32 protein-coding genes are annotated in these 42,468 nt (G+C 47.9%); 6 read left to right on the top strand and 26 right to left on the bottom strand.

The window, feature by feature from the left end; all coding sequences use genetic code 11:
- From U9P07_04665 to U9P07_04650, 4 genes are all read right to left on the bottom strand, one after another.
- Positions 1-671 (bottom strand): hypothetical protein (locus tag U9P07_04665; protein MEA2108694.1); only part of this gene is annotated, 671 nt, incomplete at its 3' end.
- A 202-nt stretch (positions 672-873) separates the two neighbouring features.
- Positions 874-1,314, bottom strand: a complete 441-nt coding sequence (locus U9P07_04660) for a hypothetical protein (GenBank protein MEA2108693.1) — start codon at positions 1,312-1,314, stop codon at positions 874-876.
- Positions 1,315-1,442: 128 nt separating this feature from the next.
- Positions 1,443-2,537, bottom strand: coding sequence for a D-alanyl-D-alanine carboxypeptidase family protein (locus U9P07_04655; GenBank protein ID MEA2108692.1), 1,095 nt, complete (start codon positions 2,535-2,537; stop codon positions 1,443-1,445).
- 519 nt (positions 2,538-3,056) lie between these two features.
- Complete coding sequence (locus U9P07_04650) at positions 3,057-3,350, bottom strand: hypothetical protein (protein MEA2108691.1); 294 nt, start codon at positions 3,348-3,350, stop codon at positions 3,057-3,059.
- 451 nt (positions 3,351-3,801) lie between these two features.
- Here U9P07_04650 and U9P07_04645 point away from each other — a divergent pair, with 451 nt between their 5' ends.
- On the top strand, positions 3,802-8,271 hold the full coding sequence (locus U9P07_04645) for an Ig-like domain-containing protein (protein MEA2108690.1): 4,470 nt from the start codon (positions 3,802-3,804) through the stop codon (positions 8,269-8,271).
- 41 nt (positions 8,272-8,312) lie between these two features.
- Entirely contained in the window at positions 8,313-9,053 is a 741-nt protein-coding gene (locus U9P07_04640; GenBank protein MEA2108689.1) for a LysM peptidoglycan-binding domain-containing protein, read from the top strand.
- 183 nt (positions 9,054-9,236) lie between these two features.
- On the opposite strand, the gene U9P07_04635 is transcribed toward U9P07_04640, so the two are convergent.
- From U9P07_04635 to metK, 3 genes are all read right to left on the bottom strand, one after another.
- Entirely contained in the window at positions 9,237-10,007 is a 771-nt protein-coding gene (locus U9P07_04635) for a methyltransferase domain-containing protein (GenBank protein ID MEA2108688.1), read from the bottom strand.
- A gap of 184 nt (positions 10,008-10,191) precedes the next feature.
- A complete protein-coding gene (gene ahcY / locus U9P07_04630) occupies positions 10,192-11,634 on the bottom strand; it encodes an adenosylhomocysteinase (GenBank protein MEA2108687.1) in 1,443 nt (480 codons plus the stop codon).
- 133 nt (positions 11,635-11,767) lie between these two features.
- On the bottom strand, positions 11,768-12,979 hold the full coding sequence (gene metK, locus U9P07_04625) for a methionine adenosyltransferase (protein ID MEA2108686.1): 1,212 nt from the start codon (positions 12,977-12,979) through the stop codon (positions 11,768-11,770).
- A gap of 846 nt (positions 12,980-13,825) precedes the next feature.
- Here metK and U9P07_04620 point away from each other — a divergent pair.
- The gene (locus tag U9P07_04620; protein MEA2108685.1) at positions 13,826-15,142 is read left to right on the top strand and encodes a sigma-54 dependent transcriptional regulator; all 1,317 of its coding nucleotides are present in this window, start codon (positions 13,826-13,828) and stop codon (positions 15,140-15,142) included.
- Positions 15,143-15,192: 50 nt separating this feature from the next.
- On the opposite strand, the gene U9P07_04615 is transcribed toward U9P07_04620, so the two are convergent.
- The 11 genes from U9P07_04615 to U9P07_04565 form a co-directional block, all read right to left on the bottom strand.
- Positions 15,193-15,633 carry an SH3 domain-containing protein gene (locus U9P07_04615; GenBank protein ID MEA2108684.1) on the bottom strand — a complete coding sequence of 147 codons (441 nt, stop codon included), beginning with the start codon at positions 15,631-15,633 and terminating at the stop codon, positions 15,193-15,195.
- A gap of 549 nt (positions 15,634-16,182) precedes the next feature.
- Positions 16,183-18,066 carry an anaerobic carbon-monoxide dehydrogenase catalytic subunit gene (gene cooS, locus U9P07_04610; GenBank protein ID MEA2108683.1) on the bottom strand — a complete coding sequence of 628 codons (1,884 nt, stop codon included), beginning with the start codon at positions 18,064-18,066 and terminating at the stop codon, positions 16,183-16,185.
- A gap of 93 nt (positions 18,067-18,159) precedes the next feature.
- Positions 18,160-18,759, bottom strand: a complete 600-nt coding sequence (locus tag U9P07_04605; protein ID MEA2108682.1) for a 4Fe-4S dicluster domain-containing protein — start codon at positions 18,757-18,759, stop codon at positions 18,160-18,162.
- 136 nt (positions 18,760-18,895) lie between these two features.
- On the bottom strand, positions 18,896-20,143 hold the full coding sequence (locus U9P07_04600) for an FAD-dependent oxidoreductase (protein ID MEA2108681.1): 1,248 nt from the start codon (positions 20,141-20,143) through the stop codon (positions 18,896-18,898).
- 454 nt (positions 20,144-20,597) lie between these two features.
- On the bottom strand, positions 20,598-21,215 hold the full coding sequence (locus U9P07_04595; GenBank protein MEA2108680.1) for a flagellar brake protein: 618 nt from the start codon (positions 21,213-21,215) through the stop codon (positions 20,598-20,600).
- Positions 21,216-21,359: 144 nt separating this feature from the next.
- Positions 21,360-22,583: an FprA family A-type flavoprotein gene (locus U9P07_04590; protein ID MEA2108679.1), complete on the bottom strand. Its 1,224-nt coding sequence runs from the start codon at positions 22,581-22,583 to the stop codon at positions 21,360-21,362.
- 424 nt (positions 22,584-23,007) lie between these two features.
- The gene (locus U9P07_04585) at positions 23,008-23,784 is read right to left on the bottom strand and encodes a slipin family protein (protein ID MEA2108678.1); all 777 of its coding nucleotides are present in this window, start codon (positions 23,782-23,784) and stop codon (positions 23,008-23,010) included.
- A 16-nt stretch (positions 23,785-23,800) separates the two neighbouring features.
- Positions 23,801-25,279: a nodulation protein NfeD gene (locus U9P07_04580; GenBank protein ID MEA2108677.1), complete on the bottom strand. Its 1,479-nt coding sequence runs from the start codon at positions 25,277-25,279 to the stop codon at positions 23,801-23,803.
- Between the two features lie 39 nt (positions 25,280-25,318).
- The gene (locus U9P07_04575; protein MEA2108676.1) at positions 25,319-26,482 is read right to left on the bottom strand and encodes an alpha/beta hydrolase; all 1,164 of its coding nucleotides are present in this window, start codon (positions 26,480-26,482) and stop codon (positions 25,319-25,321) included.
- A gap of 149 nt (positions 26,483-26,631) precedes the next feature.
- Positions 26,632-27,240 (bottom strand): methyltransferase type 12, encoded by a 609-nt coding sequence (locus U9P07_04570; protein ID MEA2108675.1) that lies wholly within the window; start codon positions 27,238-27,240, stop codon positions 26,632-26,634.
- Between the two features lie 144 nt (positions 27,241-27,384).
- Positions 27,385-28,248 carry a class I SAM-dependent methyltransferase gene (locus tag U9P07_04565; protein ID MEA2108674.1) on the bottom strand — a complete coding sequence of 288 codons (864 nt, stop codon included), beginning with the start codon at positions 28,246-28,248 and terminating at the stop codon, positions 27,385-27,387.
- 307 nt (positions 28,249-28,555) lie between these two features.
- Between U9P07_04565 and U9P07_04560 the strand changes: the two genes are divergently transcribed.
- Both U9P07_04560 and U9P07_04555 read left to right on the top strand, forming a co-directional pair.
- The gene (locus U9P07_04560; protein MEA2108673.1) at positions 28,556-29,086 is read left to right on the top strand and encodes a TRAP transporter small permease subunit; all 531 of its coding nucleotides are present in this window, start codon (positions 28,556-28,558) and stop codon (positions 29,084-29,086) included.
- The gene (locus U9P07_04555; GenBank protein ID MEA2108672.1) at positions 29,083-30,417 is read left to right on the top strand and encodes a TRAP transporter large permease subunit; all 1,335 of its coding nucleotides are present in this window, start codon (positions 29,083-29,085) and stop codon (positions 30,415-30,417) included. Before U9P07_04560 ends, U9P07_04555 begins: the two co-directional genes overlap by 4 nt.
- Positions 30,418-30,512: 95 nt before the next feature.
- On the opposite strand, the gene U9P07_04550 is transcribed toward U9P07_04555, so the two are convergent.
- The 5 genes from U9P07_04550 to U9P07_04530 form a co-directional block, all read right to left on the bottom strand.
- Positions 30,513-31,604: a TRAP transporter substrate-binding protein gene (locus U9P07_04550; GenBank protein MEA2108671.1), complete on the bottom strand. Its 1,092-nt coding sequence runs from the start codon at positions 31,602-31,604 to the stop codon at positions 30,513-30,515.
- Between the two features lie 171 nt (positions 31,605-31,775).
- The gene (locus U9P07_04545) at positions 31,776-32,666 is read right to left on the bottom strand and encodes an amidohydrolase family protein (protein MEA2108670.1); all 891 of its coding nucleotides are present in this window, start codon (positions 32,664-32,666) and stop codon (positions 31,776-31,778) included.
- A gap of 283 nt (positions 32,667-32,949) precedes the next feature.
- The gene (locus tag U9P07_04540) at positions 32,950-35,478 is read right to left on the bottom strand and encodes a malic enzyme-like NAD(P)-binding protein (protein ID MEA2108669.1); all 2,529 of its coding nucleotides are present in this window, start codon (positions 35,476-35,478) and stop codon (positions 32,950-32,952) included.
- A gap of 26 nt (positions 35,479-35,504) precedes the next feature.
- Positions 35,505-36,305: a hypothetical protein gene (locus U9P07_04535; protein MEA2108668.1), complete on the bottom strand. Its 801-nt coding sequence runs from the start codon at positions 36,303-36,305 to the stop codon at positions 35,505-35,507.
- Positions 36,306-36,341: 36 nt separating this feature from the next.
- Positions 36,342-37,520 (bottom strand): LL-diaminopimelate aminotransferase, encoded by a 1,179-nt coding sequence (locus tag U9P07_04530; GenBank protein MEA2108667.1) that lies wholly within the window; start codon positions 37,518-37,520, stop codon positions 36,342-36,344.
- Positions 37,521-37,697: 177 nt separating this feature from the next.
- On the opposite strand from U9P07_04530, the gene U9P07_04525 reads away from it, so the two are divergent.
- Positions 37,698-39,314, top strand: coding sequence for a M48 family metalloprotease (locus tag U9P07_04525; GenBank protein ID MEA2108666.1), 1,617 nt, complete (start codon positions 37,698-37,700; stop codon positions 39,312-39,314).
- A 121-nt stretch (positions 39,315-39,435) separates the two neighbouring features.
- On the opposite strand, the gene U9P07_04520 is transcribed toward U9P07_04525, so the two are convergent.
- The 3 genes from U9P07_04520 to U9P07_04510 all read right to left on the bottom strand — a co-directional run.
- Positions 39,436-39,834 carry a cobalamin B12-binding domain-containing protein gene (locus tag U9P07_04520; protein MEA2108665.1) on the bottom strand — a complete coding sequence of 133 codons (399 nt, stop codon included), beginning with the start codon at positions 39,832-39,834 and terminating at the stop codon, positions 39,436-39,438.
- A gap of 51 nt (positions 39,835-39,885) precedes the next feature.
- The gene (locus U9P07_04515; GenBank protein MEA2108664.1) at positions 39,886-41,562 is read right to left on the bottom strand and encodes a methylmalonyl-CoA mutase family protein; all 1,677 of its coding nucleotides are present in this window, start codon (positions 41,560-41,562) and stop codon (positions 39,886-39,888) included.
- A 69-nt stretch (positions 41,563-41,631) separates the two neighbouring features.
- Positions 41,632-42,468 (bottom strand): acyl-CoA dehydrogenase family protein (locus tag U9P07_04510; GenBank protein ID MEA2108663.1); only part of this gene is annotated, 837 nt, incomplete at its 5' end.

Genomic DNA, 42,468 nt, shown 5'->3' with positions numbered 1-42,468 from the left:
GCTTCTTCTTCAGAGATGAAGAAATAATCAGCGCGTTTAGCATGAATCATTTTGAACATGCCGACATTCTCGATGTTTGTTACTTCCTGTTTGGGATGAAGTTCGTTAATCTTTGTGTCGACAAATCGACCATAAGAATAGCCGTTTTTTCTCAGGAGGATCAGACTGGCATTGGCAAGTGTTTCTTCCAAAGTTCTACCGGATATCATTTTTTTGTTGTCAGCCCGTGCCAAAGCCATCAGATGTTTATCCTGATAAATGCAGGCTGAGTAGTTGGCAAATTTTTCACGTTCTGAATTTTTGAACCAGCCGAGGAGACAATCTTTCGATCTGTTTGCTTTTATGATTGCCATCTGGCGTTTTGCTGGGGTTTTTTGCCATTGAAATTGAACGCCAGCCTTTGTAAACGCTAGTTTGGCAGGATCTGCACAAAGTCCATAAACTCCAAGGGAACCGGTTATATAGTATGGTGGCCTTTCGTGGTAATGAATTGTTATGATCCCATGTGGTGCTGGCGGTGTATTTGACGTGGTTTGGTGAGTTAAAGGTTTCATGTCCTGGGAAATAAAATTTTTCCCAAACAATATCGCAATTGCAATAACCAAGCACAGGCAAGAAATAAAGACGCTACCGAACTGTAGCTTGAATGGTGATGCTTTTTTCCTTTGCATTATATGCCTTAAAATTTTGCCTCTGCACTGATAATTTTAAATTTCAATGGTTTATATTTTATCGTCCAAAATTCAAAGAACTTGATATCCTTTCGCCTGAAAAAGATGATTTTTATATTCCTATCGCGACCATAACGACAAGTGCCATCAGGCAATAATAACCTGATGGCACTTGCTAGATGAGAAAAACTATCGTTATTGATTAGAAATACAGCACCTTATCGGCACCATCGATTGCTCCCCAGGCATCAGGCAGCTTCACCGGAACAATGAAATCTTCAATTTGTGAAGTGTCATCCACGGAATCGGCAAATTCACCAATAACATGAAAAGTAGCACAGGAGGCAATAGTAACTCCCAGCTGATCTTTCTGGAAACGAGCCATCTGTTCCAGGTTGTCGGGCAGGTCGGCAGCCGAAAGACCGTCCAGCTGACCGGCAATCAGTTCTTTCACGTTCTGGGGAAGTTCCAGCTTTGCCAATTCACCTTTTTTCACCATGGAAACAGCGTTGGGTCCATAAAAGATGGTAACATTGGGGACGTTGCCTAGTTTCTTCGCCATAAAAGCGATAACATAGCTGGCATATTGATTGGCAGGTTCAGTGGTACTGACAACTAACAGCAGGTTTTTGGTATCGGACATTTTCTTTCCTCCTTAAATAAAGTTGCGGTTTTAGAAATCCATATTCAAAAAATGAATTTCCCTGTTCTTATCCATTTTCACCTGTCTCGCAAAAACTTTTAAAGCAAGCCCTCTTTCATGAGCAGTCATTACTCAAACAACATCAAAACAGTATCGATCACCCTCCTCCAGATGCCGCCTTTGGGAACATCCTCCAAGACAACCAATGGCTGGCGGGTAATGACCTCATCCTCAAGTTCGATTATTACTTCACCGACTTTGTCACCTTTGCTTGCCGGGGCCTGCAGCTGTGGTCGGATTTCGGTGTGAGTATACAGATTATCATACTGTTGACGCGGGATGGTGACATACAGGTCGTCGGCCAGTCCCAATGCCATTTCCTTCCTGTCACCCATCCATATCCGTGTACTGGCCAATTGGGTGCCGGCGCCGTACAAGCGATGAGTCTTGAAAAAACTAAAGCCATAGTTCAACAAAGCCAGACTCTCATTGAGACGGACCTTTTTGCCGGTAGTTCCCATTATAACTGAAATCAGGCGCATGCCGTCACGCTTGGCAGACGCAACCAGGCAGTAACCGGCAGCTTCGGTATGCCCGGTTTTAACCCCATCCACCGAATCGTCACGCCACAGCAATCTGTTGCGATTGCGCTGCCGGATGTCGTTATAGGTGTACTCTTTTTTCGCATACAGCTTGTATAGCTCCGGAAACTCCCGGATGCTTGCCTCAGTCACCAGCGTGATATCCCGCGGGGTCGTGTAATGATCCTCATGCGGCAGTCCGGTAGCGTTGGCAAAATGCGTGTGGTTCATGCCGAGACGTTGGGCGTGGCTGTTCATCAGATTGGCGAAAGCTTCTTCGCTGCCGGCCGCATACTCGGCCAGCGCGACGCTGGCGTCATTACCAGACTGGATGATCATACCCTTGAGCAGGTTTTCTACGGAAACATGTTTGTTGACTTCGATGAACATGCGAGACCCAGGCGTTTTCCAGGCCTTCTCGCTGACCAGGACCTCGTCAGACAGTTTGATGGTATCGTCGCGCAGTTTGCAAAAGACGACATAGGCGGTCATGATCTTGGTAAGACTGGCTGGTTCGAGGCGTTGCTCGGCATCCTTGGCCGCAAGTATGGTGTCACTGTCCATGTCAATCAACAGATATCCGGTTGCCGCAATCGATGGCGGTGCCGGTGTCTGTATGCCGGCCAGCGCTGTCAAAGGCACAAGAAGACAAAGGGTGAAAAATGCTAAAATGATCTTATTATACACAATACTACTTCCGTCAGGTAAGAGATGATAAGAAATGCTTTTTCAGCGGCTGGCAATCACTTTGACCCGGGACTTCCTTATAAATATCAGCCCTTCAGCAAGAGCTGGAACGAAATAAACACCGAACCACTTTTGCTAATCACCAGTACTCTTCTATATACTACAAATCCATCCGTTTTGTCAATCTACAGTCATCTGCAGTGAAGTAACACGTAATCTGTCCGAATCATGTTTAAACCAGGGGGTGAGGCATGAGACGGACAGAGATGTTGCAAGACATTTCGTCGTCAGGTAGACTTCTATCATGAAAATGGCCTGGATGGCAGCACCCATGAATGGGTTCCAGGTAAACAGTGGGACCTGATTGTGACGATGGAATCGGTTATTAATTTTCTTGTGACCGCGTTCCTACGCATGGCCGCATAATTATGATGATTTTGGTAAAACTTCAATTCATTAATAAATACGCGGTTTTTATTTATGGGTAGTGGTAATTCGCGGTAAGGTACTCAGCAACAGTCTCTCAGAGTAAAGATCGATGTTGGCAATATCCATGGAAATATTCAGTAATTTATTAAAGGTAAGACTCCTATCTCTCTCCGTAAGGATTATACTCAACTTTCTGAATTGCATTGCCAGAGACATATTACCGGATGTTCGGGCCTGGCTCATAGCGGTATTGACCGCCGAACGAATCACACGATGTGATTCGCGGCGGACGCCTCGGAAGCTGGCCATGGACGGCCAGCGAGAATGAGCGAGAGCCATGCCGTAACAGCCGGGGATATTACGTTAGTGCACCGTATAAATCCAGCTGTTTATGGCAACTCAGAAAGTTGAGAGTTTATTATCAATCCCACTTAGAGATGTCAATAAGTTTGGAAATGTATTACATGTTGTTGGCTGTAATCACAAAACCATATTTTAAATTGGTTTTGGCGACTATTATCGTTTCTTTAATGGCTTTCGAGACGTCCTGAAATGCGGATATCAGGGGGATACGGCATGCACAGGTTTATCATCAACGGCGATAATTTTATTAAGTTCTAAGACTTTTTTTGGACAAATCCAATAAAATATGGTATTGATCTTGTAACTTCATCTTTTATTATATTCTAAAGACATTATTTAACCCATTGTTTTAAGTTTGATACATTGTTATGATTGAAAAAAGTTGAATCTGTCATTCAAGATAGATTTTAAAAAGAAGGGGCTGAAAATGAACACAAAGAAAATGATCCAAAAATTTTACTTGATCGGCATTTTAATTCTTTTGCTTTCTATGGTCATAAGTGGCTGCTCCAAGCCCAAACTCGAAAGAGTCGAAATCAAGCCAGCAGAAAAAACACTTGCCGTTGGCGCTACTTTGTCCTTTGAAGCAACCGCCATTTCAAGTGAAAACAAGAAAATGCCGGATGCTGTTTTCAACTGGACGGTTGACAGCAACAAAGGTGCCATTGATGAAAATGGTCGGTTGAGCGCTAAAATACCCGGCCAGATTAAGATTACGGTAACTTCGAAAGGCGTATCGGCGCAAGCTCAAGTTACAATCATCCCGGTTGAGGTGGCCGACATTAAAGTTCAGGTGGATAATGAAAAAGCGTTGGCGGGAACAAGCACCAAGCTTACTGTAAAAACGCTCTCAAAGGAAAAAAAACCGGCCGGTTTTAATAAGATCTTGATATCATCTCCGACAAAAGGGATCAAGCTGTCCACCGAAAAGCTAACCATGAACCAACAAGGGAAATCAGAAATCGAATTGGCCCTGTCTTCAACCCCGGGAACAAACACGGTGATCTTAAAAGCAGGTAAAATCACCAAAAAAATCCAAATAGAAGGGACACCCATAACCAGTATCACCATCACCCCTGAAAAAAAGGTATTTGAAGTCGGGGAAAGCATCCAATTTAAAGCTGAAGGATATGATAAATTCGGCAACCATCGTCCGGTTCAAGCGCGGTGGTCAATGGCCCAAAAAAATGCCGTGCTGAAGGATAAGGGAATGGTATTAGCCAAGAAGCCCGGAGACTGTATCTTATTGGCTCATTTAGAAAAAATCACCACGGGAAGACCGTTTACTATTGTTCCCGGGAAGCTGAACAAGATTGAATGCAAACCGGAGTCCATAAAAATACCAGCCGGCCAGACCGCGCAAATTAAGGTCAAGGGCTTTAACAAATACGGCCATCAACTGCCGGTTGAGGTTGAATGGTCAGTAGAAAATAATCTGGGAACCGTTGCCAAAGACGGTATCTTCACGGCTAAAAAGGTGGGGAATGGTATTGTCAAGGTTGCAAAAGAAGGTGTTTTTTCAGAAGTCAAAGTGGAGATAGAACATGGGCCTCTTGCGGATATCAGGATCAAGATCAAAGACAAACAGATAGAAGCAGGAAAAACGATAAATTTAAAAGCAGCGGGAGTTGATGCGTATGGAAATGAGTTTTCCATAGAACCAGAATGGTTGTTAAGCAGATCTATGGGAACAATTGACAAGAAAAAGTCCACGTTCACTGCCTTGCGAAGCGGTATTGGAGAAATAAGAGCCAAGGTGGAAAATATCCTTGAATCATACCAAGTTGAGATTATACCAACAGCATTATCCCAGTTGCAAATATCACCGGAAAGCATGGATATGCTGGCGGGCGAAACAAAACAATTCGTAGTAACAGGATACGATAGCTTTGGGAACAAGGTTACCACCCAGGCCCGTTTCTTCATGAAAAAGGAGCTGGGAGAATTGAGCCCTGATGGTATTTTTCAGGCAAAAAAGGCCGGGAATACAATAATTGAAGCCAAGATGAAAAATTTAACCGCGAAAAGCACCATTGCCGTGGCTCCCGCAAAGATGAAAGGGGTGGTTATCAAACCCAAAGGACCTCTTTCTCTGCAAGCCGGTAAAACACAGCATTTTTTGGCCTCCGGTCTCGACGCCTTTGGCAACATTGTCAAGTCCGCTGTTAATTGGAATCTTCTTCCTCCAAAATTGGGAACTATTGATGACCATGGCGTCTTTATGCCCACAAAATCCGGACAGGGACAGGTTGTCGCCACAGTCAAGCAGTTAAGAACTGACAGAGTATTAAACATCCAGGTTCCCATAGATATAGCACCAGGTGAACCAACTCAGATAAAACTTGAGCCGGTGAAGCTTAAAATAACCGCCGGTGAAGAAAAATATTTTGCTGCTGCGATTTACGATGCTTACGGTAACAAAACCGTGACAGCATTGAAATGGAGTGTAAAGGATTTTCCTGCCGGCAGTATTGACAATAGAGGACTGCTTAAAGCTGTCAAAGCAGGAAGGGGAAAAATCAGGGTCGCCGGTGGAAATTTAATGGCAGAAGCAGAAGTTCAGGTCCTGCCGGCGGAGATCTCATTTTTAAAAATCACTCCGGGAACTATTTCAGCAAAGGCAGGTGAGAAAATACATTTAGATGCCGTGGGAGAGGACAGATTTGGAAATGTTGTTGACGCGCGGGTTATCTGGAGTCTTACAGACACCAGGCTGGGAACAATCACTTCCGAAAATTACCTTCTTCCCGCAAAAAAAGGTAAGGGATTTTTAATGGCCACTGCTGGTGACATTGTTGAAAGGATACCGCTTGAAGTAATGAAAGGAGCGTTGTCTTCATTCAAAGTAGTGCCCACCAAACAAGTTGTGCCATCAGGTAAAAAGTTTCAATTTAAGGCGATCGGCTTTGATGTGGGTGGCAATAAACTTGCGGTCAAACCGACATGGTCAATACAAAAAAAGAAAGATATTGGCAATATCGATGATAATGGACTTTTTGTTGCCAAAAAAACAGGAACCGGTACAGTTGAGGTCAAATCAAATGAGATCAAAGCTACGACTGAAATTGAGGTTATAGCCGGAGAAGCGGCTTCGATAAGCGTGATTCCTGATAAAGTTAATATAACAGCAGGTAATGAGGTAAAATTTGAAGTAGAGGTGTTCGATGCCAATGCAAATCTTATTTCCTTGCCGAAATACAGCTGGTCGGTCCAGGGCGAACTTGGCAAAGTTACAAGGAATAATCTGTTTCTGGCCCACAAAGCCGGCACAGGAATAATAACAATTACTTCAGGGAAAGCCGTTACAAAAATCCATGCTGAAGTCAATGTCGGCAGTGTCAAAAGGATTAGAGTAAGCCCTGAAACCATCGTCCTTAAGGCAAACTCAAGTATTACTTTTGAAGCAAAGGGATATGATCAGGAAGGAAACGAGGTAAAATTACAGCCTGCCTGGTCGGTTGCGGGTGGAATAGGCTCGATAAACAACGATGGTAAATTTGAAGCTCAGATCACGGGACATGGTAATGTATCGTGTCAGATGGCCGATATTTTTGGCTTAAGTTCTGTCGAAGTCAAACCGGGGACGATTAAAAGTATTAAAATTGATCCACCGGAAACAGTATTGACGGCGGGAGAAGGCATTACTTTTGGGGCCACAGCCTATGACGTATACGGTAATGTTTGCCCCGCGGATTTCAGTTGGAATTTGGAAGCCGAGAAAAGCTTAGGCACCTTCACTACTTCGGGCAGGTTTAAGGCTGAGATAACAGGAGAAGGAAAAATTGTCGCGTCTGCCAACAAGGTCAAAGGTTACAGCAAGATAAAAGTAAAACCAGCTGTTTTAAATCGAGTGACCATTACCCCCCAAAGCTTGAGCCTGGTGTCTGGTAAAGATACTCAGTTTACCGCTTTGGGAAAAGACCAATTTAACAACCTCATCTCTATTTCCCCCCGCTGGTCCGTGGAACCAAAAGAAATTGGCAAAATAACTCCTGAGGGAATATTTTACGCCCAAAAGGCCGGCAAAGGGACCTTAAAAGTTACTGCTGAAGGTATTGAAAATAGCGTATCAATAGAGGTAAAACCAGGCGAACCCAAATACTTGCGTATTAAAGCGCCTACTTCTCCTGTCATGGCTGGAAAGACCTATCCATTTACTGTTGTGGGTTATGATGAAGGGGGAAATACTTTCCCAATCAAGGCAGAATGGGCGGTGACGAAAGACCTTGGTAATATTGAAAAAGACACGGGCATCTTTCATGCCGCTAAACCAGGTAAAGGAACAATTATAGCTCATAGCGGTGAAATCATAACCGACATGCCAGTGGAAGTTAAGCCGGGAGAACTGACGCATCTTTTTATAGAGCCAAACACCATTACGGTTGCGTCCAATACAAAACAAAAATTTATGGTCCATGGACTGGATATAGAAAAAAATAAAGTAGAACTACCCTCCCCCGTGTGGAAGGTTCAAGGAAGTATTGGCATCTTTAAGGAGCCGGGCATATTCCACGGAACCAGCCAGGGAAAAGGAAAGGTAACTGCCAGCGTCGGAAAACTCCGGGCGGAAGCATATGTCACAGTTATTCCAGGCCAACCGGATTCCGCGAATTCAAGACTTCGCTTGAACCACACCTCAATCCCTGCCGATGGCGTCACCGTGGCTGAAATTATTGTTGAGGTGTACGACGTCTATAACAATTTTGTTCCTGATATTGAGGTTAAACTCATCTCAGATAGACAGGGAGATATTATTCAACAGCCAGCCAAAACAAACCGGAAAGGTCTGACAACTGGAACTATTGGTTCAACAGAGCCAGGCACGGCTACAATTAGTGCGCTTATTAAAGATATGCCTTTCAGGGATACGGCCAGGATAGTTTTCAGGGACAAGTAAAGAAGAAGTGGCAAGGCAGGGGCAACAAGGAACCCCACTCTATGAATAAAAATCGCCCTTTTATTGTGCTATTGATTATATTGCTTGCGATTGGGCTTTCTGCTTGTGAGCAGTCTGATAAAAATCTCCCACCCACAGGTGATGAGGGTAAATTACCGGTTACAGAAAAAAATACAGCATCAGCAATTGCCCCGCTTACAGAAAAATCAACACCAGTCGGGGAACAAACTTCCATGGCAAAGGCCGGGGAAACGGCAGAAGCCACAGCTATCCCTGAAACCGAAACTATTCATGAAGGCGAGAAAACTCCTGCTGCCGATGTACTGACACCACCAACAACACAGCCCGAAAAAGCGGTAGAATCCGTATCAGAACAAGAAAAAGAATCAGAGCCGAAGATTATCACAGCGCCGGAAACTACCGGGGAAAAGAAATATAATGTCCCTGATACTTACACACTGCAAAAAGGCGAATTCCCCTATTGTATCGCTCGCCGTTTCAATATTACTCCCAACGCTTTGTTACGTACCAACGGGTTAAACAGGAATTCTATAACCCATCCCGGCATGGTATTAACTATTCCCGGGAATGCGGAAGTGTACGATATAGGTACGCGTGCCCGGCTAAAACATCCAACCGAATACACGGTCAGAGCTGGTGATACGGTTTACAGAATTGCTTGCCTGTTTGGGGATGTTGATCCCAGAGCCATCATTGAAACCAACGGTCTGATGCCCCCCTATACACTTAATGTCGGCGATACGCTCTCTATTCCCAAATAAGTGCCGATGTGGGGACAGAATTCAATTCTGTCCCCCTGCGAAGCAGGGCGAAGCAAAGGTGCAAACCAGTGCAATAAGCAGGAGGCATTAAGCCAAATATTTACATAAAAGCGCCTCGTTTCGCACTTTTGCAAAACGAGGCGCTTTACATCTGATAACCAGAGAACTCTGGAAGGGAATACTCTATGCCAGCTTGCTCAGAAAACTATCCGGAATATGGACATTCTTTTTCCCGGCAATAGCGAAATAATAAAGCGGGGTTCCATCGATAGAAAACCGGTGGCGGTAGCGCTCAAGGTGGTGCAGATCAAGGTATTCAGAGAAGATAAGTTCTCTAATAGCCTTTGAGAAACCACTGGTGTCACTGTTATCCAGAAAGGTTTCCTTGATGTTGAAAGCCACCCAGCTATTGGACTCAATAAGATTAAATGCTTGAAAGAACGCTTTTGGGGGAATATCACCATATCCCAGGGCCGCTACCGTAGTGAAACAATTGAGTGACCACGATTCCATATCCTCTTGTTCTTCCTTGCCCAGCTTTGTCAAGTCGGTGGTGTAGTAGTCATCATAGACCCCCGGCCGGTCACGCTCACAGGACTTCTCGGCTTCAGGAAATATGTCGACCCCGACCATGCGGGATACACCATGATCTTTCAAGGCTTCACCGACCATACCATTTCCCGCACCGAGGTCAAGAACGCGAAGTTCTGAAAAATTTAAATTAGACTGCTGCTCCACTGTTGTTTTCAGTATGTCACTAACCTTGTTATGAGAACAGCACTTGAGACGGTCATAAAACAGTTGTTCGTAAAGCCCGGGAAACTTAAAAATCTCATTGTAATCATGGAAACGAAGTTTATGTTTCTCCCCGCCAGCAAAAAAATGAAAGAACGCCTCGTTCTGATCCATATTGCTTGTCTCTCGGGGAAATTGCACTTTATAGCGTTTGCTCAATTTATTCTCCTTTCCTGAACGTCTTTTTAGATCTTAGACGCATTGCTCAGGCGTTAAAGTTTTTTTATCTTCCGCAGCCTGGCCGGCACCGGCTATTGACAGGTCAACAACGTGGATGCCAAATGCATGCCGTTCGCAAATATGCAGAAATATGCAGAAAACAACACAAGGCTTACTGCTGTTGTTAGTAGCGATAATGATCCTGTTTGAACGGTCCTGACTGGGGTACACCGATGTATTCGGCCTGCTCTTTCGTAAGCGTGGTCAGTTTTGCCCCCAGTTTTTCCAGATGGAGCCGGGCTACTTCTTCATCCAGCTCTTTGGAGAGTCGGTAAACACCAATTTCCTTGTCCTCGTTCCAAAGGTCGATCTGGGCCAGGGTTTGATTAGTAAAGGAATTGGACATGACAAAGCTGGGATGTCCGGTGGCACAGCCGAGATTGACCAGGCGGCCTTCGGCCAGGAGATAGATGGAACGTCCATCAGTAAAGGTATACTTATCTACCTGGGGCTTGATATTCTGTTTTTTGACGCCCGGGATATTGTTGAGCCCGTCCACCTGAATTTCATTGTCGAAATGACCGATATTGCAGACGATGGCCTGATCTTTCATATTAGCCATGTGCTCGGCGGTAATCACGTCGAGATTGCCGGTTGTGGTAACGAAGATATCCCCCATGGGCAGGGCATCTTCAATAGTCATCACCTGATAACCGGCCATGAGTGCCTGCAGAGCACAGATGGGATCGATTTCCGTGACGATCACCCGCGCCCGCTGCGAGGCGAGTGATTCCGCTGACCCCTTGCCAACGTCGCCGAATCCACAGACAACAGCAGTTTTCCCGGCGATCATCACATCGGTAGCCCGCTTGATGCCATCCACCAGGGATTCCCGGCAGCCGTAAACGTTGTCAAACTTGCTTTTGGTTACTGAATCGTTGACATTGATAGCCGGTACCAGCAGGCTGCCGTCTTTAGCCATCATATAGAGACGATTAACGCCGGTGGTGGTTTCTTCGGAAGCTCCCCGCCAGTCCTTGACTACCCGATGCCAGAATTCAGGCTCTGCTTTCTGGGTTTCCTGCAGCAGCCGGTTTACGGTCTGGACTTCCTTGTTGTCTGTCGGTTCGTCCAGGATCTCCGGTTTTTCTTCCGCGGCGTATCCCCGGTGGATGATCAGGGTGGCATCGCCGCCATCGTCCACCACCAGGTTCGGTCCGGAACCATCCGGCCAGGTAATAGCCTGTTTTGTACACCACCAGTATTCCTCCAGGGTTTCGCCTTTCCAGGCAAAAACCGGCACGCCTGCTGCCGCAATGGCTGCGGCGGCATGATCCTGAGTGGAGAAAATATTACAGGAAGCCCACCTGACATCGGCTCCCAGGGCCTTCAGCGTTTCAATCAAAACGGCAGTCTGAATGGTCATATGCAGGCTGCCCATAATCCTGGCGCCAGCCAGGGGCTGATCCGGGCCGTATTTTTCCCGAGTAGCCATGAGTCCCGGCATTTCGTGCTCGGCGATTTCGATTTCACGACGACCAAAAGCGGCCAGACCAGGATCTTTGATTTTAAAGACTGGAGCCTGGGACGTCTTGCTGTTCAGCTGGTCAGCTAAATTACTTTTCATTATCTTAACCTCGTATTTTTCTAATATTAAATGCCGGATACGGGATTGACGGTAGTCGTCATTCTGGACCCGGCACCGGTTTATTTTTCCTGTTTACTTTGGAAAACCGTTGAAATGTTTCAACGGCTGGTTATCACGCACTTAACCGTATCACTCCCTTAGTTTTGCTTGCCTGACGCAAGGCTTCAACCTTATCCAGCTGTTCCCACGGAAACCCGGCGCGGCCGAAATGGCCGTAAGCCGCCGTCTGTTGATATGTCCAGCCCGAAGGAGACTGGAGGCCCAGCTGGTCGCTGATGGCCGCCGGACGAAAATCGAAAACATCGCTGTTTTCCAGTAAGTCCTGCAAGGCGGAATCATCCACGATCCCAGTTCCATAGGTGTCAATATTGATGCTCAGAGGCCGGGCGACGCCGATGGCGTAGGCCACCTGGATTTCACACTTTTCAGCCAGGCCGGCTGCAACCAGGTTTTTGGCCGCATAACGGGCATAATAGGCGGCGCTGCGATCCACCTTGGAAGGATCTTTCCCGGAGAAAGCACCACCACCATGACTCCCGACACCGCCGTAGGTATCGACGATAATCTTGCGACCGGTAAGCCCGGCATCAGCATATGGTCCACCTAAAACGAAAGCCCCGGTGGGGTTGATAAAAAATTCAGTATCCTGGCTAAGCATACCGGTAGGGCTTAAAACTTCACGGGCTACTTCAATTAGTTCTTTCCGAATTTGTTCAAGAGGGACATCGTCCGTTTGATGGCTGATAACCACGCTGGTAATGCTTTGGGGTTTGCCATCCGCATACTCCACCGACACCTGACTCTTGGAATCGGGTCTCAGATAGGTAAGGTCACGGTTCCTTCGCCGCTTTTCCAGTTCCATGAGCAGGCGATGACTGAAAGCTATGGGGGCGGGCATAAGCTCCTCGGTTTCCTTGGTAGCAAAACCAAACATCATTCCCTGGTCACCGGCACCCTGCTCATCATACAGCCCTTTCCCTTCGGTTACCCCCTGGCTGATGTCCGGAGACTGACCATGGATGCGGGAGATATATTCAAATGACTCATGCCAGAATTTAAGTTCAGGACGATCATAGCCGATGGAGCGCACCACATTGCGGGCAATTGCTTCAGTGTCAATGGATTCCCAACCATTACAGGTAATTTCACCCATATTGCTCACCAGGTCATGACCGACCGCGGTTTCACAGGCAACCCGGCTTTTGGGATCAGCCGCCAGACAGGCGTCAAGAACTGCGTCGGAAATCTGGTCACAGACTTTATCCGGATGCCCACTGCCTACGGACTCCGACGTGAACACATGTTCTGCATTAATTTTACTCATAATCTTTCTCCTTTGGTTAGATGTTAATGGATTTACGGAAGCTTCATTCCCGGGAAATAAAGAATCAGAACAAATCAGGGTCTCAGGGGCAGCTATAGCATGCAAGTGCTGTACCATTATTCTATTTTTTATTTATTTAATGGTTTCTCAACTTCTTGAGTTGCTCTAAAAACAGCTGAAAGAAATCTCCAGGGATGTTCCGGCATGGCTCTCGCTCATTCTCGCCGGCCGTCCATGGCCTGCCTGTGCGTGCCGCACGCAGACAGGCCGGCTTCCGAGGCGTCCGCCGCGAATCACGTCGTGTGATTCGTTCGGCGGCCAATACCGCTATGAGCCAAGCCAGAACATCCTGCTGATATGTCCCTGGCAATGCAAGTCAGAATGTTGAGATGGTTTTTAAAAGCCATTAAATAAAATGCTTCAACAACGGCACATGCAAGCAGTCGCCAACAACAACCTTGCCCGTGAATTTTTTTACGAAGCGCTCTTTTTTATGATACAAATATATATCAGTATTAACGTGATAGCGATATTCTTCCTGAAATATTACCATGGGATGCTAATTTGTCTAAATTTCATACATATGCTATAGAACTTATGGGGAAAGTGTTTAAAATTTAGAATTAACTACGGATTATAGTATGTCTAAAGATTGAACAGACATATCCAGCGAATCAGCCAGTTGAAAAATTATTCCATCTATCGCCTTAAACGATAGCAAAACCAATCTCAATTGTCTGAATGACAACGGGGGCACAGAATAAAATGTCAATAAAATCAAAAAATTATGAGCCAACAAATGACAACACCCCTTGCAGAGTTCTGTGTGTGGATGAGGGGAAGGAGTTGGCCCGTCGAATCGAAAACCTTTTTACTGATGTTTCCCTTCGCGTTTTCCGTGAAAGTATCCTGGGTCGGGTTTTAGGTCACTTTGAAGAGGATATTTACGATGTTCTGGTGCTGTCAAGCTGTGCTGAAGATAGGGGCCAGAGCGATTACATTGAGGTGATGGAGGTGCTTGCGGCTGAAAGCCCCGCGACCCAGGTGCTCATGTTGATTAATCCTGAGGATATCGAACTGGGTACCATGGCCTTGGAAGCCGGCTCTTATCACTACGCCAAACTGCCCATAGAAGATGATGAGCTGAAAATACTCATCGAATCCGCTTTAGCCCAACGTCCGGCATCAGCTCCAAATTTACTGCTTAAAAAGGAACACCAGCCAAAGGGTTTTGACGATATGCTGGGGACCTCAGCGGCAATGAAGGAGGTGTACCGTTTTATTCGGCAAACAGCGATAACGGATATTCCTGTTTTGCTGTCCGGAGAAACGGGTACTGGTAAAGACCTGGCCGCTGAAGCTATCCACCATTTGAGCCCGCGCAACGAGTTCGTCTATACACCGGTTCATCTTGGCGCCTTGCCTCCGGAACTGGTGGCCAGCGAGCTTTTCGGCCATGAAAAGGGAGCTTTTACCGGAGCTACGGAAACCCGTAAAGGAATTTTTGAAGAATCACACCGGGGAACGGTTTTTCTTGATGAGATTTCAACGATTAACGACCGGACCCAGATCAGCCTGCTCCGTCTGCTGGAAACCAAAGAATTCAGCCGCATTGGTGGCAACTCGACCATCTCCGCGGATGTACGTATTATCGCGGCAACCAACGAAGACCTGCTGGCAGCAACTAAGCGAGGTCAATTCCGCGAGGATCTTTATTATCGGCTGGAGGTTTTCCAGATCAGCCTGCCTCCCCTCCGAAAACGGGAAGACGACTGGCGATTGCTGGCGGAGCATTTTCTGCAATATTACAATAAAGAATATCAAAAACGCATTATTGGCTTCTCACTTGAATGCATAGATTCTCTGAAATCCCATACGTGGTCCGGCAACGTCCGGGAACTCAGGAATATCATCCATCGGGCAGTGGTACTGTGCACGGGGAGTATGATTCTGACCGAACATCTTCCCCAAAGGATCAAAAAAGAGTGTGCGGCTCAGGAAAAAATAGTTTTACCGGTGGGCACCAGCCTGGAAGAAGCCGAATGTGAGCTCATAAAACATTCCCTCAAAGCCACGGGCTACAATCGCCAGCAGGCCGCTCGCGTACTGGGAATCAGCCGGGGAACCGTATACAATAAAATGAAGAAATACGGCCTTGATTGAGACTGGCTCAAGCATCCAAAATCTTGATGCCGCTAACATCACCGTCCCCGCTACCAAATCAAAGTCTTATAAATCCATCCCTGATCACCGTCTGAGTGCCGTATTTTTATCCATTTCCCCTGTTTCTTAATAACTTTAAAGGCAACCCCTTTTTCACTGGTAAAAGTTACCGGATATTTGGTTCCCGGACCGGACCGGACATTACATCTATCCTTGATGGTAATCACCGTTGACTGCTTGCCCAGCAGTTTAGCGTAAACCCAGCCGGCATCCCCCTCAAAATCACTGAATTGATACCAATGACCGGATTTCTTAATGATCTGTACCGGATAATATCTCCCCACCTGCCAGATAATCTCATACTTGGTCCCCGGCCCGGAACGGATATTGGCTTTCGGCACCTTGATGGAAAGCCGCTCGGCCATTGCCAACCCCGGCATCAGGCATAATAAAAACATGATCAGGATAAAAGCAAACAGTTTTTTTCTCATCCAATAAACATGAATCACAAGCAATACCTCTTCCTCTTTTTCTAAAATTGATGGTTCCGTAAAAAACGTTCTCAGTCCGCTTTGGCGGCTCAACTTCAACCTAAGTTAAGCGATTAGCTGTTAGCTATCAGCGTTTAGCCTTGAAAAATAAAGGCGTTACGTTAATGAGAAATAACACCCAACGGGTGAAAGACAGAGACACGAAGTCACAGAGGGCAAATGACTCGGGTTCTCTGTGACTTTGTGCCTCTGTGAGAGTATTTTTATCTTTTCTGAAAACGTAGTCGAATGTTTACGTTTGTAATAGCAAAACATCCTGTAATCATTAAACTAATAGCTAACCGCTAAAGGCTAATCTCTCAGTTTAGGTTCAAATAAGGATGTTCCGGCATGGCTCTCGCTCATTCTCGCCGGCCGACCATGGCCGGTTGTGGGGCGCGCTAAAGCAATGTCCCCGGGCGTCCGCCGCGAATCACATCGTGTGATTCGTTCGGCGGCCAATACCGCTGTGAGCCAAGCCCGGACATCCGGGTTGATCGCTCCACTCCATCATAATTCCCGGTATGATAATCCTAAAGACTTCCTTTTGGTTTCAATATGTCGCTGGATCAGCAGGGCGGCCTTTTCCGGATCTGCTTCCACCGCAAAAGTTGCGCCAACCACGTCATCAAGGCCTGAAGTCAACAGGTTGACAATATTCATGCTGCCGGTAATCGGTGGCATGGGTCCCAGCACCGTATACACGCCAGAAGCAACAAAATAGGTACCGATGGAAATGGCTTTTTCCGTAAACCATTCCGGTGCCGCTCCGGCCAGGGGTAGATCACAGATATCAACCTGAAGGGCATTGGCCAGCGCCGACGCCAGCATCAGGATACGGACATTATCAACACAACTGCCCATATTCAATACCGGCGGAATGCCAAGGGACCCACACACCTCCCGCAGACCGGGACCGGCAGATTTTATCGCCTCAGCCACTTTTAAGCCGGCCTTGGCATTAGCAAAAGACGCGCAACCCGTATCAACTACCAGATAATCATTTTCTATCAGCCGCTTGGTCAGGGTCACATGCCCATAATCATGCTTGATCTTGGGATTATTACAACCCACCACCCCTACAGCACCGCGAATCTTTCCAGCCGTTATGGCATCAATCAACGGCTGGGGTGTACCACCCAGAGCCTCGATAATCGCCTCGACGGAAAAACCGCCCACCGATGGTGTTGGTTGAACCGGAAGATAGATTTCGCCACGCTGGTCAAAATTTTCGATGGCTTCCCGGACCAGCTGCCGGGCAAGTTCCGCCGCATTATCCGGATGAAATTCCCGATGCTCCATTCCCGGAAAACGGGCTTTGTCACTTGTACTAACCATTTTCGTATGATAATGAGGAGCGATGGCAGCCCCCAGAGATGGCATAATGCACTGATAATCGACAATCATCATCTCCACGGCCCCAGTACCGATAATCAATTCACTCATTAAAAAATTACCGGCCATCGGGATACCATGACGCATGAGCAGCTCGGTACCAGTGCAGCATACTCCCACGAGATTAATGCCTTTTGCCCCTTTATCCCGGGCCAGCTTCACCATATCGGTAGACTCACAGGCCTCCATAACCTTTTCTGAAACTACTGGATTATGACCGTGAACAACAATATTAACCTCATTTTCTTGCAGCACGCCGATATTGACCAGATTCGGCGATGGTTTGGGGGTGCCAAATAGAATATCAGAAACTTCAGTGGCAATCATCGAACCTCCCCACCCATCGGAAAGGGCATTTCTAAGCCCATGAAGCAAGAGACTCTGCCAACCATTATCCACCCCGATATGGGTGCGATGCATCATTTCCGAAGTTTCCCGGTCAATTCCCCGGGGGGTAATGCCAGCCTTTTTCCATATTTCACCCCTTTTTTCCGGTGCCCGGTTGGCCATGGTTAAATAACCTTTGCGGGTTCCAAATTCCTCCTGCAAAGCCACCGCCAGTTCCCCGGCAATTTCCAATATTTTCCGGCCGGCTGTATCAATTCCATACTCCCTGGCCACCTTCAACAGTTTTTCCTCATCGGCAATAGAATATCCCGGCGCCCGGCCGGCGGCTACCTCGGCCAGCACTTCCACCAGATCGCGCCCATGATCCGAATGAGCGGCCGCACCACCGGCAATCATACGCCCCAGATTTCTGGCGACGATAATATCGGCATCGGCACCACAAACTCCCTGCTGGGGACCCTCACCAAAAGGGTCAACACGACAAGGACCCATGGCGCAAATACGGCAACTCAAGCCCATCTCACAATAGCCACACTGGGGATCTTGGGTCGCCAGCCGATCCCAAACGGTTTCCACCTGATCCTGTTCCATTTTCTGCAATAACAATTGACCATCTTTAGTAATGGTGTGAACTTCATATTTTGAACTCATGCTATCTTCCTCCTCACTTGAAAGAAAAATTGAGCGATTTTCAACTTTCCGAAGCTGTCAGGGTTAGATTCCAAGCGGTATTGGGCGCCGCTATCAACATTGCAGGTGACTACGCTGCTTTTTAGTCGCGCGCAATAACTCAACCCCCATAGGAATCAACGGCTGTTGTTCCAAGCCGGAAGCAATGGCACAGGCAACTTCATGGGTTTTTCGTTTCAGCGCCGCATCTGATTCCTCAAAGGTCAAGGCCCCGGTTTTGCAGACCTCAACACAAGCGGGAACCAGGCCTATGTGCTGCCGATCAAGACAATTATCACATTTCTGGGCGATAGTTTTCGCCGGTGGCGCTGCCCAGTCCTGGTGATAGCGCAAAACCCCGAAAGGACAAGCCATGGCACAGGAAGCACAATTAATACAAAGATCGGGATCAATAAGCACCGTACCGGTGTCAGGATCGCGAAAAATCGCTCCCGGAAGGCAGGCCAGCATGCAGGGTGCCGGATCACAGTGATGACAGCGGTTAGGAAATCCTTCATGAAACAATCCGGCCCCCACATGTATTCGTGGTTTTGGCAACGGACTTTCATTTACCGCTGAAAAAAGTTTTTTCGTTTGCGAATGAGCGGTGGCACAGGCAAGCATGCATTGCATGCAGCCGACACAGCGCTCGGGGTGAACCTGGACTTGTTTCATTGGATTCTCCTTTCATCACTGGGCCATCGTTTTTACAACTTTTTACGAAAGCAAAGAAATTAATATATTACATGAAATATGCGATATAACTAATTGCTATTGATAATATAAGTTAGTTTATACAGATATTCTACAGCTAGACATAAATCAACTTCCCCGCCTGGAAGCCAGATTCCAGCAGCCTTTCCTTTCGCCCCTGAACCGGCAGACCACGTCGAATCAGAGACGACAGCACCCCTCCCTGTTCAAGATCATTGATCAAGAGCATACCCACCAACCGATCATGACGAAATACCAGTTTGTGATATTTTGATTTCTGTGCCTTCAAAGAAGATATCACCTCATAACGATCATCATCAAAAGGAGGATCAACCAGCCCCGCCGTCATCACATCCAGACCATAAAAGCGCATGACGTTACGACTCAGACTGCCCTGATAAACCACTTTCCGGCCGGCCATATTCATGCCAGCGATAATTCCCTGCTGGACGGCTTCCGGCCAGATGGCATTAACCCTTCTCGTCTGACGGGCGATATCTATGGTTTCCGCCACATCACCGGCAGCATAAATTCCCGCAACTGTGGTTTCCATATTTTTGTCAATAAGAATGCCCTGTCCATACCCGAGGGATAGTTGATCATTAAAAACAAAGCTGGTTGAAGGGGTGACGCCTTTGGCAATCACAACCAGACTTGCCGGTATTTCCGTCCCATCCGCCAAGGTTATAAATTTAAGAGAACCATGTTGTCCATTGAATTCGGCTACCTCAGCCTCAACCAAGACCCGCAAACCATTATGACGCAATTTTTCCAGGATCATTTGTCCGGCCAGTTTATCAACCTGCATGGTCAGCGGATGAGCTGAACGAATAAGCATGGTGACCTGCAGCCCCCTGGACTGCAAGGCATGGGCGGCTTTTAAACCGACCAGCCCGCCACCCACGACCACGGCTCTTTCGGCGCATTCTGCCGTCGCAAGAATAGATTGCACCTGAGATTGGGTTCGCAGGCAGAAAACTTCAGGCAGTTGAGAACCGGGAATATCCAGGATGCGTGGATCAGCACCGGAAGCAATTAAAAGCCGATCAAACGGTATACTGCGCCCTGCCCTACCCACTTTAATAACCCTTTCGGCCGGTTCAATTGCCTCCACCCGGTGGCCTAAAACAGGATTTATATGGAGATCATCATAAAAGGAGGGGGAACGAATGGCCAGACAATCAGCAGCAATTGATCCCGCCAGAAGATTACTGATCATCGGCCGACAGTAGGGATGGTGATCTTCATCGGCAACCAGGGTAATATTTCCTCGCCGATCCAGTTGACGGATGGCTTCGACAGCACTGACACCGGCAATGCCATTGCCGATGATGACATATTCCATGAACCGACTCCAGGGAAAAAGGTGGAAATGGAATAAACGAAAAAAGCTATAATATCATTGCAGATTATATTTTCATACTCTTGCTAAAGGAAAATTTCAACCGCTTAATAAGAGTTTTTACGAAAACTGCTGCGGCCAGAGGTGAATTAATCTGCAGAATCAAGAGATAAAGAATGGGAGGTATAGACGACAAGGGAATGAAAACTGATTTGGATTATTTGAAAAAAATATAACTATTCAGCAGGGTTGTCTTTACCTGCAGGGGACAGATTTTATTTTTTCTTTTTCGGGGACAGAATGATTTTCACCGAACAATATCGATCTTTAATTGATTTTAGTACCATCTCAAAATGAAAAATTTAATCTGTCTCCCGGTTTTCGTGAAAAAAATTCAGTCCCCTGCGGAATCAAGCTACTAGCTGGCTAAAGCTGAATAGTTACAAAAAAATAATAATCAGGCACCGGCGTGGGCAAGAAATTCATAAAATTTAGCTTTATATTTTGCCTCTATCTCATTAAATTTTAAGCCAATTTTTATTTGATTTTTATCGTTAAGTATTTTCTTTACTACTCCTTCAAGATTAAGTTCATCTACCAATCCAGGAAGGCAAAAAGAAAGGTTGACCTGCTGATCAACATCCATGGGGTTAGAAATGCCCTCCATCTCGCTGATTTCAAGGGCAACCTGACAGCCTCCTTTACTTAAATCAATAATCCGGGAATTAAACGTCATCTTACCAACCAGGAGATGGCTGGGAAGATAACAATCAACTCTTTTATGGTTGCGTAAATTATGATCTTCTATCTTGGCTGGATACTTAATAAGCAAAAGAGCAGCGGGAACTTCCACCACACAAATAATTTCAGCTTGAAAACCATAGACACTCCCCCGATGTAAAAATCTGACAACAATCGTTTTCCCGGGAACAAAAATGGCCTTAGCATTCTCTGCCAAGGGTTGGTGGATAATCATATACTGTCCCGGATCAACTCCAACCAGAACACTTTTAAAACGATCCGGCATTTTCTCAAGCTGGACCTGCAATGGGGTGCCTAAGTCAATTTCATACATTGATCAGAACACTTTCCAACGGAATAAAAAGCCCGTCATGAATTATTTAACGGGGACGGATTTGAAATCCGTCCCCAGGCGGCGCTAATCAAGTGTTGTCCTCATCAACCAGGAGAACAACTCTGTTTATTTTATCCTCCAAAATCATCCCGGCAGCGGACAGGCACAAGCATTGGTAATCCTCATGGCCAGATTATCAGCCATCTGCTGCAAAGCTTCAATCACTTCCGTATTCGGGGCTCCATGGCCGACAACTTCCGGTTGGATGATTTCAGCCTTCATATCCTTCAGGTACGCTTCCATTTTCGGCAGTACGCTAACATTCCAGCTGTTCTGGGTAAAAACACCAACCGGGTAGCCGTTCTTTTTCTTGTCCTTAAACAGCATCAGATAATATTCCAGTTTGGGGTAGATATTAGCATCATAGGTAGGCGCCCCGAAAACAATCCCGCCGACATTCAGCATTTCTCCGAGAATCACTCCTGATTCGGCACTGGCGGCATCAAAATATTTAACTTCAATACCCTTTTCTTCCAAACGTCGGTGAACTATTTCTCCCATCTTATGGGTATTGCCCCACATGGAACCAACAATCATTACTACCTTTGCTTCTTTCTCATTTTTTGCCCATTCCTGGTAACGGCTGATAATCGCCATGGGATTCTGCCGGTAAACCGGCCCGTGGGACGGACATAAAATATCAATGCCCATCCCACCTTTTACCCACTTATCAATAGCCTTGACCACATGCTGTAAATAAGAAGCGACGATGGTCCCCAGATAACGCCTGGCTTCAGGCCAATAAGCTTCCAGATCCATCTCATCATCAAAAAGAGCATCATCAACCGTCCCGTAGCCGCCAAAAGCATCACAGGAAAAGAGTACTTTATCTTCGGCCAGATAGGTAAACATGGTGTCAGGCCAGTGAAGCCAGGGATAGCTGAGAAATTTCAGGGTCTTGCCGCCAAGATCAATACTGTCACCATCTTTTACCGCCGTCACCCGCTCTCCTTCACCGTAAAACTGGTCAAGAAAAGTTTTAGCTTTGGCGGTACAAAGAATTTCGGCCTGGGGGCAAAGCTTGTAAACTGCCGGTATGGCTCCGGTATGATCGGGTTCCATGTGATTATGAATGATATAATCAACCTCATTCAGGGGAACAATTTCTTCCACCCGGCCGATAAATTCATCAGTATAGGTGGTCTTGGTAAGTTCAATCAGGGCCGTTTTTTCTTCACCCCGTACCAGATAGGCATTATAGCTCATTCCCTTGGGCAACGCCCATAACCCTTCAAAAAATGGGGTATCATGGTCATTGACCCCCACCCAATATACTCCATCGGTAATTTTCGTGGCACTGTTTGGCATGATCTTCCTCCTTCACCTCATAATCTGTTAACTTATGAAAAATGATGATTAATGTGAAATTTCTCAACAAAAATACCACCTCTACCATTGTAAGTCAATTATTTTTGTTCGCTTAAAAACGCGCAAAAAAACAAAATTCTTAAAAGCAAAGTAAAGATAAATCTGCTCAATGAAAACCAGTTCCGCTTATTTATCATCAATCCCTGCTTTATTAAAATCAGACTTCAGATTAAAGGCTGCAAGAGAATGTTCCCTTGTCAAAACAAAGACCGGCTATCCATACCACAAAAACCCTGGACTTCGCAGTTCAGGATCAATATGGTGTTTAAAAAAGAGATCGATACCAAAGCGGTTCATCTTGCCACCCTGGTACGCTCATGCCTTGGAGAATAATCAGCAGGTGAGGTTTTCAACCTGCTGATTATCATTGCTCTGCTGCTTCATCCCCGGCCTTAAACTGCCACATCAGCGGTTTGAGCAGATCAATGGGCAGCGGGAAGATGATGGTGGAATTCTGTTCGGCGGCAATCTCGGTCAGGGTCTGCAGGTAGCGAAGTTGCAGTGCCTGGGGATTTTTAGCCAGCACATTGGAGGCCTGGAGCAGCTTTTCGGAGGCCTGCAGTTCCCCTTCGGCATGGATGATCTTGGCCCGCCGTTCACGTTCGGCCTCCGCCTGGCGGGCAATGGCGCGGATCATGCTTTCATCCAGATCAACGTGCTTGATCTCGACGTTGCTGACCTTGATACCCCAGCGGTCCGTCTGTTCATCCAGCAGATGCTGCAGGTTTTCATTCAGTTTTTCCCGTTCGGCCAGCATTTCGTCCAATTCGTGCTGGCCAAGCACCGATCGCAAAGTGGTCTGAGCCAGTTGGCTGGTGGCAACATAATAATTTTCCACCTGGATAATGGCTTTTTCCGGGTCCAGAACCCGAAAATAGACCACCGCGTTGACCTTGACCGAAACGTTGTCGCGGGAGATGACATCCTGACTGGGAACATCCATGACGATGGTCCGCAGATCAACGCGTACCATCTGCTGAATGATGGGAATCAGGATGATCAATCCCGGACCCTTGACTTTCCAGAAACGCCCCAGAGTAAAAACAACGCCGCGCTGATATTCCCGCAGCACCCGGATGGCGCTGGCCGCCAGACCCACCAACAGGCCGAGAATGATATACGTGATAACATGGCTAATCATTGTTCCGTTCTCCTTTCTACTGCTGTTCTTCCACAGGCTTGACAATCGCTGTTAAGCCCTCCATGTCGGTGACCCGCACCCGTTGACCGGCAGTCAGTTTAGCAACCGCCCGGGCCCGCCAGGTTTCACCCCGCAGACGGATAGTTCCTTCGCCGGTAAAATCGGCCAACACTTCTCCTTCACTGCCCACCAGTTGTTCCCGTCCGCTGACCACCGGCCGGCGCCGGGCCTTAACCACCATGCCAAGAACCCCGATGACAAAGCCGCTGGACAGCAGGGCCACAAAGCCCACCAGCCAGGGGGAAAGAATAAAGCCCTCCACCTCGGTACGCAAAAGAATCACCGAACCAACCACAAAAGCCACTGTGCCCCCGATCCCGAGGGCCCCGAAGCTGGGAACAAAGGCCTCGGCCAACATGAAAGCCAACCCCAGAATAATCAGGGCCAGGCCGGCGTAGTTGACCGGCAGCAGATGAAAAGCAAACAGCGCCAGCAACAGGCAGATGGCCCCCACCACCCCCGGCAGAATATATCCCGGATGGGTAAACTCAAAAAAGAGACCGTAGATACCCAGCAGCATGAAAATATAGGCCAGGTTGGGGTTGGTAATCACGGCCAGCAGCCGGCTGCGCCAGTCGGGCTTGATCATCTGGAGCTGCAGCTCTGCGGTATTGATAATCTGCACTTTCCCCTGCACCATCACCTGGCGACCGTCAAGAGCGGTCAGCAGCTCTTGGAGATCAACGGCCAGGATATCCACCACTCCCATTGCAACAGCCTCTTCGGCCGGCAGGCTGGCTCCCTCGCGGACCGCCTTTTCAGCCCACTCGACGTTGCGGCCGCGCATCTGGGCCAGGCCCCGCAGGTAGGCGACGGCGTCATTGATAATCTTCTTTTCCATGACGTCATGGGGAATGGCTGCCGGCGGCGGTTTTTCCTCCGGGGGTTGGGATGGTGCCGGTTGACGTTCCGGTGGCTGGCCGCCGGGGAGAGGCAGGCCGCCGATGCGCACCGGGGTGGCCGCCCCGAGATTGGTTCCCGGGGCCATGGCCGCCACGTGGCTGGCATAGAGAATATAGGTGCCGGCACTGGCGGCCCGGGCGCCGCCCGGAGCGACATAACTCACGACCGGCACCGGAGCGGTGATGATTTTTTTGACAATATCACGCATGGACGTATCGAGACCACCGGGAGTATCCATGCGGATGATCACCAGCTTGGCGCCGTCATCCCGTGCCCGGTTGAGGCCTCTGGCCAGGTAATCGTTGGTAGCCGGCCCGATGGGGCCTTCAATCTCAAAGACATAGCCAAACGGCTTGGCGGTCAGCTGTTCAACAGCTGCCAGCCGGTCAGTGGCCAAAAACATCAAACCGCCGGCCAGCAGAAAAACTACAGCCAATAACTGCCAGAAGCCGGAATGAGATGATATAATAATCTTACCCATGATATATTTCAGTGTAACGTCTTTTTTCCCATCTGTCCACCAGAGTCCCATAAATTGATCCAAAAATAATGCTGATCAATGTTCCTGGAATCAGCGGCCTCTCTCCCCTAACAGGGCATTGATGGCACGCCACAGAGCCCGGCGATCCAATTTCCGGGGAAGAATGTCCACATGCGCCAGGCCGGCAATGAGAAACAGTTGAGCCCGGCCGGCAGGTGCGGCTGCCGCTAATGCCACGCTTTCAGAATAGGGGATGATCTCATCGTCAGTACCATGAAGCAGAATCAACTTCGCCCGCAACCGGGACAGGTCCTGATTGGCGAGATTCAAAGCCTCGATATCGTTGCCGATGGCCGCCGGAAGTTTGGCAATGAGAAATGGGGTGCGCTCCGGATCCCGATTTTCCAACAGGGCAAAAAGCGCCTGGCCTTCAGCTGTAAGGGCACCGGCCAGATCCGCGATTGGAGCATCAGGGTCTTTCAGCCGGCGTTCGGCCATGAATCGAAAGACTTGTTGGTCCATGGCATTGGTCAGCCGCCCAACATTGCTGAGTACGAATACCCACTTGCCGTACCGGTTGGGCTTGAGATAGCGCCACCGACCCCTCTCGCGAAAATAGCCGGTGGTAAAAAAAGTAATTACCTGCCGTAAATTGTAGTAACCCCCAACGCCTAAAATGAAATCTACCCGTTCGCGAATTGCCGGGTCCAGGGCTGCCAAAATCGCCGGCCCGGCGGCGTAGCTGAAAGCCCCGATGCCAATCCGGCTACCCGCCGGGAGTTCGGAACGGGAAACCAAGTGGGGAAAGGCTCCCACAATTCTCTGGACATCATCGGACTGGATCATGAGGGCCCGCAAATTGGGAATGTCCGGCACCAGCACGAGAAAACGCACCCGGGCCAGAGTGGTGGCAAAAGCAACCAGACGGGGATCATTCCGGCCAAGAGCAGCTACCCCCGGTATCAGAACGATGCCGGCGCGTGGCGGCTGACCTGGAAGGTAAAGGTCGGCCTGGCAATGGCGTCCATGATCGCTATATGTCAGTAGTCGGCGCACCGGGTCCGAGGTACGCTCCTTAAGCCGGCTCGACTTGCCCCGAGCAGCCAGATCTTCGAGGACCAGTGATGCTTCGTCATCCGGCAGAATCGCGCATCCCACCAGCAGCAGGAATACAAAGATCAGGATAAACTTGCTCGCGAAACTCATACCAACTACAATGGACTTGTAAAAAGTCAGAAAGGGTCCCATCGTCATCTATGATATCAAGCGGTTAGGAATCACAAGCGACTCGGTTTCGTACTTTTTAACGAAACTGATAACCATGCTGCTCATCTAATCCTGCGGTTATCCACGGGATGAGCAACCAGCGTCCTTTGAGGTGTTGAAAAGGTTGCCGAACTGGATTAGTGAATCGCTTTAAAAGCAGGCTTGTCCCACCGGAAGATAAACATCGGCGGAATGTTCAGCAGTTCCAGCTGCGTCCGTTCGTACCCAAAGAAAGGGCGGCAGAGGGAAGCCACCCGCTTGCTCACCTGATAAGCCACAAAACGGCCATGGGGGGCCAAAAGCGATGAAATTTCCGCCAGCAGCTGGGATCCTGTACAACGGTTCATGGTGGAAAACGGGATGCCGGAAATAATAACCTCCGGGTCCTCAATCCTATAGAGTGAGATGATTTTTTTCAGCTCGCAGGAATTCCCCAGATGGGCGATAAAACGTTCATCATTGATCCTGCTGCTGACCAGGGCGTGAAAATGTGGGTTTATCTCGACACTCAGGAGTCTGGCAGTTCGCGGCATTGCCTTGAGAATTGCCCGCGTCGTGCCCCCGGTGCCGCACCCCAGTTCGACAATTGTTTTGCTGGTAGCAATATCGGCGGTCTTGAGGATACGCTGTTCAAGAAAACGGGAACTGGAAATAATCGAACCAATCTGCAGGGGATGTTTCAAAAACTCATAAAAAAAGGTGAACTGGTCGTTCAGCGAAAAAAGCGCTGGTTTTTTCCTGGCCATATCTTCCCTCTCTTTACGGTTTCTAATCAGCGGTTTGACGAAAAAAAGACGGGCAACCCTGTAGCTTATAAATGATAGTATTGCTCAAAATGGAAAGAAAATCAAATTGACAGAAAGATTCCAGCATATTTCCCTCGCCTCCGCTTATTTATCATCTATCCCTGCTTTCTGATCAAGAATGATAAAACCTTTTCTGACCTTGGTCTCATAATACACCATCCCTTGATCATCGGCTAAAGGCGAAAGATAATCGCGAACCATCCCTTTCTCAGTCTCACTCAATGGACGGTAAAACTCCAGGTGCCAGAGGGTATGCTGCAAGGTATTTTCCAAAGTATCATGGCGCTTCCACCGGGCATGCTGGAAAGAGATTTCCGGGGAGAAGCCTAAGCTATAAAGATAATTGAAAATGGCGACAATATCCAGGGGATCCCAAACATAGGGTTCGTTGAAAATCATTTTGTAACAATGATTGTAAAGCGGATTGTCGCGAACCCCGGCCCAGTAGACCAGGGCCAGGTAACGGGAAGAGAGTTCCAGTAAACGATCAACAGCACTCAGCTCATTTAATATGGGGCTCATGGAAACAAATACAAGATCGTATTTTTCTTTGGTTTTATAATGGTGAAAATCACTGCAGATCACTTCAATATTTGCCGCCTGCTGTTCACGTTTTTTTGCTTCAAGCTGGTCAATCATTTTAGGAGAAACATCAAGGGCCGTTACCTGTTTACACTGTCGGGCAAAGTGAAAACAGTGGGTTCCCGGCCCGCAGGCAACATCAATGACATTATATTCCGGTTGGAGAATGCGGCGTAAACGTAGTTGCGCCATAATCCATTGTTGATCCTGCTTGAAATCATCATCCTGCTCATATTTCCGGTAATGGCCGGCCAGCCCATCCCACTTTTTTGCTGTGGTTATTTTCTTATTGGCAAAACTTTTCTTACGTTCTTTCGCATAGGTCAACCAGAAATCAGGCTTAAATGGATCATTGCCAAGCTGCATGATTATCTCCTGAAAAAAATCAATGGTGAACGATACAGGGTATACGGAATAAGGAACCGTACGCCTTGCACCTTAAACCTTATACCTTTTATTTTCATACCACAAAAAAGCCCGTCTTTCCAGCTCGGGAAAATATGATGTCTTGAATTTCGATATAAAGATTTTTTCACTGACTTTGATTCGCCCTCTTTGAAGACCTGCAAATATTCCCCTTGATTCAAGAGCACTTTTAGTATACAAATTTTGCGATCATGCACAGTAATTACCATATATCTTTTATTGCGTTGACAACCTCTTCAGGAGTTTAATGAAAATGAATTTTCTCAAGAGAATTTCCGAGATTATTGATAACACCATGGAAAAAATCGGACGGGGCATTTCCTGGCTGACTACCCTGATGGTACTTACGGTAACCTATGATGTTATTATGCGTTACGGCTTCAAAAGAGGTAATATTGCGGTTCAAGAGATGGAGTGGCATCTCTTTGCCATAATCTTTTTGATCGGTGCCGCTTATGCCCTGAAAAAGGAGGCCCATGTCAGAGTCGATATCATCTACACCAAACTCAGCAAGAAACAAAAAGCCTGGATCGATTTTTTCGGTACCTTTCTCTTTCTGCTTCCTTTCTGCATCATGGTCATTTATATCACCCGCAACTTTATCGAAAGCTCATGGGCAGTTGGCGAGACGTCACCAGATCCCGGCGGCCTGCCGGGCCGCTATCTCCTTAAAGCCATGATCCCGGCCGGTTTTTTTCTCCTGATTATTCAGGGCATCTCCCAGGCAATCAAAAACTTTCTGGTCATTATCGGCAAAGAAAGTGAGGTGCCCCAATGATGGAGTTTATCCAGGGCAATCTGCCCCTGATCATGTTCGCCTCGGTCTTTGTTCTCCTGCTGCTCGGCTACCCGGTTGCCTTCACCCTCGGCGGCACCGCCCTCTTTTTCGGCCTCATCGGTTTCGGCCCCGGCTTTTTCGGGCTCCTGCCCTTGCGTATCTGGGGCGTAATGTCCAACTTCGTTCTCCTGGCCGTGCCTCTTTTCATCTATATGGGAGTCATGCTGGAACGTTCCGGGCTGGCGGAGGAACTGCTGGAAACCATGGGCCTGGTCTTTGCCCGAGTCAAGGGGGGACTGGCAATCTCAGTGGTCATCGTCGGTGCCCTGCTGGGAGCCTCGACCGGCATTGTCGGCGCTACGGTGGTTACCATGGGTCTTTTGTCCCTGCCGACCATGCTCAAACGTAACTACTCAAAAAATCTGGCTACCGGTACGGTTGCCGCTTCCGGCACCCTGGGGCAGATTATCCCGCCAAGCATTGTCCTGGTACTCCTGGGCGACATTATGAACGTTCCCATCGGCGACCTCTTTGTCGGCGCCGTCATCCCCGGACTAACCCTGGTCGTCCTCTATATTATCTACATTTCGATCGTGGCCCGGATAAAACCTGATTGGGCACCCCCGATTTCGGAAGAAGAACTGGCCGGCATCAGCAAAAAAGAAATGCGAAAAATGGTTTTGACTTCGCTGATTCCGCCGCTGTTTCTGATCTGCGCGGTTTTAGGCACCATCTTTGCCGGCGTTGCCTCGCCTACCGAAGCCGCGGCCCTGGGCGCCGTCGGCGCCAGTTTCCTGACCCTGGCAAAGGGGAAACTTAACCGGGAAACGATCATGGAGGTGATGACCAGCACTACCAAACTGACCTGTATGGTTTTCGTTATCCTGGTTGGCGCCACAACCCTGGGACTTGTCTTCCGGGGTCTGGGTGGAGATACCCAGATACGTGAACTGATTTTGGGGCTGCCCTTCGGCAAATGGGGGATTATAAGCGTCGTCATGGGGATTATTTTTATCGCCGGCTTCTTCCTCGATTTTATTGAGATCACCTTTATCTTCGTCCCGGTCCTGACCCCGATCATGATCACATTGGGAGTCGATCCACTCTGGCTGGCCGTCCTGATTGCCGTCAACCTGCAGACCTCATTTTTGACTCCACCCTTTGGTTTTTCACTTTTCTACCTCAAAGGGGTTGCCCCGCCGGGGATAGAAACCATTGACATCTATAAAGGCATCATTCCTTTTGTGATTATTCAGCTTGCCGGCATGGCAATCATCTGTTTTATCCCCGAAGCGGTAACCTGGCTGCCCCGTATTTTACTTGGTGGTTAGCTTAAAGAATGAGAGTTGAAACGAAGACATAAAAAGGCCGCCCTGGTTTTATCCAGGGCGGCCTTTTTTATCACTCACTATAGGCACAAATCAGATTAAAGATGTTTCAATTTCGCGTACCGCTCTTCTGAAATCGCGTTCCACTCGTTATACTGTTTTTTGAAAGCCAGGTAAGATTCACAAACTTTCCTGGTAAAGGGGTCACTGGCTGCCAGTTCTTTCAACACTTCATCGCTGTATTTCTTCAGCTGCGCAAGAACCTTGTCCGGAAACTGGCGGACCTGAACATTGTGCTGTTCAACCAGTTCCTTCAAATATTTATTATTTTTAGCTTCAAATTCCGCCAGCGACCACATGTTGGATTTGGCGCAGACCGCATCGATAATCGCCTGGAGATCCTTGGGCAAGGCTTCATACTTCTGTTTGTTAACCATACACTCCAGCGTGGTTCCGGGCTCATGCCAGCCAGGTGAATAGTAGTATTTAGCCGCTTTATAAAAACCCATCTTTATATCATGGTAGGGACCGACCCATTCGGTGGCATCAATGACGCCTCGATCAAGGTTAGTGTAGATTTCCCCGCCGGCCACCAGGACGGCGTTGCCACCGGCTTTGGCCAGCACCTTGCCGCCCAGACCGGGAATTCTCATCTTCAGTCCTTTAAGATCATCAATGGTCTTGATTTCTTTATTAAACCAACCGCCCATCTGGACACCGGTATTACCCGCCGGCCAGGCTTTAAGATTAAATTTGCCATAGAGTTCATCCCAAAGTTCCTGGCCGCCACCGGAGATAAGCCAGGCATTCATCCCCTGAGCATTGAGACCAAAAGGAACGGCGGCAAAAAACTGGGTTGCCGGATGCTTGCCGGCCCAGTAATAGGCGGCCCCGTGACCCATCTCAACGGTGCCGGAACTGACGGCGTCGAAGACCTGCAACGAAGGAACCAGTTCGCCGCCGCCATAAACGGTAATCTTCAACCGGCCACCGGACATCTCTTCCACCCATTTGGCGGTGTAATCCGCCGCTTCCCCAAGTACCGGGAAGTGAGGCGGCCAAGTGGTAACCATTTTCCAGTTATAGATTTTATGTTTGGCCGCCCGGGCCTTTCTTGGTCTGACAGCCATCCCGGCGCCAACAGCCAGCGCCCCGGTACCAACCTTCTTAATAAAATTACGCCGTTTCATACATTACCTCCTCTAAGTTGTCGGCATTGCATTGAACAAAACAAGATTATAAGAAAAAACATGCATATAACAAACACAGATTAATAAACATGTCAAGAAAAAAGCCAGATCAATATTGGAGCAAAACTATGTTTTTATTGCTGCCTCAGCAAAAATTCAAGGTCAATGCTCTTATTTCCTGCCTGCCAGTCTAAAAAGACGAGCGGTATTTTCGCCACAAATCAGGGCTTTTTGTTCCGGGGTGATTCCGGCCTGGTCCATCTCATTAAAATAGCGGGCTGCCTTCAGCAGGGGATAATCGGTACCCAACAGGATATGCTCAAAACCAATCATCTCCCCTACTACCTTGTAAATTTGCGGTCGGTAAAGATAGGGAGAGGCGGCGGTATCATAGTAAAGGTTGGCAACCACCTCTTCCATCTCTCGTTTCAGCAGATGATAAAAAGGAAATCCACCTCCCCAATGGGCAAAAATCGTTGGCACATCACCATAGAGCCGGAGAAATTTATCAAGATTGCGCAGCATTACATCACATTTTCCCGGATACTGATGTCCGACCGGTTCATTGGTATGAAGCATTAAAGGAAGACTGCCGGCGGCCCGTAACACCTCAATAACTGGAGCAAAAGCTGATATGATGGATTCGGTAAAACCTTCGATATAGAAAGCCAATTCCCCCACTCCGGACAAACCCGCGGCCAGACATCGTTCGGCCTCTGAAGCCGCTTCACGTGGATCAGCAAAACCAAAGCAAGCCAGGCCGATAAGCCGATCAGGATATTTTCTTACCTGTTCAATAATATAATCATTGCACAGACGGGAGATGCCCATGTCCCGCCAGGGAAAACTAAAAACTACGCAGCGGTCAATTCCCTCATCATCCATCCTGGCCAGTAATTCCTCCGCCAGCACCAGCTTAGATTTGGGTGGTTCGTAAAGAAGCCGGAATTCCGGCTCATTGGAAAAAAACTTTTCCCGCTGATGAACAATTTCCGGGGGAAACATGTGGACATGAGCATCAATAATCATGGTAGTCAGTTCCTTTAAGCGAATTTTTTTCACTGATAGAAATTCACCCTTTATCATGGAGAGAATTGTCTGTGTGTTTCTGTGGCTAAAAGATACTTATTTAACTTTCTGAGTTAATCTAAAAACAGCTGAAAGAAATTTCTGGGGATGTTCCGGCATGGCTCTCGCTCATTCTCGCCGGCCGTCCATGGCCGGCTTCCGAGGCGTCCGCCGCGAATCACATCGTGTGATTCGTTCGGCGGCCAATACCGCTATGAGCCAAGCCCGAACATCCTAAAATGGTTACCTGGCAATACAAGTCAGAAAGTTGAGATACTTACAAAATCCGCAATATCCCTTCATAAAGATAATCATGGGTATTATTGCGGATATCCTCGGGATCAAGCTGTCGGCGGGCCATCTTGCCTTTTATTGCCGCTTCGGCAACCGCGGCCGCCACCTGCGGCGGGACCGCCAGGTTCATTGCCGAGGGGATAATCGTTCCTTTGGCTAAATCTTCCTCGGTTACCATGGCCGCAATAGCATGAGCCGCAGCTATTTTCATCCGATCATCAATCTGGCAGGCTCTGACATCCAAAGCTCCGCGAAAAATGCCGGGAAAAGCCAGGGAGTTATTCACCTGATTGGGAAAATCAGAGCGACCAGTGGCCACTACTTTAGCCCCAGCCGCAAAAGCTTTATCCGGCATGATTTCCGGTATCGGGTTTGCGAGCGCAAAAACAATGGGATTGGCAGCCATGCTTTTGATCATGGCAACCGTCAGGGTTTCAGGTTTGGAAAGGCCGACAAAAGCATCAGCGTTTTTGATCACTTTGGCCAATTTCCCCCGCAATTTATCCGGGTTGGTCAGCCGGGCCATCTCCTGCTTGTAAGGATTCATCCGCTCCTGGCGACCATCATAAATAGACCCGACAGTGTCACACATGATGATGTTTTTAATCCCGGCACTTAACAAGAGCTTGGTAACCGCCGTGGCACCGGCACCCGCCCCATTAACCACAACTTTAATTTTGTCAGCATCTTTACCAACAATTTTCAAAGCGTTTATCATTCCAGCCAGGGCAATAACCGCCGTGCCATGCTGATCATCATGAAATACCGGAATGTCGAGTTTCTGCCGCAGGATTTTTTCTATTTCAAAGCAACGGGGAGCCGAAATATCTTCGAGGTTGATGCCGCCAAAAACTGGTGAAATGGCTTCTACCACCCGAACAATTTCATCAACATTCTGAGTATCAATACAAATAGGCAAGGCCTCCACTCCCCCAAAAGTTTTGAATAAAACAGCTTTGCCTTCCATCACCGGCAAAGCCGCCCGGGGGCCAATATTACCCAAGCCAAGAACCGCGGAGCCATCGGAAACTACCGCCACCAAATTGCTTTTAACGGTTAAATCATAGAGTTTATCCGGATCGTTCATAATCAGTTTACAGGAATCAGAAACCCCGGCAGCTGAATAAAGGATGGAAGCTAGATGGATATCCTTGACCGGAATTTTACCCTCAATACCCACTACCCCCATATAACGTTTATGTAGTTCCAGCGATTGTTCATCAACTGAAGGTATAACCTCAGCCCGTTTTTTTCCTCTGTCTGGAACCGGAAGAATAGCCAATTCTCCTTCATATACGTACCGCAGCAGTCTGTCCCGCACCTGATCAGGTTCAACTTTTTTGCGGTTTACCTTTTCAGCCACGGCAGCCATTGCCACCTGCCGGGCAATTTCCGGCGCCAGGCTGAAATCAATAAGCCGGGGGGTAATATTAACCTCGCTCAGGAGGTTGTCAGGCACATGCTCCTGAATAGCCTTTACTGCCGCCATTTCCATGGAGTTGGTAATCCTCCAGGCAGCAGCATCCAGCGCTCCCCGAAAAAATCCGGGGAAGGCCAGAGCCGAAGTCAGATAATTAGGGTGATTAACATTACCTGTCGCCACAATAAAAGCACCGGCTTTTCTGGCAGCCAGGTAGTCAATCTCAGGTTCAGGCAGTGCCAGAGCAAAGATTATCGGCTTGGCCGCCATCTTTTTAATCCACTCCGGTGACAAAAGTTTACTGACTGACAAACCGATGAAAACATCAGCTCCCGGTAAAACTTCTTCCAGTGTCCCTTTGACATGGGATTTATTGGTTACAAAGGAAAGTTCAGATTTTACCCAGTTCATGTTGGCAGTCCGATGGCGGTAAATTGCCCCGGCCTGATCACAAAGAATCAGCTCACCCACCCCCAAGTTGGCCAGCCTGCGGGCCAGGGCCACACCGGCAGCCCCGGCACCATTAATGACTATTTTACAACCTTCCAGTTTTTTGCCTGCCAGTTTCAAACTATTGGCCAGAGCTGCCAGGATGACGATGGCAGCTCCATGCTGATCATTATGAAAAACCGGCAGCCGAACGGCCCTTTGCAATCGCTCCACAATTGCAAAGCAATCCGGTGAAGCAATATCCTCAAGGCATATGCCACCCATTGTTGGAGCCATCACCCGGGCAATTTCAACAAAATCAGCAGGATCAGCAGAATTAACTGCCAGAGGGATGGCATCAATTCCGGCAAAACTTTTGAAGAACGCGGAAACCCCTTCCAGCATGGGAATTGATGCTCCAGCACCAACATTACCCATTCCAAAGACGGCTGTGCCATTGGAAAGGAGACCTACGGTGTTGGCCCGCATGGTATAGCGGAATGAATCTGCTGAATTCTCAGCAATCGCTTGAGAGCAGGCGCCAACCCCGGGCGTATATACCAGACTCAGTACAGAGTTGTCCTTTATCGGCACCTTGCTGTGAACCCCAATCAGTCCTCGGTGTTTTTCACGTAATTCCAGCGATTTCTTAGCTACGGCCATGATAAAAGCACTCCTTTCAACTTGCATTAGCGGACAGCAGGCATCCTGGCAGGAAGATTTGGCGGGGGATACTGACCCGGATAGGGAGAAACAGGAGGGATATTCTGAACTGCCGGCTGCCCTGGACCCTGGCCAGGGAAAGCAAAAAAATCTTCGGATAGAACCCCCAAAGATTGACCACTGAACAGTGAAATCAATTTAAGCTGGGCTTTGCTCTGGCCATTCACGACCATCAGGTAAGGTTGAATAACCAAACCATAGCGGCCTTCTCGACGCAATTCATTCCGCAGTTGATCAATCAGATTCTGATTGATCTGGGGAATTCCTGAAATTTTCATGGTCGTAAACCGACCCAGTTGCAAGGCCATAACTTCCGTCGCCTCACGGGTAAGAGGAAGAAAACCGGTCAGATTCTTTAGTGGTGCAACATAAGCCATGATTGGTGCAGGGATTATTATCTGGTCTCCAATCGCAAATGTTTTTTCCTGCCGGACAATCAAAGCCCGGGAAACACTGCCCGCTGACTCAACAACAGAGACAACTCCTTTAAATATTCGGTTAAAGGCCTTCTCAGGATCTTTTTGATCCTGAGTACTGGCATCATAAACCAGAAATTCAGCCCCTTCCCCGGGAACAGAACCACCGGGAAACTCAAGAATGGCTTCATTTTTTTCCTTGATAATGGAAACAATTTGTCCCTTGCCGTACAGGTTCTGTTCCACCTGATCAAAAAGAGAAACCAGTGCGTCCGTCAGTGATGCCGCCCCGGCGGAAACCGCGAAGAAAAGAAAACATATAAGGATAAAAGACTGGCATAATTTACGCATAGGATACCCACTTTATTATCTGAACATGAAAAAAACTTATCCGATAGCCTTGATAATCCGTTCCCCGGCTTCCTGCAGCCTCGCCTCGGGAACCGTAAGGGAAATACGAAAGTATCCCTCACCCGCATCGCCGAAACCATTCCCTGGGGTTACCACCACCCCAGCCTGTTCGAGCAGCATGGCAGCAACGCCGGCAGAATCCATGCCCACAGGATTTTTGATCCATAGATAAAATGTTGCCTTGGGAACTGAAAGAGTAAGACCAGCTTTTTTCAGGGCATTCACCATCATCTCCTGACGATGTTGATAGATGCGGCACAATTCGACCACACAATGCTGATCAGCGCTCAAGGCAACAATCGCCGCCTCCTGTATGGCCTGAAAAGCTCCGGAATCGATGTTGGTTTTTACTTTCCCCAACCCCTTGACAACCTCAGCTTTGCCGGCGGCAAAACCTATACGCCAGCCGGTCATATTATAGGTTTTGGAGAGGGAATGAAATTCTATCCCCACCTCTTTAGCTCCCGGAACCTCGAGAAAGCTTAACGGACGATAGTCATTGTAGGCCAGTTCGGTATAGGCAGAATCATGACAGACTATGATATTATGCCGGCGGGCAAAGATTATCACCTGCTCAAAAAAATTCTGATCGGCAACCGCACCGGTAGGATTGTTGGGATAATTAATAAACATGAGTTTGGCCCGATTGGCAATGTCTTCCGGAATTGTCTGAAGATCCGGCAAAAATCCATTTTCTTCCAACAGCGGCATTTTATGGACAACCCCCCCGGCAAAACCAGTGGCAACCGCATAAACCGGATATCCTGGATCGGGGACCAGAACGTAATCACCGGGATTAACAAAAGCCAACGGAATATGAGCAATCCCTTCCTTTGAACCGATCAGTGACAGTATCTCACTGGCTGGATCACAGTCAATTTCAAACCGTCGATTAAGCCATTGGGCGGCGGCTTCACGGAATGACGGCATTCCCACGTATGAGGGATACTGATGATTCTCCTTTTTAGCTGCCGCCTGCTGTAAGGCACTGACTATGTGAGCCGGGGTCGGCAAATCAGGATCTCCCACTCCCAGATCAATAATATCAATGCCCCGAGCCTTGACTTCAGCTTTTTTCTGATCAATGGCGGCAAACAGATAAGGTGGCAGCGTATTAATCCGCTCAGCATAGTTTATGGTAAAAGGTGATGGCACAATTTTCTCCTTCTTCATTCATCATTCAATTTATGATATTTCTTTTTGCGTGAGCCCTAAGATGCTTTGTTTACTAGCAAATTCACCAACAGCTTGCAAGTTTTTTCCCAGAATTACCGGCTTGACGGCAAGAAAATTTTTCTTGAAACTACTGGATAAATATGGTCTGGTAAAAGAATGAAATATATCCATTACCATGACCTGGTGAAAGCCATGCAAATAAAAAATTTTCTCATCGCTACCATTATCTGTCTGGTCATGTTATTTTTATTACCTGCCTGCTCGGTTAACCCTGTTAGTGGATCACACGAAGTCATGCTTTACAGTTCGGAGCAGGAAGTAAGTATGGGCAAAAAAGCCCATCCTCAGGTTCTGGAAAAATTCGGCTATTACAATGATCCCAAATTACAGGCATATATTTCTGCCATCGGAAAACGGCTGACCGTCCATTGTGAACGGCAGGATATTCCGTATCATTTTACTCTCATTGATTCTCCGATCATCAACGCCTTTGCCTTGCCTGGAGGTTATGTGTATGTCAGCCGGGGATTGCTGGCAGAGATGAATAACGAAGCCCAACTGGCCGGAGTTATGGGACATGAACTGGGACATGTCAACGCCCGGCATAATATGAAGCGGCTGCAGTCAACGGTAGGGATGAATATTCTGGTTGCCGCTGTGGGAGCGGCAACCGGTTCCTCCATCTGGCAGAACGTTAGTGGACAGTTGCTGGGACTCATCAGCCAGAAATACAGCCGCAATCAGGAACATCAAGCGGATGAACTGGGAACCAAGTACATGGCCAGGGCTGGTTATGACCCCCGGCAGATGAGCGTTTTTCTCCAGCGGTTGCGGCAACTTCACAGTCATGAGCCCTCGGCGATGGAAGCTATTATGGCCTCCCATCCACTCACCTCGGAAAGAGTTGCCAGTACATCTTTTTTAGCTAAAAACCTTTTGCGTCAATATCCGCAGGCAAAAACCATCAACCAAAAGACATACTTAAACGCTATTGATGGCATGTTGTTCGGTCCGGGTGAAAAAGCCGGATTCGTAGTCGGCAAAAGGTATACAAATGTTTTTTGCCGTTTGCGTTTCAGTATTTCCGAGGGTATGGAGCTGAAGTCAGTAAAAAATGGTTTTGTTCTCAACAGTGATAGTCAGCAAGAACTGGTTTTCCTTTACCGGGAGCTTGATCGTCACCTGCAACCTGATGCCTTGACTGACGCATTCATGGAAAAATATACCACCAGGCTGCTCTCAGAAAAAGAAATTAACATCGATCAACAGGTGGCCATGGTCAGAAAATATGAGGTAAAAGATAAGCGGGGCAGATGGCAGCGATTAAAAATAACGGCAATTTCACGGCAGAAATTAGGCTACCTGTTCCTGGCGCTGACGGGACAAACCCAAAAACCTGGATACATCTCCGGCCACCTCAGCCTGCTGACCAGAAAGGCAGCAGAAGCAATTAAACTTCCCAGAATCGGGCTCTATCAGGTACACAAAGGAGACACCCTGGTGAGAATAGCGGAAAGTCTGCTGGATTCGGCAGCAAACGCGGAAACTCTCGCCGGCTACAATGGACTGACGGGAAAATTTGGTCTACGGCAACCATTACCGGTGACAATGAAGCTGAAAATTATTCCAGCCTACCCGAAGGATTCTCGGGATTCTTCATCCATCAACCGGCAACCTTCCAACATAATTGCTTCAGTTATCTGCACCAGTTGGTTCACCAATTCATCTTCCAGCAACCTGAGGATTTTCTGGCCAAGGAAAATTCATAACTGATCAGGTTTAAGACATTTAGACTCCTGACCTTGAAGCACTTCAAAATAATGAATTAAAAAAACGGGCATTCTTAAAGAGAATACCCGTTTACTGCCAACATATTTTTAAAAAAAACTGCTAACTATTTGCCAAGGTTTGTCCTGATCCAATCAACCGTTGCCCGTACTGGAGATCCAGGGGTAAAAATTGCTTTTATTCCGGCCTTTTTCAGCAAATCAATCTCATCATCAGGAATGATACCACCACCGAAAACCGGTATATCCTCTGCTCCCTGTTCTTTAAGCAATTCGAGAATCCGGGGAAAAAGATACATATGGGCACCCGCCAGGCTGCTCACTCCAATCACATCAACATCTTCCTGAATTGCCGTGGCGACAATCTGTTCCGGAGTCTGATGCAAGCCGGTATAGACCACTTCAAAACCTGCATCCCGCAAAGCCCTGGCAACTACTTTTGCCCCACGGTCATGACCATCAAGGCCAGGTTTCCCAATCAAAACTTTTATTTTATTTTCACCCATGAATAACTCCTAATGCGGGGCTACTTCCGCAACCCAAATTTCTGTAAGGCACTAAAACATCCCCGGATCACTGTAACGACCAAAAACCCGCCGCCAGGTATCACATATTTCCTGCTGGCTCACATACGATTTTACTGCCTCAAGCAGATGAGGCATAAGATTTTCCCCGTTTTTAGAAGCTGCTTCAATAGCCTGAAGACAGTTTTGTACCTTGGCACTGTCCCGGGTATCCTTAATCTTCTGCAAACGCTGCAGTTGGCGCTTTTCAACCACTTCATCAATTCTCAGCAGCTCAATCGGCAGACTGTCGTCCATCTGATATTTATTAACCCCGACAACAATCTTCTCTCCGTCATCCACCTGTTTCTGGTAGGTATAGGCGGCATCAGCAATTTCCTTCTGAGGATAGCCCATTTCAATCGCTTTAAGGATGCCACCCATGTCATCAATTTTATTAATATATTCCAGAGCCAGTCCTTCTATCTCATTGGTCAGTGATTCAACAAAATAGGACCCGGCCAGAGGATCAATGGTATTGGTTACCCCAATCTCTTCGCCAATAATCTGCTGGGTCCGCAGGGCGATGGTAACTGCATGTTCCGTTGGCAAGGAAAGGACTTCATCCAGGGAGTTGGTATGCAGCGACTGGGTTCCGCCCAGAACAGCTGACAACCCTTCACAAGCAGTACGCACAACGTTGTTGTATGGTTGCTGGGCGGTCAGGGAACAACCGGCGGTCTGGGTGTGAAAGCGAAGCATCATGGAACGCTGGTCCTTTGCCTTGAAGCGGTTTTTCATCACCCGGGCCCAGATGCGGCGAGCCGCACGATATTTGGCAATTTCCTCAAAAAAATCGAGATGGGCATTGAAAAAGAAGGAAAGCCGGGGAGCAAAGTCATCAACATCCAGTCCCCGATCTATACAGGCCTGTACATAACCGATACCATCTGCCAGAGTAAAAGCCAGTTCCTGAGCGGCGGTAGATCCGGCTTCCCGGATATGATAACCACTGATACTGATGGTATTCCAGCGCGGAACCTCTTTGGTACAGTACTCAACCGTATCAACAATGATCCGCATGGATGGTTCCGGCGGCAGCATGAAGGTTTTCTGGGCGATAAATTCCTTCAGCATATCATTTTGGATCGTCCCGCCGATCTTATCTCTGCCCACCCCCTGTTTTTCCGCCACTGCCACATACATGGCCAGCAGAATAGAAGCCGGAGGATTAATGGTCATGGAAGTGGTCACCTGGTCCATGGGAATCCGGTCAAAAAGAATTTCCATGTCAGCCAGGGTATCAATGGCCACCCCACACTTACCGACTTCCCCCCGGGCCATGGGACTGTCAGAATCATATCCCATCAAAGTCGGCATATCAAATGCAGTGCTCAAACCGGTTTCACCATGTTCCATCAGGTAATGAAAACGGGCATTAGTTTCCTCAGCTCCCCCAAGACCGGCAAACTGACGCATGGTCCATAAACGGCCACGATACATGGTAGGCTGGACGCCCCTGGTGTAAGGATATTCACCGGGATAACCCAGTTCATCCTGATAACTGAAGCCGGCAAGATCTTCAGGAGTATATAATTTTTTTATGGGTTCATTGGATAAAGTGGTAAACTGCGGCAAGCGTTCAGGGTATTTTTTAACTGCTTTAGCATAGATAGCTTCCCAGGCTTGCCGCCTTTCATCAGTTTGATCAAATTTCTTTTCACCACTCATAAGTCTTTCCTCCTGAAAGTTTATTCATCCTTTGGAAGGACTTTCATCTTCGGTCAATTCAGCTAATTGTTAAAACTCACCAAGAATATGACGGGCAATAACCAGACGCTGTATCTCTGAAGTTCCCTCATAGATGGTAGTTACCCGGGCATCCCGATAGAGTCGCTCAACCGGATATTCGGCAATATAACCGTTACCCCCCAAGATCTGAACCGCACTGTAACAGGCCTTGTTAGCCCCTTCAGTGGCCAGCAGCTTGCCCATGGAGGCTTCCCTGGTAAAAGGTTTTTTCTGCTGCTTTAACGAAGCTGCCAGCAAAACCATCAGATGGGCACTCTGCAATTCGGCATATCTGTCGGCAAGCTGCCATTGAACTGCCTGAAAAGAGGCAATGGGCTGATCAAACTGCATCCTTTCACGAGAGTAATCCCTGGCATAGTCCATGGCCTCCAGGCCGATACCGATGGCCATGGAACCAATACCGATACGCCCGCCATCCAGAGCCATCAAGGCAATCCTGAAACCGTCGCCCTCACTGCCCAACAGATTTTCCGCCGGTACCAGGCAATCATCTAGAATAACTTCGTTGGTAGCTGACCCCCGCTGTCCCATTTTTTCTTCCGCTTTACCGATCGACAATCCCGGAGTATCTTTTTCCACCAGAAAGGCACTGATCCTGCGGGTTCGCTGAATTTTTCTATTGGTGACCGCCCAGACAATAATCACTCCGGCATACTCAGCACTGGTAATAAATATCTTGCTGCCGTTCAGTCGATAGCAATCACCTTCCTTGACTGCCGAGGTCTTCATTCCCCCAAGGTCGGAGCCGGCCATGGATTCCGTCAGGCCAAAAGAACCGGCGGAATACTCACCATTACACAGGAGCGGCACATATTTACGCTTCTG

This window comes from Pseudomonadota bacterium (assembly GCA_034660915.1).
GTDB lineage: Bacteria > Desulfobacterota > Anaeroferrophillalia > Anaeroferrophillales > Anaeroferrophillaceae > DQWO01.
The sequence above is the reverse complement of the archived record's forward strand: the minus strand, read 5'-3'. Positions and strand labels throughout refer to the sequence as shown.

Excerpts from the sequence above, each read along its gene's own strand:
- U9P07_04645 (MEA2108690.1), top strand. The coding sequence starts at position 3,802 with ATGAACACAAAGAAAATGATCCAAAAATTTTACTTGATCGGCATTTTA.
- U9P07_04580 (MEA2108677.1), bottom strand. The coding sequence starts at position 25,279 with ATGGGACTCTGGTGGACAGATGGGAAAAAAGACGTTACACTGAAATAT.
- U9P07_04540 (MEA2108669.1), bottom strand. The coding sequence starts at position 35,478 with ATGGCCGTAGCTAAGAAATCGCTGGAATTACGTGAAAAACACCGAGGA.
- U9P07_04550 (MEA2108671.1), bottom strand. The coding sequence starts at position 31,604 with ATGAAACGGCGTAATTTTATTAAGAAGGTTGGTACCGGGGCGCTGGCT.
- U9P07_04555 (MEA2108672.1), top strand. The coding sequence starts at position 29,083 with ATGATGGAGTTTATCCAGGGCAATCTGCCCCTGATCATGTTCGCCTCG.
- U9P07_04590 (MEA2108679.1), bottom strand. The coding sequence starts at position 22,583 with ATGCCAAACAGTGCCACGAAAATTACCGATGGAGTATATTGGGTGGGG.
- metK (MEA2108686.1), bottom strand. The coding sequence starts at position 12,979 with ATGAGTAAAATTAATGCAGAACATGTGTTCACGTCGGAGTCCGTAGGC.
- ahcY (MEA2108687.1), bottom strand. The coding sequence starts at position 11,634 with ATGAAAAGTAATTTAGCTGACCAGCTGAACAGCAAGACGTCCCAGGCT.
- U9P07_04575 (MEA2108676.1), bottom strand. The coding sequence starts at position 26,482 with ATGACGATGGGACCCTTTCTGACTTTTTACAAGTCCATTGTAGTTGGT.
- cooS (MEA2108683.1), bottom strand. The coding sequence starts at position 18,066 with ATGAGTTCAAAATATGAAGTTCACACCATTACTAAAGATGGTCAATTG.
- U9P07_04525 (MEA2108666.1), top strand. The coding sequence starts at position 37,698 with ATGAAATATATCCATTACCATGACCTGGTGAAAGCCATGCAAATAAAA.
- U9P07_04570 (MEA2108675.1), bottom strand. The coding sequence starts at position 27,240 with ATGGCCAGGAAAAAACCAGCGCTTTTTTCGCTGAACGACCAGTTCACC.
- U9P07_04585 (MEA2108678.1), bottom strand. The coding sequence starts at position 23,784 with ATGATTAGCCATGTTATCACGTATATCATTCTCGGCCTGTTGGTGGGT.
- U9P07_04605 (MEA2108682.1), bottom strand. The coding sequence starts at position 18,759 with ATGAAACAAGTCCAGGTTCACCCCGAGCGCTGTGTCGGCTGCATGCAA.
- U9P07_04560 (MEA2108673.1), top strand. The coding sequence starts at position 28,556 with ATGAAAATGAATTTTCTCAAGAGAATTTCCGAGATTATTGATAACACC.
- U9P07_04565 (MEA2108674.1), bottom strand. The coding sequence starts at position 28,248 with ATGCAGCTTGGCAATGATCCATTTAAGCCTGATTTCTGGTTGACCTAT.
- U9P07_04650 (MEA2108691.1), bottom strand. The coding sequence starts at position 3,350 with ATGGCTCTCGCTCATTCTCGCTGGCCGTCCATGGCCAGCTTCCGAGGC.
- U9P07_04640 (MEA2108689.1), top strand. The coding sequence starts at position 8,313 with ATGAATAAAAATCGCCCTTTTATTGTGCTATTGATTATATTGCTTGCG.
- U9P07_04520 (MEA2108665.1), bottom strand. The coding sequence starts at position 39,834 with ATGGGTGAAAATAAAATAAAAGTTTTGATTGGGAAACCTGGCCTTGAT.
- U9P07_04660 (MEA2108693.1), bottom strand. The coding sequence starts at position 1,314 with ATGTCCGATACCAAAAACCTGCTGTTAGTTGTCAGTACCACTGAACCT.
- U9P07_04615 (MEA2108684.1), bottom strand. The coding sequence starts at position 15,633 with ATGAGAAAAAAACTGTTTGCTTTTATCCTGATCATGTTTTTATTATGC.
- U9P07_04535 (MEA2108668.1), bottom strand. The coding sequence starts at position 36,305 with ATGCGTAAATTATGCCAGTCTTTTATCCTTATATGTTTTCTTTTCTTC.
- U9P07_04600 (MEA2108681.1), bottom strand. The coding sequence starts at position 20,143 with ATGGAATATGTCATCATCGGCAATGGCATTGCCGGTGTCAGTGCTGTC.
- U9P07_04595 (MEA2108680.1), bottom strand. The coding sequence starts at position 21,215 with ATGTATGAAATTGACTTAGGCACCCCATTGCAGGTCCAGCTTGAGAAA.
- U9P07_04515 (MEA2108664.1), bottom strand. The coding sequence starts at position 41,562 with ATGAGTGGTGAAAAGAAATTTGATCAAACTGATGAAAGGCGGCAAGCC.